General features: G+C 66.7%; 59 protein-coding genes, 4 pseudogenes and 1 riboswitch (2 of these 64 cut by a window edge). Of the genes and pseudogenes, 31 read left to right on the plus strand and 32 right to left on the minus strand.

Annotation, left to right across the window (positions count from 1 at the left end; genetic code table 11):
* Window positions 1-343, minus strand: the 5' portion of a protein-coding gene (locus C6A82_RS22325; RefSeq protein ID WP_105342874.1) for a hypothetical protein. The gene continues 146 nt to the left of window position 1, outside the view; 343 of the gene's 489 nt are visible here — the first part of the coding sequence; its start codon is at window positions 341-343; its stop codon lies off the left edge, out of view.
* A 60-nt stretch (window positions 344-403) separates the two neighbouring features.
* Here C6A82_RS22325 and C6A82_RS22330 point away from each other — a divergent pair, with 60 nt between their 5' ends.
* From C6A82_RS22330 to C6A82_RS22345, 4 genes are all read left to right on the plus strand, one after another.
* Window positions 404-688: a hypothetical protein gene (locus tag C6A82_RS22330; protein WP_311101476.1), complete on the plus strand. Its 285-nt coding sequence runs from the start codon at window positions 404-406 to the stop codon at window positions 686-688.
* Window positions 689-691: 3 nt separating this feature from the next.
* Window positions 692-976, plus strand: a complete 285-nt coding sequence (locus tag C6A82_RS22335; RefSeq protein ID WP_105345129.1) for a hypothetical protein — start codon at window positions 692-694, stop codon at window positions 974-976.
* Window positions 977-1,086: 110 nt separating this feature from the next.
* Window positions 1,087-1,788 carry a response regulator transcription factor gene (locus C6A82_RS22340; protein WP_105345126.1) on the plus strand — a complete coding sequence of 234 codons (702 nt, stop codon included), beginning with the start codon at window positions 1,087-1,089 and terminating at the stop codon, window positions 1,786-1,788.
* Window positions 1,789-1,792: 4 nt separating this feature from the next.
* A complete protein-coding gene (locus C6A82_RS22345) occupies window positions 1,793-3,133 on the plus strand; it encodes a HAMP domain-containing sensor histidine kinase (RefSeq protein ID WP_105345125.1) in 1,341 nt (446 codons plus the stop codon).
* 1 nt (window position 3,134) lies between these two features.
* Here the strand turns inward: C6A82_RS22345 and C6A82_RS22350 are convergent, their stop codons facing one another.
* Genes C6A82_RS22350 through C6A82_RS22365 form a run of 4 tightly spaced genes read right to left on the minus strand, consistent with a single transcriptional unit; the run spans window position 3,135 to window position 4,398 of the window.
* Window positions 3,135-3,263, minus strand: coding sequence for a hypothetical protein (locus tag C6A82_RS22350; protein WP_255419235.1), 129 nt, complete (start codon window positions 3,261-3,263; stop codon window positions 3,135-3,137).
* On the minus strand, window positions 3,263-3,403 hold the full coding sequence (locus C6A82_RS22355; RefSeq protein ID WP_199193766.1) for a hypothetical protein: 141 nt from the start codon (window positions 3,401-3,403) through the stop codon (window positions 3,263-3,265). Before C6A82_RS22355 ends, C6A82_RS22350 begins: the two co-directional genes overlap by 1 nt.
* Window positions 3,404-3,443: 40 nt before the next feature.
* A complete protein-coding gene (locus C6A82_RS22360) occupies window positions 3,444-4,019 on the minus strand; it encodes a hypothetical protein (RefSeq protein WP_105345124.1) in 576 nt (191 codons plus the stop codon).
* Window positions 4,020-4,035: 16 nt separating this feature from the next.
* A complete protein-coding gene (locus C6A82_RS22365; RefSeq protein ID WP_105345122.1) occupies window positions 4,036-4,398 on the minus strand; it encodes an FKBP-type peptidyl-prolyl cis-trans isomerase in 363 nt (120 codons plus the stop codon).
* A gap of 62 nt (window positions 4,399-4,460) precedes the next feature.
* Here C6A82_RS22365 and C6A82_RS22370 point away from each other — a divergent pair, with 62 nt between their 5' ends.
* On the plus strand, window positions 4,461-4,709 hold the full coding sequence (locus C6A82_RS22370; protein ID WP_105345120.1) for a DUF2630 family protein: 249 nt from the start codon (window positions 4,461-4,463) through the stop codon (window positions 4,707-4,709).
* A complete protein-coding gene (locus C6A82_RS22375) occupies window positions 4,709-6,268 on the plus strand; it encodes an NAD(P)/FAD-dependent oxidoreductase (protein WP_105345135.1) in 1,560 nt (519 codons plus the stop codon). The genes C6A82_RS22370 and C6A82_RS22375 overlap by 1 nt, the downstream gene beginning before the upstream one ends.
* On the opposite strand, the gene C6A82_RS22380 is transcribed toward C6A82_RS22375, so the two are convergent.
* The 7 genes and pseudogenes from C6A82_RS22380 to pdxH all read right to left on the minus strand — a co-directional run bounded on the left by C6A82_RS22380 (window position 6,265) and on the right by pdxH (window position 14,644).
* Window positions 6,265-9,390: an AAA family ATPase gene (locus tag C6A82_RS22380; protein ID WP_105345118.1), complete on the minus strand. Its 3,126-nt coding sequence runs from the start codon at window positions 9,388-9,390 to the stop codon at window positions 6,265-6,267. The two genes, C6A82_RS22375 and C6A82_RS22380, sit on opposite strands and share 4 nt — an antisense overlap.
* Before the next feature lie 25 nt (window positions 9,391-9,415).
* The gene (locus C6A82_RS22385) at window positions 9,416-9,796 is read right to left on the minus strand and encodes a MarR family winged helix-turn-helix transcriptional regulator (protein ID WP_233216917.1); all 381 of its coding nucleotides are present in this window, start codon (window positions 9,794-9,796) and stop codon (window positions 9,416-9,418) included.
* A 55-nt stretch (window positions 9,797-9,851) separates the two neighbouring features.
* Window positions 9,852-11,306 carry an MFS transporter gene (locus tag C6A82_RS22390; protein WP_105345115.1) on the minus strand — a complete coding sequence of 485 codons (1,455 nt, stop codon included), beginning with the start codon at window positions 11,304-11,306 and terminating at the stop codon, window positions 9,852-9,854.
* Window positions 11,307-11,449: 143 nt separating this feature from the next.
* Entirely contained in the window at window positions 11,450-12,745 is a 1,296-nt protein-coding gene (locus C6A82_RS22395) for a citrate synthase (RefSeq protein WP_105345133.1), read from the minus strand.
* A 92-nt stretch (window positions 12,746-12,837) separates the two neighbouring features.
* Window positions 12,838-13,488: a TetR family transcriptional regulator gene (locus C6A82_RS22400; RefSeq protein ID WP_105345113.1), complete on the minus strand. Its 651-nt coding sequence runs from the start codon at window positions 13,486-13,488 to the stop codon at window positions 12,838-12,840.
* Window positions 13,489-13,555: 67 nt separating this feature from the next.
* Window positions 13,556-13,911: pseudogene (locus C6A82_RS22405) on the minus strand (MFS transporter); the annotation flags it as partial.
* A 70-nt stretch (window positions 13,912-13,981) separates the two neighbouring features.
* On the minus strand, window positions 13,982-14,644 hold the full coding sequence (gene pdxH, locus C6A82_RS22410; RefSeq protein WP_105345111.1) for a pyridoxamine 5'-phosphate oxidase: 663 nt from the start codon (window positions 14,642-14,644) through the stop codon (window positions 13,982-13,984).
* 84 nt (window positions 14,645-14,728) lie between these two features.
* On the opposite strand from pdxH, the gene C6A82_RS22415 reads away from it, so the two are divergent.
* The 3 genes from C6A82_RS22415 (at window position 14,729) to C6A82_RS22425 (ending at window position 17,004) form a co-directional block, all read left to right on the plus strand.
* Window positions 14,729-15,847, plus strand: coding sequence for a citrate synthase 2 (locus C6A82_RS22415; protein WP_105345109.1), 1,119 nt, complete (start codon window positions 14,729-14,731; stop codon window positions 15,845-15,847).
* A gap of 23 nt (window positions 15,848-15,870) precedes the next feature.
* Window positions 15,871-16,494, plus strand: coding sequence for a maleylpyruvate isomerase N-terminal domain-containing protein (locus tag C6A82_RS22420; protein WP_105345131.1), 624 nt, complete (start codon window positions 15,871-15,873; stop codon window positions 16,492-16,494).
* 63 nt (window positions 16,495-16,557) lie between these two features.
* Window positions 16,558-17,004, plus strand: coding sequence for a VOC family protein (locus C6A82_RS22425; protein ID WP_105345108.1), 447 nt, complete (start codon window positions 16,558-16,560; stop codon window positions 17,002-17,004).
* A gap of 61 nt (window positions 17,005-17,065) precedes the next feature.
* Here the strand turns inward: C6A82_RS22425 and C6A82_RS22430 are convergent, their stop codons facing one another.
* Window positions 17,066-18,751 carry an FAD-dependent oxidoreductase gene (locus tag C6A82_RS22430; RefSeq protein ID WP_105345106.1) on the minus strand — a complete coding sequence of 562 codons (1,686 nt, stop codon included), beginning with the start codon at window positions 18,749-18,751 and terminating at the stop codon, window positions 17,066-17,068.
* Window positions 18,752-18,804: 53 nt separating this feature from the next.
* On the opposite strand from C6A82_RS22430, the gene C6A82_RS22435 reads away from it, so the two are divergent.
* Window positions 18,805-19,890, plus strand: coding sequence for an IS630 family transposase (locus C6A82_RS22435; protein WP_311101477.1), 1,086 nt, complete (start codon window positions 18,805-18,807; stop codon window positions 19,888-19,890).
* Here the strand turns inward: C6A82_RS22435 and C6A82_RS22440 are convergent.
* On the minus strand, window positions 19,887-20,903 hold the full coding sequence (locus C6A82_RS22440; protein WP_105343873.1) for a diiron oxygenase: 1,017 nt from the start codon (window positions 20,901-20,903) through the stop codon (window positions 19,887-19,889). The genes C6A82_RS22435 and C6A82_RS22440 overlap by 4 nt on opposite strands.
* Before the next feature lie 165 nt (window positions 20,904-21,068).
* Window positions 21,069-21,563, minus strand: coding sequence for a CAP domain-containing protein (locus C6A82_RS22445; RefSeq protein ID WP_105343875.1), 495 nt, complete (start codon window positions 21,561-21,563; stop codon window positions 21,069-21,071).
* Between the two features lie 155 nt (window positions 21,564-21,718).
* Here C6A82_RS22445 and serC point away from each other — a divergent pair, with 155 nt between their 5' ends.
* Together serC and sepH are read left to right on the plus strand one after the other, a co-directional pair.
* Window positions 21,719-22,831 (plus strand): phosphoserine transaminase, encoded by a 1,113-nt coding sequence (gene serC / locus C6A82_RS22450; protein WP_105343877.1) that lies wholly within the window; start codon window positions 21,719-21,721, stop codon window positions 22,829-22,831.
* Window positions 22,832-22,931: 100 nt separating this feature from the next.
* Window positions 22,932-23,711, plus strand: a complete 780-nt coding sequence (sepH, locus tag C6A82_RS22455) for a septation protein SepH (RefSeq protein WP_105343879.1) — start codon at window positions 22,932-22,934, stop codon at window positions 23,709-23,711.
* Here the strand turns inward: sepH and C6A82_RS22460 are convergent.
* The 3 genes from C6A82_RS22460 to C6A82_RS22470 are packed head-to-tail and all read right to left on the minus strand — an operon-like array spanning window position 23,708 to window position 25,246.
* Window positions 23,708-23,986: a DUF2537 domain-containing protein gene (locus C6A82_RS22460; RefSeq protein ID WP_233216857.1), complete on the minus strand. Its 279-nt coding sequence runs from the start codon at window positions 23,984-23,986 to the stop codon at window positions 23,708-23,710. The two genes, sepH and C6A82_RS22460, sit on opposite strands and share 4 nt — an antisense overlap.
* Window positions 23,974-24,789, minus strand: coding sequence for an RNA methyltransferase (locus tag C6A82_RS22465; protein WP_105343884.1), 816 nt, complete (start codon window positions 24,787-24,789; stop codon window positions 23,974-23,976). Before C6A82_RS22465 ends, C6A82_RS22460 begins: the two co-directional genes overlap by 13 nt.
* 25 nt (window positions 24,790-24,814) lie before the next feature.
* Window positions 24,815-25,246, minus strand: a complete 432-nt coding sequence (locus C6A82_RS22470) for a MarR family winged helix-turn-helix transcriptional regulator (protein ID WP_105343886.1) — start codon at window positions 25,244-25,246, stop codon at window positions 24,815-24,817.
* A gap of 90 nt (window positions 25,247-25,336) precedes the next feature.
* Between C6A82_RS22470 and C6A82_RS22475 the strand changes: the two genes are divergently transcribed.
* The 4 genes and pseudogenes from C6A82_RS22475 to C6A82_RS22490 all read left to right on the plus strand — a co-directional run.
* Window positions 25,337-25,600, plus strand: coding sequence for a DUF2530 domain-containing protein (locus C6A82_RS22475; RefSeq protein WP_105343889.1), 264 nt, complete (start codon window positions 25,337-25,339; stop codon window positions 25,598-25,600).
* A gap of 410 nt (window positions 25,601-26,010) precedes the next feature.
* A pseudogene (locus C6A82_RS22480) lies at window positions 26,011-26,390 on the plus strand (helix-turn-helix transcriptional regulator).
* A 5-nt stretch (window positions 26,391-26,395) separates the two neighbouring features.
* Window positions 26,396-26,806 (plus strand): VOC family protein, encoded by a 411-nt coding sequence (locus tag C6A82_RS22485; RefSeq protein WP_105343895.1) that lies wholly within the window; start codon window positions 26,396-26,398, stop codon window positions 26,804-26,806.
* A gap of 64 nt (window positions 26,807-26,870) precedes the next feature.
* A pseudogene (locus C6A82_RS22490) lies at window positions 26,871-28,419 on the plus strand (excinuclease ABC subunit UvrA); the annotation flags it as partial.
* A 556-nt stretch (window positions 28,420-28,975) separates the two neighbouring features.
* Here the strand turns inward: C6A82_RS22490 and C6A82_RS22495 are convergent.
* A complete protein-coding gene (locus tag C6A82_RS22495; protein WP_105343891.1) occupies window positions 28,976-29,152 on the minus strand; it encodes a CsbD family protein in 177 nt (58 codons plus the stop codon).
* A gap of 136 nt (window positions 29,153-29,288) precedes the next feature.
* Complete coding sequence (locus C6A82_RS22500) at window positions 29,289-29,747, minus strand: hypothetical protein (RefSeq protein WP_142405916.1); 459 nt, start codon at window positions 29,745-29,747, stop codon at window positions 29,289-29,291.
* A 700-nt stretch (window positions 29,748-30,447) separates the two neighbouring features.
* Between C6A82_RS22500 and C6A82_RS22505 the strand changes: the two are divergent.
* Window positions 30,448-30,876: pseudogene (locus C6A82_RS22505) on the plus strand (ATP-binding cassette domain-containing protein); the annotation flags it as partial.
* Window positions 30,877-30,922: 46 nt separating this feature from the next.
* Here C6A82_RS22505 and C6A82_RS22510 read toward each other — a convergent pair.
* The gene (locus C6A82_RS22510) at window positions 30,923-31,735 is read right to left on the minus strand and encodes a DUF3027 domain-containing protein (RefSeq protein WP_105343897.1); all 813 of its coding nucleotides are present in this window, start codon (window positions 31,733-31,735) and stop codon (window positions 30,923-30,925) included.
* Window positions 31,736-31,884: 149 nt separating this feature from the next.
* Here C6A82_RS22510 and C6A82_RS22515 point away from each other — a divergent pair, with 149 nt between their 5' ends.
* Both C6A82_RS22515 and C6A82_RS22520 read left to right on the plus strand, forming a co-directional pair.
* Window positions 31,885-33,600: an MFS transporter gene (locus C6A82_RS22515; RefSeq protein ID WP_311101479.1), complete on the plus strand. Its 1,716-nt coding sequence runs from the start codon at window positions 31,885-31,887 to the stop codon at window positions 33,598-33,600.
* A complete protein-coding gene (locus tag C6A82_RS22520; RefSeq protein WP_105341998.1) occupies window positions 33,597-34,085 on the plus strand; it encodes a DUF2771 domain-containing protein in 489 nt (162 codons plus the stop codon). The genes C6A82_RS22515 and C6A82_RS22520 overlap by 4 nt, the downstream gene beginning before the upstream one ends.
* Here the strand turns inward: C6A82_RS22520 and C6A82_RS22525 are convergent.
* On the minus strand, window positions 34,082-35,086 hold the full coding sequence (locus C6A82_RS22525; RefSeq protein WP_105342000.1) for a glutathione S-transferase family protein: 1,005 nt from the start codon (window positions 35,084-35,086) through the stop codon (window positions 34,082-34,084). The two genes, C6A82_RS22520 and C6A82_RS22525, sit on opposite strands and share 4 nt — an antisense overlap.
* Window positions 35,087-35,196: 110 nt before the next feature.
* Window positions 35,197-35,613, minus strand: coding sequence for a cold-shock protein (locus tag C6A82_RS22530; protein ID WP_105342002.1), 417 nt, complete (start codon window positions 35,611-35,613; stop codon window positions 35,197-35,199).
* A 146-nt stretch (window positions 35,614-35,759) separates the two neighbouring features.
* Here C6A82_RS22530 and C6A82_RS22535 point away from each other — a divergent pair, with 146 nt between their 5' ends.
* From C6A82_RS22535 to C6A82_RS22550, 4 genes are all read left to right on the plus strand, one after another.
* Entirely contained in the window at window positions 35,760-36,164 is a 405-nt protein-coding gene (locus C6A82_RS22535; RefSeq protein ID WP_105342004.1) for a YccF domain-containing protein, read from the plus strand.
* A complete protein-coding gene (gene moaA, locus C6A82_RS22540) occupies window positions 36,161-37,213 on the plus strand; it encodes a GTP 3',8-cyclase MoaA (protein ID WP_105342005.1) in 1,053 nt (350 codons plus the stop codon). Before C6A82_RS22535 ends, moaA begins: the two co-directional genes overlap by 4 nt.
* 56 nt (window positions 37,214-37,269) lie before the next feature.
* Window positions 37,270-37,542 carry a MoaD/ThiS family protein gene (locus tag C6A82_RS22545; RefSeq protein WP_233216736.1) on the plus strand — a complete coding sequence of 91 codons (273 nt, stop codon included), beginning with the start codon at window positions 37,270-37,272 and terminating at the stop codon, window positions 37,540-37,542.
* Between the two features lie 216 nt (window positions 37,543-37,758).
* Window positions 37,759-37,970, plus strand: a riboswitch (cyclic di-AMP (ydaO/yuaA leader).
* Window positions 37,971-37,979: 9 nt separating this feature from the next.
* Complete coding sequence (locus C6A82_RS22550) at window positions 37,980-39,419, plus strand: transglycosylase family protein (protein WP_311101480.1); 1,440 nt, start codon at window positions 37,980-37,982, stop codon at window positions 39,417-39,419.
* Between the two features lie 10 nt (window positions 39,420-39,429).
* On the opposite strand, the gene C6A82_RS22555 is transcribed toward C6A82_RS22550, so the two are convergent.
* From C6A82_RS22555 to C6A82_RS22570, 4 genes are read right to left on the minus strand one after another with little or no spacing between them, the layout of a single operon-like run.
* Entirely contained in the window at window positions 39,430-39,858 is a 429-nt protein-coding gene (locus tag C6A82_RS22555; RefSeq protein WP_311101481.1) for a molybdenum cofactor biosynthesis protein MoaE, read from the minus strand.
* Window positions 39,855-40,334, minus strand: a complete 480-nt coding sequence (locus C6A82_RS22560; RefSeq protein WP_311101482.1) for a MogA/MoaB family molybdenum cofactor biosynthesis protein — start codon at window positions 40,332-40,334, stop codon at window positions 39,855-39,857. The genes C6A82_RS22555 and C6A82_RS22560 overlap by 4 nt, the downstream gene beginning before the upstream one ends.
* Complete coding sequence (moaC, locus tag C6A82_RS22565) at window positions 40,331-40,831, minus strand: cyclic pyranopterin monophosphate synthase MoaC (RefSeq protein ID WP_255419218.1); 501 nt, start codon at window positions 40,829-40,831, stop codon at window positions 40,331-40,333. Before moaC ends, C6A82_RS22560 begins: the two co-directional genes overlap by 4 nt.
* Window positions 40,832-40,833: 2 nt before the next feature.
* Window positions 40,834-41,022, minus strand: a complete 189-nt coding sequence (locus C6A82_RS22570) for a hypothetical protein (RefSeq protein WP_105342845.1) — start codon at window positions 41,020-41,022, stop codon at window positions 40,834-40,836.
* 93 nt (window positions 41,023-41,115) lie between these two features.
* Between C6A82_RS22570 and C6A82_RS22575 the strand changes: the two genes are divergently transcribed.
* From C6A82_RS22575 to C6A82_RS22585, 3 genes are all read left to right on the plus strand, one after another.
* Window positions 41,116-43,371 (plus strand): helicase-associated domain-containing protein, encoded by a 2,256-nt coding sequence (locus tag C6A82_RS22575; RefSeq protein WP_105342837.1) that lies wholly within the window; start codon window positions 41,116-41,118, stop codon window positions 43,369-43,371.
* A gap of 144 nt (window positions 43,372-43,515) precedes the next feature.
* Entirely contained in the window at window positions 43,516-45,165 is a 1,650-nt protein-coding gene (locus tag C6A82_RS22580) for a DNA repair helicase XPB (protein WP_105342835.1), read from the plus strand.
* Between the two features lie 74 nt (window positions 45,166-45,239).
* Window positions 45,240-45,572, plus strand: coding sequence for a VOC family protein (locus tag C6A82_RS22585; protein ID WP_105342833.1), 333 nt, complete (start codon window positions 45,240-45,242; stop codon window positions 45,570-45,572).
* 2 nt (window positions 45,573-45,574) lie between these two features.
* On the opposite strand, the gene C6A82_RS22590 is transcribed toward C6A82_RS22585, so the two are convergent.
* Entirely contained in the window at window positions 45,575-45,919 is a 345-nt protein-coding gene (locus tag C6A82_RS22590; protein WP_105342843.1) for a cupin domain-containing protein, read from the minus strand.
* A 216-nt stretch (window positions 45,920-46,135) separates the two neighbouring features.
* On the opposite strand from C6A82_RS22590, the gene C6A82_RS22595 reads away from it, so the two are divergent.
* Both C6A82_RS22595 and C6A82_RS22600 read left to right on the plus strand, forming a co-directional pair.
* Complete coding sequence (locus tag C6A82_RS22595; RefSeq protein ID WP_233216793.1) at window positions 46,136-46,441, plus strand: YbfB/YjiJ family MFS transporter; 306 nt, start codon at window positions 46,136-46,138, stop codon at window positions 46,439-46,441.
* Between the two features lie 11 nt (window positions 46,442-46,452).
* The gene (locus tag C6A82_RS22600) at window positions 46,453-47,007 is read left to right on the plus strand and encodes a hypothetical protein (RefSeq protein ID WP_199193636.1); all 555 of its coding nucleotides are present in this window, start codon (window positions 46,453-46,455) and stop codon (window positions 47,005-47,007) included.
* A 6-nt stretch (window positions 47,008-47,013) separates the two neighbouring features.
* On the opposite strand, the gene C6A82_RS22605 is transcribed toward C6A82_RS22600, so the two are convergent.
* A complete protein-coding gene (locus tag C6A82_RS22605) occupies window positions 47,014-48,003 on the minus strand; it encodes an LLM class F420-dependent oxidoreductase (protein WP_105342832.1) in 990 nt (329 codons plus the stop codon).
* Window positions 48,004-48,135: 132 nt separating this feature from the next.
* Here C6A82_RS22605 and C6A82_RS22610 point away from each other — a divergent pair, with 132 nt between their 5' ends.
* Both C6A82_RS22610 and C6A82_RS22615 read left to right on the plus strand, forming a co-directional pair.
* Window positions 48,136-48,561, plus strand: a complete 426-nt coding sequence (locus C6A82_RS22610) for a pyridoxamine 5'-phosphate oxidase family protein (protein WP_105342839.1) — start codon at window positions 48,136-48,138, stop codon at window positions 48,559-48,561.
* Window position 48,562: 1 nt separating this feature from the next.
* Window positions 48,563-49,159, plus strand: coding sequence for a bifunctional 2-polyprenyl-6-hydroxyphenol methylase/3-demethylubiquinol 3-O-methyltransferase UbiG (locus C6A82_RS22615; protein WP_105342830.1), 597 nt, complete (start codon window positions 48,563-48,565; stop codon window positions 49,157-49,159).
* Here the strand turns inward: C6A82_RS22615 and C6A82_RS22620 are convergent.
* Entirely contained in the window at window positions 49,135-50,625 is a 1,491-nt protein-coding gene (locus tag C6A82_RS22620) for a fatty acid--CoA ligase family protein (RefSeq protein ID WP_311101483.1), read from the minus strand. The genes C6A82_RS22615 and C6A82_RS22620 overlap by 25 nt on opposite strands.
* Window positions 50,626-50,814: 189 nt before the next feature.
* Between C6A82_RS22620 and C6A82_RS22625 the strand changes: the two genes are divergently transcribed.
* Entirely contained in the window at window positions 50,815-52,491 is a 1,677-nt protein-coding gene (locus C6A82_RS22625; RefSeq protein WP_233216734.1) for a triacylglycerol lipase, read from the plus strand.
* Here C6A82_RS22625 and C6A82_RS22630 read toward each other — a convergent pair whose 3' ends face one another.
* Window positions 52,492-53,910, minus strand: coding sequence for an MFS transporter (locus C6A82_RS22630; RefSeq protein ID WP_233216733.1), 1,419 nt, complete (start codon window positions 53,908-53,910; stop codon window positions 52,492-52,494).
* 67 nt (window positions 53,911-53,977) lie between these two features.
* Window positions 53,978-55,530, minus strand: the 3' portion of a protein-coding gene (locus tag C6A82_RS22635; protein ID WP_311101484.1) for a 3-hydroxyacyl-CoA dehydrogenase NAD-binding domain-containing protein. It continues 604 nt past the right edge of the window; the window shows 1,553 of its 2,157 coding nt (coding positions 605-2,157); its start codon lies off the right edge, out of view; it ends in the stop codon at window positions 53,978-53,980.

Here is a 55,530-nt window from a genome sequence, read left to right on the forward strand (position 1 = left end):
CGATAACCGTCCGGCGAAGCTGTTCGTGCATCGGATCGGCGGTCGCGGCGGTGTTCTCCTGGGCGCCGCCCTCGGGGTGGTGATGCAGGAATCGTCCGTATGCCCTGTCGCAGAACGCGGAATACCGTGCGGTGCAGAGAATGAATCCGTGCCAAGCCTCGTCGACGGCATGCGACGGCATCCCGATCACCTGTTTGTCGCGTAGTGCTGCCGCGCAGCAGCGCAACCACTGCCGCAAACCTGCTTCGACCAGTTCGCGCGGTTCCCAAGGGCATGTCTTGTAGACAGCTTGAGGTAGATCGAGCGCTGCGACCTCGGCGTTCGCCCGATCAAATGAATTCATGCGGCGGTGACGTATGCCCATACTCTATTCCGTTGCGGCAAACAGTCCTAGCATTTGTCCATGAACGCCAGGTTCGCTCGCAAGCCGAAGAGCCGCAGGGAGTTTTGGTCGCGGCGATACCGCGACGGTGCAGTTTGGAGCGCCGGAACTATCGCCATTGGGCCCGACGGCGCAGGCCCAATGTCCTTCGTGCAGCCCGAAGAGACGGCCGGTGACGGCGTCGACGGTCCCGGCGGCGGAGGCGAAGCAGGCGGCGACGGCGGCGGCTGCGGTGGGGGCGGCGGCTGCAGCGCCGGTGGCGGGGGCTGCGGCGGCGGCGGGGGCTGCGGCGGCGGCGGGAGCTAACTGATGGACGCAATCGTGCCGGTACTCGCGGTGGTGGCAACCATCACGCTGATCCTCGTGTTCGGTTTCTTGATCAACAGGCGTCATGACCGTAAGCGTCAGCGCGATTGGGATAGCGGCAAATACGGTGCGGCGGGAATCGGCTCGGCGGGCGCAGCGGCATGGGGCGCGACGGGTGGCTTCTCCGGTGCAGGCTGCGGTGGATCCCGCGGCGACTCCGCCGGTGATGGCTGTAGCGGGGGTGGCTGCGGCGGAGGGTGTGGAGGCGGCTGCGGCGGTGGCGGCTAGCGCCCCCAGACGGCGCTGTGACACGCCAGTGATGAGACCGCCGCGAAGGTGATAGCACCGACGTCCCGCGCCTATCCCATTCGCAGTGGTCGATCAGGCAAGATGGCGGCATGGACAGTTCTGCCGTTTCACCTCGGGTGCTCGTTGTCGATGACGACGACGACGTACTCGCATCCCTGGAGCGCGGTCTGCGGCTGTCCGGATTCGACGTCTCGACGGCAAGGGACGGGGCAGAAGCGCTGCGTAGTGCCACCGAGACCCGTCCGGACGCCATCGTGCTGGACATCAACATGCCTGTTCTCGACGGGGTCAGCGTCGTCACGGCGCTCAGGGCGATGGACAACGATGTGCCGGTGTGCGTGCTGTCGGCGCGCAGCTCGGTCGACGACCGGGTCGCCGGACTCGAGGCGGGTGCCGACGACTACCTGGTCAAACCGTTCGTGCTGCAGGAACTCGTGGCCCGGGTCAAGGCCCTGCTGCGCCGCAGGGGCGCGACCGCCACGTTCTCGTCGGAGACCATCTCCGTCGGTCCGCTCGAGGTCGACATTCCGGGTCGCCGCGCCCGCGTGAACGGCGTCGACGTAGACCTGACCAAACGGGAGTTCGATCTGCTGGCCGTGCTGGCCGAGCACAAGACCGCGGTGCTGTCGCGCGCTCAGTTGCTGGAGCTGGTGTGGGGCTACGACTTCGCCGCCGACACCAACGTGGTCGACGTATTCATCGGCTACCTGCGCCGCAAGCTGGAGGCGGGTGGCGCACCTCGGCTACTGCACACCGTCCGCGGCGTGGGGTTTGTGCTGAGGCAGCAGTAGTTCCATGGCCCCGCTGTCGCGGTTCCTTCGCCGGACCCCGTCGCTGCGCACCCGCGTCGCGTTCGCGACAGCGATCGCCGCGGCGATCGTCGTCGGCATCGTCGGCACCGTGGTGTGGGTCGGCATCACCAACGACCGCAAGGAGCGCCTCGACCGCAGACTGGACGAGGCGGCCGGGTTCGCGATTCCGTTCCTCCCCCGCGGCCTCGACAACATCCCGAAGTCACCCAACGACCAGGACGCCGTCATCACCGTCCGCAAGGGCGACCAGGTGACGTCGAACGCCGACGTCGTGCTGCCGCAGCTGCCCGCAGGCTACGCGGACACCGACGTCAACGGCGTGCGCTACCGGGTTCGCACCGTCGAGATCCGGGTGCCCGAGCCGATGTCGGTGGCCGTCGGCGCCACTTACGACGCCACCATCGCCGACACCAACAACCTGCATCGCCGCGTCCTGATCATCTGCTCGTTCGCGATCGGGGCCGCGACATTCGCGGGCTGGCTGCTTGCCGCTTTCGCGGTGCGGCCGCTGAAGCACCTCGCCCAGCAGACCCGCCAGATCGACGCTGGCGACGCGGCCCCCGATGTCGAGGTGCGCGGCGCCACCGAAGCCGTCGAGATCGCCGAGGCGATCAAGGGCATGCTGCAACGCATCTGGACCGAACAGGACCGCACGAAGGCGGCGCTGGCGTCGGCGCGTGATTTCTCGGCGGTGTCAGCGCACGAGCTGCGCACTCCACTGACCGCCATGCGAACGAACCTCGAGGTGCTCTCCACGCTGGACCTGCCCGACGAGCAACGCAAAGAGGTCATCAACGACGTCATCAGGACGCAGTCCCGCGTCGAGGAGACCCTTGGTGCACTGGAACGCCTTGCCCAGGGCGAACTCTCGACGTCTGACGATCACGTACCGGTCGACATCACCGAGCTGCTCGACCGGGCCGCGCACGACGCGATGCGCGTCTATCCCGAACTCGACGTGTCGCTGGTGCCCGCGCCTACCATCATCATCGTCGGCCTGCCCGCGGGCCTGCGCCTGGCGGTGGACAACGCGATCGCCAATGCGGTCAAACATGGCGGAGCCACCAGGGTGCAGCTGTCGGCGGTGAGCTCCCGCGCAGGAGTGGAGATCGCCATCGACGACGACGGCGTCGGTATCCCCGAAGAGGAGCGCGACATCGTGTTCGAGCGCTTCTCCAGGGGCTCCACGGCATCGGTGTCGGGCTCGGGTCTTGGCTTGGCGCTGGTAGCCCAGCAGGCCGAATTACACGGCGGCACTGCGTCATTGCAGGCCAGCCCGCTTGGCGGCGCGCGATTGCTTCTGCGCCTGCCGGGGCCGCGTTAGGCTACTGGGCGTCGTCAGGTGGCCGCTCGGGTGGCCCTCCGCTCCGCGACCTGTCGATCATCGAGAACAGCGTCAGGACAAGGCCGAGGACGAACGCCACGGCCATCAACCACCAATTGACGTCGTGCATCACGGTGCAGACTCATCTTCTCCGGCGACAGATCGCTTGCCGGTCGTCGTCTTGGTCGCGACAACGGCGATCAGCCACGCGGCCAGCGAACCGGCCGCGAAAGCCGCGAGGTACCACAACCACTGGATGACGAAATCCATGTCAAATCTCCTCACCTGGCTGCGGGATCAAGGATGCCACCTACTTCACCTGAATGTTGTTGAGGACCCTCATCTTCGGCCAAGCCGCCGTCACTGCTGACTGGACCTCCGTCTTCGCATCATCGGTCGGCGCCTTGCCGGTGAGCGTGACCGTGTCACCCTTGAGATCGAACCTGAAGTCGGCGACGCCGACGGCGGCTCCCAGGATCGACCCGAGGGTGGCGAAATCCGGTGCGTTGACGCCTGGCTTGACGCTGGTGTTGTCGGTTACTTCTATGCCGGAACCGAAGGCCAACCTGAGACTCTCGGACAACGACGCCTTGGCTTCCTGGTTTGGAAGCTCGCCACCGAGCGTGAAGCCTTCGCCCGTCTGCGCAATGGACAGCGGCGCGAAATTCATCTCCGGCGCGGTCGCATTCGATGCGGTGGTCTCTTCGTTGTTGTTGCCGGGTGCCGTCAACGTTGCCGAAGGGTTCACCCCCGGCGTGGCGGCATCGAAATCCGTGTCCGGCGGTCTTTGCAGCGCCCACCCGATCGCGGCCAGCAGCAGCGGGATTGCCAGCAACGCCACTAGCCAGGCCGCTCCCGGCGGGCGTCGGTAGAAGCGATCCTGCATGGGCCTCCCCGATCGATCAGCGAACGTCCAGCAGGTCGATGACGAAAATCAATGTCTTACCCGACAATCGGTGCCCGCCGCCCGCAGGCCCGTAGGCCTGTTCGGGCGGGATAACGAGTCGCCGACGACCGCCCACACGCATACCGGGGATCCCGTCCTGCCAGCCCGCGATGAGACCGCGCAGCGGGAACTCGATGGACTCGCCGCGATTCCAGGAGCTGTCGAACTCCTCGCCGGTGTCGTACTCGACGCCGACGTAGTGCACAGTCACCGTTCCGCCGGGCACCGCCTCGGCGCCATCGCCGACCACCACGTCATCGATGACCAGCCCCGTCGGTGCGGGGCCGTCGGGAAATTCAACCTCGGGTTTAGTCGCCACGGTCGGTTACGTTACGCCCCAATCTCAGGTGAGTCCTGACCCATAACGGGCACACTGGTGCGATGGCATCTGAAGACAATCCACTGGCCCGCATCCACGAACTCGTCGACGAAGAACGGGAACTGCGAGCCCGTCTGCAGCGGAAAGAGATCAGCGCGGAAGAGGAGCACGCCCGCCTGCGCGACCTCGAGGTGCAGTTGGACCAGTGCTGGGACCTGCTTCGACAGCGCCGCGCGTTGCGCGAGACCGGGGGCGACCCACGCGAAGCGCAGGTGCGCCCGCCCGACGAGGTCGAGGGCTACCTGAATTGATCACTGATCAAAACACCGATGTCGTCATAGTGGGCGGCGGCCACAATGCACTGGTCGCCGCCGCCTATCTGGCCCGCGCCGGGCGCCGTGTGCGGCTGCTGGAGCGCCTCGACCATGTCGGCGGCGCGGCGGTGTCGGCACACGCCTTCGAGGGCATCGACGCTCGCCTGTCGCGATATTCATACCTGGTCAGCCTGCTTCCGAAGCGCATCATCGACGACCTCGGCGTGCGGGTGCGGCTGGCCCGAAGGCGATACTCGTCGTACACGCCGGATCCGGAGAACGGCGGCGAGACGGGCCTGCTCATCGGCCCGGTCTCGACCTTCGGCGCCGTCGACGCAGAAGGCGACGCGGAGGCGTTCGCCGCGTTCTACCGGCGCGCCAAAATCGTCACCACCCGGCTGTGGCCGACGATGACGGCGCCGCTGAAATCCCGAGACGATGCGCACAAGCTTGTGCTCACGGGCGGCGACCGGGAAGCCGAGGACGTGTGGCAGGCGCTGATCTGCCAACCGATCGCGCACGCGATCACAGAAGCGGTCGACAGCGACCTCGTCCGCGGCGTGATGGCGACCGATGCGCTGATCGGCACGTTCGCCGCCGTCGACGAGCCGTCGCTGCGGCAGAACATCTGCTTCCTGTATCACCTGCTGGGAGATGGCACCGGTGACTGGGACGTGCCGATCGGCGGCATGGGTGCGGTGAGCGGAGCCCTCGCCGCTGCAGCGACCGGCTTCGGCGCCGAAATCATCACCAACGCAGAGGTTGACGCGATCGACCCGGGTGGCGAGGTGTCCTACACGCTCGACGGTCAGGAGCGCCGTATCCGCGCCGAGCACATCCTGTCCGGCGTGACGCCCACGGTGCTGGCGGCGCTTGTCGGCGACCAGGTGCCAACGGTGGCACCGGGAGCCCAGGTGAAGGTGAACCTGCTGTTGAAGCGGCTACCACGGTTGCGCGACGAAACTGTCACGGCGGAGCAGGCTTTCGGCGGAACCTTCCACATCAACGAGAACTACAGTCAACTCGACACCGCATACCGGCGAGCGGCGGGCGGCGCGATCCCCGACCCGCTGCCGTGCGAAATCTACTGCCACTCCCTGAGTGACCCGTCCATCCTGTCCGACGAACTCCAGAAGTCGGGCGCACAGACGCTGACGGTGTTCGGCCTCCACGCACCGCACACGCTCACGAAAGGTGCGGATCCCGACCGGTTACGGGAGGACCTGACGTCAGCGGTTCTGCACTCGCTCAATTCTGTTCTGGCCGAACCGATTCAAGACGTGTTGATGGAAGACGCCTCCGGCAGGCTGTGCATCGAGGCGAAAACCACGCTGGACCTGGAGTGGACGCTGGGCATGAGCGCAGGCAACATCTTCCACGGCGCATTGAGCTGGCCGTTCGCCGAGAACGACGAACCACTGGACACGCCGGCGCGACGCTGGGGCGTGGCGACGGCACACGACCGGATCTTGTTGTGCGGTGCTGGTTCCCGGCGCGGCGGTGGGGTATCCGGCCTCGGCGGTCACAGCGCCGCGATGGCGGTGCTGGAAAGCTAGCGCATTTCTGCGGCCCACTTCATGTGCCCCTCGAAGCCGAGTTCGTTCGACATGGCGCGGTAACGGTCGCGTAACTCGCGGTAGGCATCGTGCTCACCTCGCGCTTCGGCCACCAAGATGCGTAGCTGTAGCCCGGAGATTTCTCGTGAGCGCCACTGATGCTTCGTGCCGATCAACAAGAGCCGGTCGATCACCCGGTCCGCTTCGTCATAATCTCCGCGGCACAGCAATTGTCCTGCCATGAAGATGAGCGGAATGTCGATGTTGCTGAGTTGGCCGGTCCGCTCCATATCCTCGAAGAGGTTGCGCCACTGCTGCATCGCGAAGTCAGTGTCGCCCTGCTGCGCCCGTTCGAGGGCGAGGTAGGCATCGAACACCGGAAGCATGTTCATCGCGAAACATTGTTCGATGCAGATTTCGCGCAGGGCTCGGAATTCGTCGTAACCGCGCTTGGGATCCGCGCCGCTGTGTATCAAGGCTATCCCGAACGTGAGCCGGAGCATGATCATCGTGATGTCGTCCATTGAGCGCTCGACTCGCTTCAAAGCGGACTCGATCTCACCCAGGACCTTGCTGTCGGCCAGATATACCCCGCGCGGTATCCCCGCATACTTGTAAGTGAGGATGGCTGCCTGCGAGAACGTATCGGACTTCTCCGCAATGGACATCGCCTCGTCGAAGTCCTCGCGGAAGCCGGGCATACCCGCACGGAACCTGGCCACACCTCGCCACGCCAGCGCCGTCGCGCGCGGCGATTCGAAGATGAGCCTGCCCTGTTCGAAGTCGGCTGCGGTCAAGTCGATGACGTTCTGGGTCCACCGCAGGGATTCTGCGGTCTCGCCCGTCTCGTGCTTCGCCACAACGGCGGCGAACGACAGCGCGATCGTCAAGCCGGGATCTGCGATCGACTCCACCAAAGCCATCGTCTCCGACGCCAACGCTGACGCGTCCCGGACGCGTCCGTGCAGCACATGCTCGATGGTCATGCCCGCCATCCCCACCGCCAGCGACGCCTTGTCGTCGGCCTCCGTACACAGGTCGCGCAACTCCTCGAAACGTGGCGAGATGTCGGGGTGAAACCGCTTCCACATGTTTCCGCATAGCAGCGTGCGTGGCGCGATCTGCACAGCCATTCGGTTCGGCACATCGTGCGGCAGCGCGTCGGCCACCTCGATCGCTCGCTCCCAGCTGAGCTGCGCCGCGGCGATGTCGCGTTTGGCCGACCACGCGCCTGCCCGCATATGCCAGTCATAGGCAGCAGCGAGATCGCCTGCAGCGTAAAGATGCTCGGCGATCAGTGCGGCGTTCTGGTCGGTATGCTCGATCGCTCGGGCGACACGGCCATGCAGTTGTGCGCGGTCGGATTTGAGCTGCGACTCGTAGGCGACCGCGCGAACGAGAGGATGACGAAACGAGTACTCGGGGCCAGGATCGAATGCCGCCTGGTCGACGAGCTCGGCGGCCACCAGTTCATCGAGGGCGGCGTCGACATCCAACGACTCGAGCATCTGCGGCGTGAACCGCGACCCGATCACCGAAGCCGCGTTGAGAGTGCGCTTCGCGGCTGCATCGAGGCGATCGATGCGCGCGGCGATCACGGCTTGAAGCGTTCGCGGCACGTGGATCTCGCCGAGCGGCTCGGCGCACAGGTAGCAGCCGCGACCCCCGAGCAACACGTCGCGCTCGCTGAGGTCTCGCACGATCTCCTCGGCGAAGAACGGGTTGCCCGCCGCGCGCTCGGCGACCAGATCGGTCAGCTCGGCGACCGACCTGTCCTCCCCCAGCAGTTCTGCACCCAGCGCACGCATCTGCGAATCATCCAGCGGTTCAAGAGCAATGGTCTGCGACCGCGGCGCACGGGCCAATGCGCCGTGGTATTCCGGGCGGTAGGTGACCAGAGCCAACGACGGCGTCTGCGGCACCACCGTGAGGAACTCGGCGAGCATCGACTCACTGATTCCGTCGATCCAATGGACGTCCTCGATGACGTAGACGACCGGTGTCCTGCGCGCCAGGGCGGCGGCCTTGACCACCGCGGCGACCCGTCGTCGACGGGCGTCGGGATCGATCTGCGGCAACGGGTCCTCGGGATCACCGATGCCGAGCAGATCGTTCAGCAGTAGCAGATCTTCCTCGTTGGCGTCGGCGAAGCGTGCCCGCACCTGCTGCCGGGCGTCCGCGTCCGCCAACCCGTCGGTGCCGATCGTCGAACGCAGTAGGCTCGCGGCGGCCTGGAAAGCCACCTCCGTGGTGTGCGACTCGCAGTAGGTTGCGAACACCTCCGCGCCTGCGGCCTTCGCCCGCGCGGTGACCTCACTCACGATGCGGCTCTTACCGATTCCCGGTGGTCCGACCAGTCCGACGATGCTGCCGTTGCCGTTGATCGACCGTTCCAGGACACCGTTGAGCGCGCTCATCTCCCATTGCCGCCCGACAAACGTCGGCTCCAGCCTGTCCGGCCGCGGTCCGCTGGCCATGCCCTGGAGACGTTGCGCAGGAACTGGATTCGCCGCCCCTTTGATGCTCACCTGTTCGATCTCGCCGAGCATCGCGACGGTGTCGACCAGACGTGCCGTCGACTCACTCACCATGACACCGCCCGGCGGCGCCACCGACTCCATGCGCTGGGCCATCCCGACCTGTTCGCCGATGGCGGTGTATGTCGTCGGCCCGGCGCCGATCTCGCCGGTGATCACCTCGCCGGAGTTCAGCCCGATCCGCAGTCTCAGCGTTGTCTTGTCCCGGGATTCGACGTCCTCTGCCAACGGCGCGACATCCGCGTGGATGTCGAGGGCGGCGCGACATGCACGTACGGCGTGGTCCTCGAGTGCGATCGGTGCGCCGAATACGGCCATGATTCCGTCGCCGGTGAACTTGTCGACCGTGCCGCCGTAGCGCTGCACGATCACCGACGATCGGCGAAACACCTCACCCATGATCTCGCGCAACCGCTCGGCGCCGACGGCGGCCGCGATGTCCATCGACCGCACGACGTCGGCGAACAGGACAGTGACCTGCTTGTACTCGGCCCTGCTTTCCGCGGCGACGGGTGTGCCGCAGGCGTCGCAGAACCGGGCGCCGTCCCTCAGTCCGGCGCCGCATGCACCGCACGACGTGGCCACTGCCAAACAGGATATGGCGCGTGGGCTATGCGCCGGAGAGCTTGGCCAGGATGGCCTTCAGCTTGCCCAACTCGGCCGCGTCGAGACCCGCAAGGACAGCCGGCGCGGGGTCGTCGGTCGAATTGATCGTCTGCACCATGTCACGTCCCGCGTCGGTCAACGACACCACCTTGCACCGCCGGTTGGCGGGATCGGTTTCGCGGACGACGAGCCCGCGACGCTCCAGATCGTTGACCGCGACGGTGGCCGCCGGTGCATCGACGGTCGCCGCCTGCGCGATCTGTTTGACCGACATCGGCTGCTTGGCCAACCTGCTGAGGATGCGAACCCGGCTGAACGGCAGGCCGGTCCGCTCGACAACCGCGCGCTTCCAGCTGTCGTGATTGTCGATCACCAGCGATGCCATCGCGCGCCACACATCGTCTGCCAGAGCATTCTCCGCTCCGCGTGTGCGAAGAGCCTTACCGGACACGCACACCCTCCCATTGCGATGCATCGATCAGTGGTGCGAGCCGCTCAGCCGAGCGCGTCGCCCGCGGTGAGGTCGAGAACAGGCCGAGCGCGAAGATCACCACACCGAGCCCTGCGCAGATGAACCACAGCGGTCTGGCCGCGGCGGCGAAGTCGGCACCCGTCCCCGCCAGCGCGGAGCCGGCGACCGAACCGCAGAGCGCCACACCGAGACTGACGCCGACCTGTCGGCTCGTCGACGCCACTGCAGAGGCTGCGCCCGCGCGATCGGTCGGCATACCGCTGACCGCCGCCGTGGTGATCGGTGCGTTCACCATCGAGAAGCCGATGCCGAACACGGCGAAGATCACCAGCAGTTGCCACACCGCCGTGGTCGCGGTCAGCCGGGTCAGCATCACGGTCGCCGCCGTGATCAGGGTGCCCGCGACGATCAGTGACGGCCTGCTGCCGAATCGACCGACCAACCGGCCCGACAGCGGCGAAAAAATCAGGGCGCCAACGGCAACGGGCAGATAGATCAGACCGGTGTGCATGGCCGAGAACCCACGCTGGCCCTGCAGGTACAGCGACATCATGAAGAGGAACGCACCCCAGGCGGCGAAGGCGCACACGGCGATCATCGTCGCCGAGGCGAATGGGATGCTCCGGAAGAACCGGAGGTCGATGAACGGGTCATGGCGTCGAGACTCGTAGCGCAGGAATGCGATGAAGGCGACCGCGGCGAGCACCGCCACGGCGATTGTCCGCACGTTCGACCATCCCATGCCCGGGCCCTCGATGAGCACGAACACGACTCCGAACAGGAACGCCATCCCGAGTGCCTGCCCGACCGGGTCGACGTCGCGCATCGTCGCCGACTTCGACTCCGGCACGAAAATGGCGGTCAGCAGGATGGCGACGGCGCAGATCGGCAGGTTGATCCAGAACACGGCGCGCCAGTCGACGTACTGGATGAGCGCACCGCCGACGATCGGACCGAGCGCCATCGATATGCCGACGACCCCGCCCCATACCCCGATCGCGCGGGCGCGTTCCACCCGCCCGCGGAACACCTGGGTGATGATCGACATCGCGACGGGATTCATCATCGAACCACCGATGGCCTGCAGGAAGCGGGCGCCGATCAGCATCTCGATGTTCGGCGCGAGGCTGCACATCAACGACGCGACGGCGAACACCGTCAGGCCGATCTGGAATGTGCGGCGCCTGCCGAACCGGTCCCCCGCCGCACCGGAGAGCAGCAGCAGCGAGGCTAGGACCAGCGTGTACACGTCGATGACCCATTGAATCTGCGAGGCCGACGCGTTGAGGTCGTCGCGGATGCTCGGAATGGCGACGTTCACGATGGTCGCGTCCATCGACACGATCAGCAGGCTCAGACAGCAGGAAACCAGGATGATGGCCTTGCGCCGAGCGCTCAGTGACCGGACGATAGTTTCATTCACACAACTATTGTGAAACTACAACTATTCGCGCGCAAGGCACGCGGTAGTGAAATGCCTCTCAACCGGTCGCCGAGGACGACGAAATGGCGCGTTCTACTCGAGGAAATTCGCCCGAACGTTGGTTTCGGCGTAAGGAGTAGCGGTCAGCGGCTGTCGAGCGCGGTGTAGTCGCGCTCGGTGTAGCCGGTGTAGATCTGGCGTGGACGGCCGATCTTCCCGCTGCCCTCCTCGTGCATCTCCCGCCAGTGCGCGATCCAGCCCGGCAACCTGCCCACGGAGAACAACACGGTGAACATCCGGGTGGGGAAGCCCATCGCGCGGTAGATCACGCCGGTGTAGAAGTCGACGTTCGGGTACAGCTTGCGCTCGATGAAGAAGTCGTCGGTCAGCGCGACCTCCTCCAGCGCCTTGGCGATGTCCAGCAGTTCGTCGTCGCCGCCGAGCTTGCCCAGGATCTTGTCGGCCTGCTCCTTGACGATCCGTGCCCGCGGGTCGTAGTTCTTGTAGACCCGATGGCCGAAGCCCATCAGCTTGACCTTGTCTTCCTTGTTCTTGACCCTCTTGACGAAGTCGTGCACGTCGCCGTCGGCCTGACGGATCTTCTCCAGCATCTCCAGGACGGCCTGGTTGGCGCCGCCGTGCAGCGGGCCCCACAGGGCGTTGATGCCACCCGAGATAGAGGTGAACAGGTTGGCCTGCGACGAGCCGACCAGCCGCACCGTCGACGTCGAGCAGTTCTGCTCGTGATCGGCGTGCAGGATCAGCAGCAGGTCAAGCGCGCGAACGACTTCCGGGTCCACCTCATAGGGCTCGGCGGGGAACCCGAACGTCATCCGCAGGAAGTTCTCGACCAGCGTCAGCGAGTTGTCCGGGTACAGGAACGGCTGCCCGACCGACTTCTTGTACGCATACGCCGCGATGGTCGGCAGCTTGGCCAGCAGCCGGATCGTGGACAGCTCGACTTCCTCTTGGTTGAACGGGTCGAGCGAGTCCTGGTAGTACGCGCTCAACGCGTTCACCGCGCTGGACACCACCGGCATCGGATGCGCGTTGCGCGGGAAGCCGTCGAAGAACCGCTTGAGATCCTCGTGCAGCAGCGTGTGCCGCTGGATCTGGCCGGTGAATCTGTCCAGCTGCTCCTTCGTCGGCAACTCGCCGTAGATCAGCAGGTAGCTGACTTCGATGAAGTTCGATTTCTCGGCCAGCTGCTCGATCGGGATGCCCCGGTAGCGCAGGATGCCTGCGTCGCCGTCGATATAGGTGATGGCGCTCTTGGTGGACGCGGTGTTGACGAAGCCCTCGTCGAACGTGGTGTAGCCGGTCTTCGCCAGCAGCGAGCCCAGGCCGAAGCCGTCAGAGCCCTCAGTGGCCTTGACGATATCGAGGTCGAGCTCGCCACCGGGGTACGAGATGGTGGCGTGCTCGTCTTTTTCTGCCACGGAGAATCCCTTCGTCTCGCCACGACCCGACGTCTGTTCTTCAAAAGGTAGTCCCATTGTGGCAATCGCGCCCGCGCGGGGTGCGCAGGGGTTCACACCAGCTGGACGACGCCGTCGATCAGGCCCGTGAACTGGGCGAACGTGGCGTCGATCCGGTCGACGGCGTCGTCGATGTCTACGCCATGCCATCCGGTCTCCCTGCGGAGGTCGGCGAGCGCGGTCATGCTGATCGCCGCCCACACGTCGGCCACCAGTTGCAGTCGACGATCGGTGAAGCCCACGCCCATTCGCCGGGCCATTTCGACGTTGACCGCATGTGGCCGGAACTCCATCACCGCCTGCCGAAGCGTCGACGACGATGTGATGATCCGCAGCGTGCACAGCAGCCGCGGCGCATTCAGTTCGCCGATGCCCGCGCTCTTGGTGTTGCGGTACATCGTCACCCACGCCCGGTACAACGCGTCCAGGTGGTTCATGTCCTCCGGCAGCCGGGACAACTCGACGGCGGCCACATCGATGGCATCGTCGGCCAACGCCAGATACACCGCTTCCTTGGTGGCGAAGTAGCGGCTGAAGGTGCGCGGCGACACGTCGGCGATGGCCGCGATCTGCTCGACGGTGGTCTGCTCGAAACCCTGGCGCTCGCATAGCTCGATGGCGGCGTCGATGAGTGTGGCTCGGGTTCGCTGTTTTTTACGCTCGCGCAAACCGGGAGCCGCCGAATCCCCCGAGTCCGCAGGCATTTCAGGATGCTAACCCGACCGCTTATCTTTGCCAAGGAAAGTGTCGGCGATCGTAATCTGCCGCGGATCAGAGTTTGTCGTCATTCGGCGCGTGTTCGCTGACCGCGTCCGGTTCGCCGACATTCGGCCTGCTGACCCTGTATCGCACGAACACGGGCGCCAGAAGTGCCGCGATCACCACACCCGCCAGCACGAGCGCGCCGCCGCCCGCGGCAGCGATCGTGGTGCCGACGGCTGCCGCTGCCGCGCGTGCACCGCATCGGGCACCCGGGGGCCTCCCGCGACCACGACCGTGAATACCCCCTGTAGCCGACCGCGGACGTCGTCGGTCGCCGCTTCTTGCAGAATCGTGTTGCGAAACGCCGACGACACCATGTCAGCGGCGCCGCCAATCGCCAAGAACGACAGGGCAATCCACAACATCAGCCCGGGGCGAACAGCCGTCGGAAGTCCGGCGTTCGCAGCGGGGTGATGTCTGCGAAGAACCCCGCCACTACGGCTGAAGCCGCTCGACGTTACCCCCTGTGATTCGGATCCTGTTGTGCACTCGGTTTTCCCGACCCTGCCAGAATTCGACGACCTCCGGAGCAACGAGATAGCCGCCCCAATTCGGCGGCACCGGAACCTCGTCGAGATCAGCGAAACGTTGCGTGACATCAGCCAATTGGCTCAGCAGCGCTGCCCGTGAAGCGATCGGGCGGGACTGCTGCGAAGCCCAGGCGCCCAGCTGTGATCCGCGCGGGCGGTGTCGCCAATAGTCCTCTGTCACGTCGGCGGACACCTTGGTCACCGGGCCACGGACGTGCACCTGTCTGCCGAGCAGAAACCAGGGGAACGTCGCCGACACATAGGGCGTCGACGCGATGTCCTCGCCTTTGGCGGAGTCGTAGTTGGTGAAGAAGGTGATCCCGGTGTCGTCCACGCTCTTGCACAGGACCGTGCGGGTAACCGGCCTTCCAACCGCATCGACCGTGCCGACCACCATGGCGTTGGGTTCGGCCACGCCTGCGTCCTCGGCGTCGGCTAACCACTTGCGCAGCAGCGCAACCCACCCGTCGGCGAGCCAGTCGGCGTCGAGGTCGGGACTGCCGTCCTTCTCGACCGAGCCGTACTCGACGCGCATTGCGGCCAAGCGTTCGTTGTCCTCGGTAGCCACCGCGCCAACGCTACGCCCCAGCAGTTCGGCGACGTGTTACCGACCGGTAGCAAGGGCAGGCCAGGCTGGTGCGAGAATCAGCGCATGACTGCGGTGCCTGAGGATTTCGTACCTGGCCTGGAAGGCGTGGTGGCCTTCACCACCGAGATCGCCGAGCCCGACAAGGACGGCGGTTCGCTGCGCTACCGCGGCGTCGACATCGAGGATCTGGTCGATCGCCGGGTCACCTTCGGGGACGTGTGGGGCCTGCTCGTCGACGGGCGATTCGGCCACGGTCTGCCGCCCGCCGAACCGTTCCCCTTGCCGATCCACAGCGGCGATGTGCGTGTTGACGTGCAGGCGGGCTTGCCGATGCTGGCGCCGATCTGGGGCTACAAGCCGCTGCTGGACATCGACGACGCCACCGCCAGGGAGCAGTTGGCCCGCGCGTCGGTGATGGCGCTGTCCTACGTCGCACAGTCCGCGCGCGGCATCTACCACCCCGCCGTTCCGCAGCGCAAGATCGACGAATGCATCACCGTCACAGAGCGTTTCATGACTCGCTGGCAAGGCGAGCCTGACCCGAGGCACATCGAGGCGATCGACGCTTACTGGGTGTCGGCCGCCGAGCACGGGATGAACGCCTCCACCTTCACCGCCAGGGTCATCGCGTCGACGGGTGCCGACGTGGCCGCGGCGCTGTCGGGTGCGATCGGCGCGATGAGCGGACCGCTGCACGGCGGCGCGCCCGCGCGCGTGCTCCCGATGATCGAAGAGGCCGAGCAAACCGGCGACGCCGCCGCGGTGGTGCGCGGGGTGCTTGACCGCAAAGAGAAATTGATGGGCTTCGGCCACCGCGTCTATCGCGCGGAGGATCCGCGTGCGCGGGTGTTGCGGGCGACGGCCGAGCGACTCGGGGCGCCGCGCTTCGAGGTCGCCGCCGCACTGGAGCAAGCCGCGCTCGCCGAGCTGCGCGAGCGTCGCCCCGACCGCGCCATCGAAACCAACGTCGAGTTCTGGGCCGCGGTCATCCTGGACTTCGCGGAGGTGCCGACGAACATGATGCCCGCGATGTTCACCTGCGGCCGCACCGCCGGTTGGTGCGCGCACATCATGGAACAGAAGGCGCTCGGAAAGCTCGTTCGCCCGTCGGCCGTCTACGTGGGCCCCGGCCCGCGCAGCCCCGAGACGGTCGAGGGCTGGAGCGAGATCACCAAGGGGTGATTCCGGTGGCGGCGGAACCTCCAATGCTCCTCACGTCCACGGCGGACACCACGTTCGAGTCGGCGGCGCGATCCTTCGCGGGCCTGGTTCGCCGCATCCCCGACACCGCTTGGGACGGGCCGGGACTCGGCGACTGGGATCTGCGTGCACTGGTCGGGCACGCGTCGCGCTCGCTGATCACCGTGAGCACCTATCTGCACACCCAAGCCGACCGGGAGGACGTCACGACGCCGCAGGCGTACTACGTGCAGATCGCCGACTACGCGACCAAGGCAGGCGCCGAGGCCATCACCGAGCGTGGTCGGCAGGCGGGCCGCGACCTCGGCGCCGACCCCGTCGGCACCATCGACGGCCTGATCGAGCGGGTGATGTCCGAGCTCGCGGCCGCGGGCGAGCCGCTCATCGAGGTCATCGGCGGCCTCGGCATCCGGCTGCACACCTATCTGCCGACGCGGACGTTCGAGCTGGCGGTGCACGGGCTCGACATCGCTCGGGCGGCCGGGCTTTCCTTCGAACTGCCTACGGACGTGCTGGAAGAGGCGACTGTGCTGGCCGCCAAGATCGGCGTCGCGACGGGTCGCGGCGACACGCTGCTGATGTCGCTGACGGGCCGCGAGACCCTGCCACCGTCGTTCACCGTCGTCTGACCGATGAGTTTCTGCGCCAGGGACGGTCGATAATTCTGACCACCCCTGAAAGAGGAGCTCATCATGGCAATCGAAGTTCAACCCGCAGTGCTGCCCCACCTCGTCGTCGACGACGCCGCGGCTGCGATCGATTTCTACACCAAGGCATTCGGCGCGGTCGAGCACGGGAGGGTGCCCGGTCCCGACGGCAAGCTGATCCATGCCGCACTCGCCATCAACGGCTCGACGGTGATGCTCAACGACGACTTCCCGGAGATGAGCGGTGGCAAGTCGATGACGCCGAAGGCGCTCGGCGGCTCACCCATCACCATCCACCTTGTCGTCACCGATGTGGACAAGCAGTTCCAGCAGGCGATCGACGCGGGCGCGACCGTCGTCATGCCGGTCGAGGACCAGTTCTGGGGTGACCGCTACGGCGTGCTCCAGGATCCTTTCGGTCATCAGTGGTCGATGGGTCAGCCCGTGCGCGAGGTCAGCATCGACGAGATCGAGAAGTACGCGCAGCAGTAGCGTTGGGTCTAGATGCCGGGCAGGGTCACGATCGGGTTGGGCATTCGAGTCGAACCTCTACTCAGCGCCGCAATCCGGCCAGCAACCGCTGACGCAGAGACGGCGAAGGTGCCGTGGCGGCGACCGCGACCATCTCGGTGACCGAGGTGAACTTCTCGCGCGGCCGGTGCTCGCCGCCGCGCGCGATCTCGGCCTCGTCGATGGCTTGCCAACCTGCTGCGTCGACCATGTCGGGACAGCGGTCGCGGACCAGCTTGTCCAGCGCGGCGGGTTTGGCCGCCGGACCGCTGAGGTGGCCGGCGTTGAAGTCGTCGACGAGGCTCTGCACAGTCTGCAGCGCGCACGATTTGTTGGTGCCGATGAAGCCGGTGGGTCCGCGCTTGATCCAGCCGGCCACGTAACTGCCGCGCACCGGCCGACCGGTCTTCGGGTCGACGACGCGGCCGCCGTCGTTGGGTACCGCGGCGGTGGTCTCGTCGAACGGCAGATCGCGAATCGGCTTGCCGCGGTAGCCGATCGACGTCAGCACGAGGCCGGCGCCGAGGCGCCGCCTCTCGTCGGTGCCGGTCACGGCGAACTCGATGCCGGTGACCCGGTCCGAGCCGAGGACGCGGTCCGGCGTGAGGCGATAGGCCAGCCGGATCCGCGGACGCGTCGCGGGCACCGACGCGTCGCCCAGCTTGCTGAGGACCTCGAGTTTGTTGCGCGTCAACGGGTCGTCTTCGACGGCCAGGTCGGCGAGCACCAGTTCGTGGTCGGCGGCGTCGAGCACCACGTCGCAGGTCGCCGTCAGGCCGATGAGTTCGGGCAGAGTGAACGCCGACTGCGCGGGACCGCGGCGAGCCGCGATCACCACCTCGGCGACCTCGGACTGCCGAAGCGCGGCCAGCGCGTGGTCGGAGATATCGGTACGCGCGAGCACGTCGGGGTCGGTCGTGAGGATCCGAGCGACGTCCAAGGCGACGTTGCCGTTGCCCACGATGACCACCCGCTCGTGCCCGAGATCGACGGGCAGATCGGTGTATTCGGGATGGCCGTTGATCCACGCCACCATCTCGGTGGCCGTGCCGGTACCGGCCAAGCCCATCCCGGCAATGTCGAGCCTGCGATCGTTCGGCGCACCGACCGCGTACAGCACGGCGTGATGATGGGCGAGCAGTTCGGCATGCGAGACGTGCGCTCCCACGTCGACGTTGAGGAAGAACGTGAAACCGGGGAGCCGCGTCACCTTGTCGAACAACCGGGTCACCCGCTTGGTGCTCTGGTGATCGGGCGCCACACCCGCACGCACCAAACCGTAAGGTGTCGGCAACTTCTCGAAGACGTTCACCCGCACACCCTTCTGGGTGAGCAGTTCGTCGGCGGCGTACATCGCCGCGGGGCCGGAACCGACGATCGCCACAGTCAACGGATGAGCCTCGCGCGCATCGATTCTGGGTGCTTCGATGACCGGCGCCAGCTTCGACGTCGGGGGCAGCTTCTGACCATCGGGGAGTTGCGGATAGTAGGCCGCGTTCAGCGCGACGAACGGCAGCTGCTCGGGCTCGAGCTTGGTGTGGGGCGCGATGGCGCCGACCGGACATGCCGAGACGCACGCACCGCAGTCCACGCAGGCGACCGGGTCGATGTAGAGCATCTCAGCCGTGGCGAACTCCGGCTCGTCCGGTGACGGATGAATGCAGTTCACCGGGCAGGCATAGACACAAGACCCGTCGCTGCAGCACGACTGGGTGATGACGTGTGGCATAACTCCCTAGTGTCCTGAGTCGTTAATCCGCGCTCAGCCGCTAGACTGGGATCATGCCGAGTCCAGTAGCGATGAGCGTTGTGTTGAGCGACGATGAGCGTGAGCAGTTGCAGGCCTGGGCGCGTCGACCTAAGAGCGCTCAGGCGCTGGCCCTGCGTTCTCGCATAGTTCTTGCCTGTGAAGGTGATTCGAGTAATACGCAGATCTCGCGGGAGCTGGGCGTGACCCGCGGGATGGTGACCAAATGGCGCAACCGGTTCGCCGTTGATCGCCTCGACGGCTTGCTCGATGAACCGCGGCCGGGCCGGCCCCGCGTCGTGGAGGATGCCCGCATCGAGGAGCTGATCACTGCCACGCTGGAGACGGCCCCCCGAAACGCCACTCAGTGGTCGACCCGGTCGATGGCCGAGCACCTGGGACTGTCGCAGTCGATGGTGTCGCGGGTGTGGCGGGCATTCGGCCTGGCACCGCATAAACAGGATTCCTGGAAGCTGTCCAAGGATCCGTTGTTCGTGGCCAAGGTCCGCGACGTCGTCGGACTGTATCTGAACCCACCGGAACGGGCCATGGTGTTGTGTGTTGATGAGAAGACCCAGATTCAGGCGCTCAATCGCACTGCGCCGGTGTTTCCGATGTTGCCCGGAATCCCCGCGCGAGCCAGCCACGACTACGTCCGCCACGGCACCTCAAGCCTCTATGCCGCACTGGATCTCAGCACCGGAAAGGTGATCGGTGCGCTGCACACACGCCACCGGGCCACCGAGTTCCTGGCCTTCTTGAAGACCATCGACGCCTCCGTATCCACCGACCTGGACGTGCACCTGGTGCTCGACAACGCCTCCACCCACAAGACGCCGGCAGTCCAGCGCTGGCTGTTGGCGCACCCGCGGTTCGTCCTGCACTTCACCCCGACCAGCTCGTCATGGCTCAACCTGGTCGAACGGTGGTTCGCCGAACTGACCACCAAGAAACTGCGTCGCGGCACCCACACCTCGGTGCGCCAACTCAACACCGACATCAGGGCTTGGATCGACACCTGGAACGACAACCCCCGGCCCTACGTCTGGACCAAAACCGCCGACCAAATCCTCGCCAGCATCGGCAACTACTGCCAACGAATTAACGACTCAGGACACTAGGCGGCCGGCACCAGATGCTGCCGGGCGGGTTCGCTGCGGTAGCGACTGGGCCTGCCGTCGATCCGGCAGATCCACCACATCAACTTGGCAACCGGGTTGATGAGCCCGGTGTCTTTGCACAGCATGCGGACGTCGCCGAACATATCGCGCAGCATATGCCGGGACTCGGGTGATTTGAAGAAGATCTCCTTGCGGACCGATCGCGGAATGTCGAATTCCTTCCAGAACGACCGCGGCGGAACGATGATCGCCGAGCACAGGATGCGCATCGTCAGCGGGACGTAGAGCGACAACCAGAACCGTTTCCGTCGCGGCAGGTGCGGAACGCGCTTGCGCAGATATTCGTGCGCAAACGAGATGTGCCGCGCCTCCTCGGCGACGTGGATGGCCATCACCCGCTCCATGATCGGGTGAAGCGTCTTGCCTTCGCGCAGCACGTTCTTCTGCGTGTGATCGATCGGTTCTTCACCGGCCAGGATGCCGAACCAGAACGGAATCGGAAGCGGGCCCGCCACCAACGGAATCAAAGGCTGGACCCACTTGAGCAACCGCGGCATCCCCGGCACGTCGGCGCCGATGCGGTTCACCATCTCCTGGAACATCATTGTGTGGTTGCACTCTTCGACGGCCTCGTGCAGGCAGTAGCGGTACTCCGGGGAGCCGTTCGGAGTCCAGAAGGCGTATTCCATCAGCCCTCGGATAAGGATCGACTCGAAGTGCAGGCCGACCTTGGCGACATTGGCCTGGCGCCACATGCCGATCTGGATCTGGCGCTCGACCGGCTGAGACTTGTACCAGGCATGCTGCCCGACCGGGTCGGTGTTGGGCAGGATCCACCGGGGGTCATTGTCGACGACCGCGAATTCCGGCGAGTCCCAATCGATATCGGTGTAGGGATTGAAGTTCCGCCGCACCGAACCCTCGGACAATGTGGTGAGCATGTCGACGTATGCGGTGTCGTCGGTGACATCCATGTTGCGACGCCAGCGCCTGACCGTGCGAGTCCTAGCCATCAGAAGCCTCCCCTGAGGTTTACATTTAGTGGCTCTATGTCCAACGACGGTACCGGAGGTATCGCATATTGAATAGACCTGATCTAACCACTGTGGTCAGCCGGGGCAGCAGTCGAGGATGTGATTCAGGTCACACATGGGCGGCGGAAAGCCGCTCGTGCTCACCTACTGGCGCGTCCCGAAGTCCCCTGCCGCGGTCATCTCGTCACCGTCGCTGACGACCGAGAAGCCGGCTTCGGTCAGTGCGCAGTCGGTGATGATCGCGCGGTGGTCGGGGCTGTTCATCCACCAGGCGACCGCGGCACCGGGGGCGCTGCCGGGGTCGGTGTTCCAGTACACGATCTCGCCCAGCTGGGCGTACGGCGCATAGCCGGCATCGGTGACGCGCTGGGTGAGCGAGGAGCCGTCCGAGCCGGTGTGGGCCAGCACGCCGTTGTGGAGCATGTCCCGCGCGTGCCGCGCGGCCGACGCGGTCAACTGTGGGTTCGCCGCGACAGGCCCGCAGCCGTTCGCCGCGCGGGTCGCGTTGATCTCGGACAGGACCGTTCCGCCCTGATCGCCGTCGGCAAGAGCTGGAGCCGCAGCGGTTACCGAACCGACGGCGGCCGTCGTTGCCGCGCATACTGAAAGTAGCGTTGACGCTATTCCTCTAGTGACCACGTGCCCCTCAACTCCTGGGCTAGCTGCGGTCCCCGACGAGTCACATTATGAACCCCGCGGATATCGCCTAATGGGGCCTTTAATCAACTTCTCAGAGTTTTATGCCCGACCCTCCCCGCAGGGAGGGCACAAGTGCGGTCACTACGCTTGGCCGCATGGCTGAGCTGACGATTCCCGCCGATCTCAAACCCACCGACGGCCGCTTCGGCTGCGGGCCGTCGAAGGTGCGGCCGGAGCAGTTGGCCGCGCTTGCCGCCGCAGGCGACCTGTTCGGCACCTCGCATCGGCAGGCGCCGGTGAAGAACCTTGTCGGCCGGGTCCGCGACGGCGTCAGGGACTTGTTCGGCGCACCCGACGGCTACGAGGTGATCCTCGGCAACGGCGGCTCGACGGCGTTCTGGGACGCCGCTGCGTTCGGGCTCATCGACAAGCGCTCCCTGCACCTGACCTACGGCGAGTTCAGCGCGAAGTTCGCCTCGGCGGTGAGCAAGAACCCGTATGTCGGCGACCCGGTCGTTATCAAGGCCGATCCTGGCAGTGCCCCGCAACCGCAGTCGGACCCGTCCGTCGACGTCATCGCGTGGGCGCACAACGAGACGTCGACCGGTGTGGCGGTGCCCGTCCAGCGTCCGGAGGGCTCCGGGGACGCCCTGGTGGTCATCGACGCCACCTCGGCGGCGGGCGGCCTCCCCGTGGACATCACCGACGTCGACGCGTATTACTTTGCGCCGCAGAAGAATTTCGCCAGCGACGGCGGGCTCTGGATCGCGGTCGCCTCCCCCGCCGCCCTGGCGCGGATTGAATCGATCGCGGCATCGGGCCGCTGGGTGCCCGACTTCCTCTCGCTGCCCATCGCGGTCGAGAACAGCCTGAAAAACCAGACCTACAACACCCCGGCGATCGGCACGCTGATCCTGCTCGCCGAGCAGCTCGACTGGATGCTGTCCAACGGCGGCCTTGACTGGGCCGTGAAACGCACCGCGGACTCGTCTGCGCGGCTGTACTCGTGGGCAGAGGCGTCGGCGTACGCGACGCCGTTCGTCGCCGATCCCGCGCACCGGTCACAGGTCGTCGGCACCATTGACTTCTCCGACGACGTGGACGCCGCGGCCGTCGCCAAGACGCTGCGGGCTAACGGCATCGTCGACACCGAGCCCTATCGCAAACTCGGCCGCAACCAGCTGCGGATCGCCATGTTCACGGCCGTCGATCCGGATGACGTGAGCGCGTTGACACAGTGCATCGACTGGGTCACCGAACGCCTCTGACCTCGGGCGTGTCGGCCGGGTAACAAGCCGATGACGCAGTAGGGTGGGCTGCTAATCGGGCACGGCGTCCAGGCGCCATCCAAGCCCGAAGGAGGTCGGCATGCGGGAACTCAGAGTCGTCGGACTAGACGTTGACGGCAAACGCATAATCTGCGAAAGCGACGACCCAGGCGAGAAGTTCATTCTGCGTGCCGACGACCGGTTGCGGGCCGCCGTGCGCGGCGACAAATCCGGCGTCAGCAAAACTCAAACCGATACTGAGGTTCCGAACGTGCTGAGCCCCAAGGAGATTCAAGCCAGGATTCGCGCGGGCGCATCCATCGAGCAGGTCGCCGAATCGGCGGGCGTTGATGTCTCCCGGGTCGAGCGGTTCGCTCACCCTGTGCTGCTCGAGCGCTCTCGCGCGGCCGAACTGGCAACTGCGGCACACCCCGTGCTCGCCGACGGCCCTGCGGTGCTCACGCTGCTGGAGACCATAACGACGGCGCTGATCGCCCGCGGACTGAACCCCGACTCCGTCAACTGGGACGCGTGGCGCAACGAGGACGGCCGCTGGACCGTGCAGCTGTCCTGGCAGGCGGGTCATTCCGAGAACGCAGCGCATTTCCGGTTCACACCCGGCGCGCACGGCGGCACGGTGACCGCCTTCGACGATGCGGCGTGCGAGCTGATCGACCCCGATTTCGCCAGGCCGCCGCTGCGGCCGGTGGCGCCGGTCGCTCAGATGGCGGTCGAAGAGCCCGAACCGCCGGTGCAGGTCGAGCAGGTGCCGGAACCACCCAAGCCGGCGCGGACGCCGCGCGCCCGCAAGGCCAAGCCACCGGTACCGGCCTGGGAAGACGTGCTCCTAGGGGTGCGCTCCAGCGGTCAGGGCGGCTAGCTCAACGTCAACGCCAGCAGGGCCAGCCACGCACCTGCCACACCGACGCCGAGACCGAGCACGAACCACCGCAGCACCGGGGTCGCCCGCCAACCCCACACCGTCGGCGCAAGTCCGCCAACCGCCACGAGGTTGAGCCCGACGGCGACAAGTGGATGGACCCGGATCAATCCGATGCTCAACACGACCACCGCGCCCGCGGTCACGACGGCGACGAAGGCCGCAACGGCCAGACCGGTTCCCCACGGCGTCGCGTCGTCCGTCACGGGCCAAATCTAGCCCGCTCGTAGAACGCCAGCGCGGCAGCCGTCGCCACATTGAGCGAGTCGGTGCCCCGTGACATCGGAATCCGCACCCGGATATCGCTGGCGCGCATGGCCGTCTCGGTCAGGCCGGGCCCCTCAGCGCCGACAAGGAACGCGACACGGTCGTCGGTCACCGTGGCCATCGCCTCGGCCAGGGTCGCGGCACCGGCGTCGGGCGTCATCGCCATCACCCGAAAACCTCTGTCGCGCAGGACAGTCAGATCCGAAGGCCACGCCGCCGCCCACGCATACGGCACCAGCAGGGCATGTCCCATCGACACGCGTACGGCGCGGCGGTACAGCGGATCCGCACAGCCGGTACCGAACACCACCGCATCTACACCGAGGCCCGCGGCGTTACGGAAAACCGAGCCGAGGTTCTCGTGGTCGTTGACGCCTTCGAGCACCGCGACCGTGCGTGCGCCGTCGAGCACATCGGCTACCGACAACTCACCAGGGCGCGAGGCCGCGGCGAGCACTCCGCGATTGAGATGGAACCCGACGACGTCGGCCATCACCTCGGCGGACACCCGGTAATAGGGCGCGTCGGTGGCATCGAGGTCGTCAGCCAGCTCACGCAGCCTGCGATCGGTGCCCAGCATCGCGCGAGGACGAAACCGCGACGCCAGCATCCGCTGCACGACGAGCACGCCCTCCGCGATCACCAACCCTTTCCCCGACGGCAGATCGGGCCTGCGGTCGATGCTGTTGAGGTCGCGGAAATCATCCAGCCGCGGGTCGGCGGGATCGTCGACGTCGACGACGGCACTCATGCCCGCAAGCTACGCGACGCCTGGCTCAGGTGTTTTGGTCAACGAGCGCCGACATCAGGTCGGCAGCTATCAGCAAAGCCCTGCGCTGTTCGGCATTGAAGTGCGCAAGCCGTTCTTTGAGCCATTCCTGGCTAGCTTTGCGCTCCGCTTCGATCAATTCCGTTCCCGACGGTGAAACCGATACCAAGACCTGACGGCCGTCGACCGGATGCGCGCTTCGCGCCACGAATCCGAGTTCGGCGAGGGAGGCGATTACCCGCGTCATCGACGGTGGCCGAACTCGTTCCCGCAGCGCCAGTGCGCCGGGTGTCATCGCACCCTCTTTGGCAAGCGTCGACAGCGCCGACAACTGCGATAAGGAGACCGACGATTCCGGACGGCGAAAACGCAATTGGCGCGCCAAGCGCATAACGGCCAGCGACAGGTCGCTTGCCAACCGGGAATCAGCGTCCTTCACAAGTCAAAGAATAGCCAGCAATTCGTTCGATGCGCAGCAAAACACGTTGGGCTTCCTCGTCGGGGGGTTCGAGGACTAGGTTGGAAGTCGATGAGCCAGGAACCGCCCGCACCCGCGGAGCCTAAACCCCCTGCCCTGCCTACGATCCTGCTGGAACCGTGGCCGGTCATCATCGTGATCGCGGTCGGCTGGCTGGTCGCCACGATCCTGGCCTTCACGATCGCAGGGCTACACGAATGGCGGCCCGTCGCCGTGGCCGGTCTCGGCGTCGGTGTCCTCGGGACATCGATTTTTCTTTTGCAGCGCCGCGCAGTTCGCCGCGGATCCCGCGGCGCCCAGAGCGGCCTCAGCTAACCCGAGAACACGTCAGCGAGGAGAGGCAGTGGCTAGGGCCGCGGTGGCGGACACAGATATATACCGATGCTGTCTGGCAAAGGGTTGGGAATTGGACTGGTGATGTCGCTCGATGCGCGCACGAGCCCGCGGTGCCGTTCGATGGGGACACTTCGTCCGCTTCGCATGTGCCCCCGCGACCGACGCCGGATATCTGTTGTGTCGGGTAAGGAGCGTCATCACCGACTCATTTCCGGGAACGAGACGACGTTTCGAATGAACACCGACAACATCATGCGGAGTGATTGATTGTCAGCGTCGGCAAATACAATTCGGTGCGCTAACGGCAGGAAACCCTCGAGTTGACCGGCACCTCCACAGAAGAGCAGCGCCTGCGCGACCTGAAACTGTTGCGCCGGGTACGCGACCGGATGGATCGCGAGTATGCGCAGCCACTCGACGTCGAGGCGCTGGCGCGCGGCGTGAACATGTCGGCGGGACATCTGTCGCGCCAGTTCAAGCTCGCTACGGCGAATCCCCCTACTCCTATCTGATGACGCGGCGCATCGAGCGTGCGATGGCGCTGCTGCGGCGCGGCGACATGTCGGTGACCGAGGTCTGCTTCGCGGTCGGGTGCTCGTCGTTGGGCAACTTCAGCACCCGGTTCACCGAACTCGTCGGCATGCCGCCGAGCGCCTACCGGGAGCAGGCCGTCGGCGCGACGCAGGGGATGCCGCCGTGTGTCGAGAAGCAGGTGACCCGACCGATCAGGAATCGAGAAGCGCCCGCCACGCGGCTGCACCTAGCGTGATCGTCATGGACATCACGATCAACGCGAGTTTCCTTCCCCACGAAGACCCCGAACAGTCCCTGGCCTTCTACCGCGACGCTCTCGGCTTCGAGGTCCGGAAGGACGTCGGCCGGGACAAGATGCGCTGGATCACCATCGGGCCTGCGGGCAGACCGGACATGAACATCGTGCTGACGCCGCCCGCCGCCGATCCGGGAGTCACCGACGACGAGCGCCGGGTGATCGCCGAGATGATGGCCAAGGGCACCTACGCGAGCATCATGCTGGCCACCACCGACCTCGAAGCCGTGTTCGAACGGGCGCAGGCCAGCGGTGCGGATGTCATGCAGGAGCCCACCGATCAGCCGTGGGGCTCGCGCGACTGCGCGTTCCGCGACCCCGCCGGGAACACGGTTCGCATCCAACAGGTCGCATGACTATCGCCGAAGACTAATTAGGAGTGAGGATCGCAGCGAGGCACGAGCGAGGACCGGAGCGACTATGAGTCGAGACAAGATCGCCGACAGCCACGACCTGATCCGGGTCACCGGCGCCAGGGAGAACAACCTCAAGGACGTCAACGTCGAGCTGCCGAAGCGGCGGCTGACGGTGTTCACCGGTGTCTCGGGATCGGGTAAGAGCTCGCTGGTGTTCGACACCATCGCCGCGGAGTCGCAACGGCTCATCAACGAGACCTACAGCGCGTTCGTGCAGGGCTTCATGCCCACCCTTGCGCGTCCCGAGGTCGACGTCCTTGAAGGACTGACCACGGCGATCATCGTCGACCAGCAGCGGATGGGTGCCGATCCCCGTTCGACCGTCGGCACCGCAACGGACACCGGAGCGATGCTGCGCATCCTGTTCAGTAGGCTCGGCAAGCCACACATCGGTTCACCGCAGGCCTTTTCGTTCAATGTCGCTTCGATCAGTGGAGCGGGCGCGGTCACCATCGAGAAGGCGGGCCGGACCGTCAAGGAACGTCGCGAGTTCGCCGTCACCGGCGGCATGTGCCCACGGTGCGAGGGGCGGGGCTCGATCAACGACATCGATCTGACCGCGTTGTACGACGGCACCAAGTCGCTCAACGGAGGTGCGTTGACAATCCCCGGCTACAGCATGGAGGGCTGGCACGGCCGAATCTTGCGTGGCTGCGGCTTCTTCGACGCCGACAAGCCGATCAATGAGTTCACCAGGAAAGAACTCGACGCGCTTTTGTACAAGGAAGCGACCAAGATCAAGGTCGACGGAATCAACCTGACTCACCTCGGGCTCATCCCGCAGATCCAGAAGTCGTTTCTGGCCAAAGACGTCGAGGCGATGCAGCCGCACATCAGAGCGTTCGTCGAGCGCGCAGTCACCTTCACCACATGCCCGGACTGCGACGGCACCAGGCTGTCGGAGACGGCGCGTTCGTCGAAGATCAACGGCGTCAACATCGCCGACGTCTGCGCCATGCAGATCAGCGATCTCGCCGAGTGGGTGGAAGGCGTCGAGGGTGAGTCAGTCGCGCCGTTGTTGGCGGCGCTGCGGCACACACTGAACTCGTTCGTCGAGATCGGGCTGGGCTATCTGTCGCTGAACCGCCCAGCGGGCACACTGTCGGGCGGCGAGGCGCAACGCGTCAAGATGATCCGCCACCTCGGGTCCTCTCACCGATGTCACCTACGTCTTCGACGAGCCGACGGTCGGCCTGCATCCGCACGACATCGCCCGGATGAACGACCTGCTGCTGCGTTTGCGCGACAAGGGCAACACCGTGCTCGTGGTGGAGCACAAGCCCGAGGTCATCGAAATCGCCGATTACGTCGTCGATCTGGGCGCAGGGGCCGGCACCGCCGGTGGCGAAGTGGTGTTCGAGGGCAACGTCGGCGACCTTCGCACGAGCAGTACCGTCACCGGCCGTCATCTCGGCGATCGCGCCACGCTCAAGGCCAAGGTTCGCCCGTGGTCCGAAGCGCTCGAGGTACGCGGCGCCGACACCAACAACCTGCGCGACGTCGACGTCGATATCCCGCTGGGGGTGCTGACGGTCATCACCGGTGTGGCCGGCGATCCAGATCAAATCGTCGGTCTCTCAGCAACCCAATGACTGAGCAGCGGCGATATCCCGGCAATAGTGCAAACACAGCCGAATTGGCCCTATTTGTCCCAAGATTTCAGTAGACCTATAGGCACCCGAGTAAGAAACGGACGAACCTGTCAGTACGTCCCGTGACAACGAAGCACATCTCTGGCTGGCCGAGTGGAACTGAGAAGAGTTGACCTGGCCACCAACGCGATGCGGATCGCTTGCTCAGGCGAAACCCTGTGCCCGTCGACCTCGGCCCCGTCGGCGATGTGATCAAAACCCCCTTTGACCCAGCCGTTGAAGGCGTTGCCGCGTGGGCCACAGCCTCTGGAGACGAGAGCGCCGCCGCCCGCCTCAGTTCGACCCGTCTCGTTAGAAAGCTTGGGCAGGATGAATGAGAAGGGAGCGGTTCGCCCGCCTGCGGCGCACGAGCTGACCTGGGCGTCACCGAACCCTGTACCGGAAAGGGTCGTAGGGCGGCAACTTCGCAATCTAGCTGCCGGGAAAGCGAAACCCCTCCGCCGGTTCGGTCGTGGAATTACGGCTTCTTGAAGGCGTCCTTGGCCTTCTCACCAGCGCCTTTGAGGTCGGACTTCGTCTGGTCGGACTTGCCCCGATTCTGAATGGTTCTGTCACCGGTGAGTTTGCCGAACGCTTCCTTAACCTTGCCAAGAAGGCCCTGGCCCTGGTTCTTCGCCTTATCCGTACCGCTCATGGGAACTTCTCCTTCTCACCGGGAAAATCGGCCTGCTGGCCGAGTCGGTGACATAGAGGTGTACCTCGTGGGCCAATCGCCAAACGTCAAGGTCGTTCCATTAGGTTCATCCGACTCGCGGTCGCGGTCGCGCCGGTCATGGTCGTTCATCAGGGGCACTGGACCGAACGCTAGCCAAGAACCCGCGCACCACTGGGGTAGCCGTCACCACGGACATCACAATTGTGGCAACTACCAGCGGAAGCCAGATCGGACGAGAGTGGTCGGCATGCCAGATAACCACCATGAACAACAGGGTCGTGACAAACACCACGATGTCGCGCCAGTGTTCGGTGAAATATTTGGTCTTCCTCTTAAACTCCCGACTCTTCTCTTGAGCCACGAGGAGGGCTTCGACGTGCTCTGCGATCACTCGCTTGAACGCGGCTCGACGGGCCACCTCGTCTTCCGGAATCCGCTGCAGTAAGTCCAGTTCCGAAATGATGACGGCGCGCAAGTCTGCACCACTCGGTCCCGATTTGCCCGCCATGCCGCCGAGCAGAAGGCCACCGGCTAGCGGTGCCACACCTGTCACGATTGCACCCACACCAACCATGGACCATCGCCTCCTTCGGTCACTTCACTAACCCTGCAGCCAGTGTTTCAGGAGTTCACCTCGCCCATTGAAGAACCGTGTGAAGCGTAGGGCGGCGGCACCGACGAGCAGAGATCACCCGTCGGCACCGCTTCACCTACTTGCGGACCAGAGTGCAACTGGGGCGTAGATGTGTTCCTACGCCCGAACCATGGTCCAACTGGGCTGGTGGTAGTCACCCGGACCCGGGCAGCGCACATCCATCGCAGCGGTGTTGACCCAAAGCGCGGTCAGGCACAACAGCCGGACCGCGCTTCAGCTCAGCCGGTTCACTACTACGCCGGGGCCAGCGTGATGTTGTGCGACTCTCCGGGGGCCTTCACTACGTTGTCGCAAGTGTTGTCCGGTATGACCTCCCGGAACCAGCCCGTCAATGACACCGGGTCGACTTGGTAGTACATCTTGACGGGTGCGTGGCGTGAGTATCCGTGCAGGTGACGTTACTGGGGAGTTCCCGCCACCACTCCCACGCGGTGGCACCGACGGGGTTGGCGCGTACGGTCCACCCCTGGCCGGTCTCGCCGCCATCACTGGTCACGTCTAGGCAATTGTCCCCGCAGGGGGTAAACGTCCACCGGGCTGTGTCGTCAGGGTTATCCACCGTGACTTTGTTGTACGTCCCGCTGATCGGCGCTCCGGCCTAAGCTGTAGCCACCGGAACCGGCTCGCTGACGTCGGGCTGGGCTACCTCACGCTGGGCCAACCGTTGACCACGCTGTCCGGCGGCGAGCGGCAACGGCTGGAGCTGGCATCCCAGATGGGCGACAAGGCGGGCGTCTACGTCCTAGACGAGCCGACCTCGGGTCTGCACCTCGCCGACATCGAGCAGCTCCTCGGGCTGCTGGATCGGCTCGTCGACTCCGGTAAGTCCGTCATCGTCATCGAGCATCATCAGGCGGTGATGGCGCACGCCGACTGGATCATCGATCTTGGGCCGGGAGCCGGCCACGACGGGGGCACGGTGGTCTTCGAAGGCACACCCGCCGAGTTGGTCGCCGCGGCGAGGCGGAGTGAGCATGCTGGGCCCACGCCCGCAGGGCAGGGGACGACGAAGGAGCGAGGAGCGGAGCGACAACGCAGCGCGGCATAACAGGTACCACCCAAAGGTCAACCCTGACCGGTGAGCACCTGGCCGACTACGTCGGGTTCTGATCGGCCTCGTCGGTCGGAGCCTGCGGATCGTCGGTCGGCTGCTCGTCGGGCGGCTCGTCCTGGGCGGCCGCGGGCGGCTCATCCTCGGCGGGCGGCGGTGGCTCGACCACATCGAGGACGCCGTCGTCGTACGGGTCGTACAGCGGTGAGCCGGTGCCCGGCGGCGCGGGGGTGTCCGAGTGCGCGCCGCAACCGTATTCGGCGTCGACCACGTGGCCGTCGGCCGACAACTCGTTGGCGCAGACGCCGAACATCAGGCCGAGCGATCCGGACACCGGGACATAGAAGCCGCAGTCGCGGCACACCCTTCGGGTGGACCTGGCCATCGTCGACCCAGGCCCGTAGTCGCCGTCGTGCCAGCGTTCAGCGGCGTCGAGCCGACCCAGCCGGCTGAGCAGGCGCCGCCGACCCAGCCCGAGCTCGTAGGCGACGTCGTCGATTGCGGGATCTCCGGTCGCGGCGAAGCCGGGCACCAGGCGCGGGTCTTCGACGGGTGGGGACAGCAGGTCGCCGGGGCCGAGATCGCCAGGCCGCAGCCGCTCTTCCCAGGGCACCCACTTCGGCGCCAGCAGCGCCGTCGGCCCCGGGACCAGCACCACTTCGCTGATCGTCGCGTGGTCGGCACCGGGATGCGCCGCCACCACGACCGCCCACTGCCAGCCCTGATAGCCGGGCTGGTTGGCCAGGAAACGATGGGTGGCGGCGGTGGAGTCGTCGAACGTGGCGCCCAGATAGTCGCCGACGGTGTCGCCGCTGTGCTCGATGATCGCCGCGCGCGCGAGGTCGACGGCGCCCATCAGCACCGCCTCCAGGTCCGCCGACCGCTCGGTCGCCGGTGTCGCCGAGCTGTCCTCGGTGGATTCCGTCACGCTGTCCACGAACTTAATAGTGCCCGACCGGTCTGTGCGCAGCCACACCCGGTCGGCTGCACGACGCCGTCCCCGTGATGGGGGAGAATCTCATTGTGAGCGGATCGGGGCGTGACCCAAGGGACGGCGCGGGCGCTCGTGATCCCCGGTACTACCCGCCGCGCCCGCCCGCCGACCACGGTGATGGGGGGCACCGCCCCCGTGGCGACGAACACCCCGGCATGGCGAACTACCCCAGCGACGGGGTGGATCACCGGCGTCAGCGACGTTCCCCACCGAGCGCGAACCGCTATCTGCCGCCGCTCGAGGAGCGGGCGTCGGCCCGCAGCGATCCCGGCATCGGAGAGGGTCTCGGGCAGAAGCCGCCTGGCCCACGCGGTGCAGCCCAGCGCAGCCGCGAGATGGGCTCGAAGATGTACGGCCTGTTTCACCGGGCTGCGACCGCAGACGGCGCCGACAAGTCGGGGCTCACCGCGCTGACCTATCCGGTGATGGCCAACTTCGCCGTCGATGCGGCGATGGCCGTCGCGCTGGCCAACACATTGTTCTTCGCCGCCGCCTCCGGGGAGAGCAAGAGCAAGGTCGCGCTGTACCTGCTCATCACGATCGCGCCCTTTGCGATCATCGCGCCGCTGATCGGTCCCGCGCTGGACCGGTTGCAGCATGGCCGCAGGCTCGCGCTGGCCATGTCGTTCGCGTTGCGCACGGTGCTTGTGGTGGTCCTGATCGCCAATTACGACGGCGCGACGGGCGGCTACCCGTCATGGGTGCTCTACCCGTGTGCGCTGGGAATGATGGTGTTGTCCAAGTCATTCAGCGTGTTGCGCAGCGCGGTGACGCCGCGTGTGCTGCCACCGACCATCGACCTGGTGCGGGTCAACTCGCGGCTCACCGTATTCGGGCTGCTCGGCGGGACCATCGTCGGCGGAGGGGTGGCCGTCGGCGCCGAGTACCTGTTCAACCTCTTCGGCATGCCAGGTGCGCTGTATGTCATCGTCGCGCTCACGTTGGCGGGCGCCGCGCTGTCGATGCGCATCCCCAAATGGGTCGAGGTCACCGAGGGTGAAGTGCCCACCACGCTGAGCTATCACGGCGGGGACGACGAACTGCGGCGTCATCCGCAGCGCTCACCAGAACAGGGGAAAGCCCGACAGCCGTTGGGCCGCAACATCATCACCTCGCTGTGGGGCAACTGCACGATCAAGGTGATGGTCGGCTTCCTGTTCCTCTACCCCGCGTTCGTGGCCAAGTCGCACGACAAGAGCGGCTGGGAGCAGTTGATGATTCTGGGCCTGATCGGGGCCGCGGCGGCGATCGGAAACTTCGGCGGCAACTACGCCAGCGCACGGCTGCAGCTCGGCCGTCCGGCGCAGCTGGTCGTGCGCAGCACGATCGCGGTCACCCTGGCAGCGCTGGCGACGGCACTCACCGGCAAGCTGATGGTGGCGGCACTGGCGGCGCTCGTCACCGCGGCGGCGGCAGCAGTCGCGAAGGCCTCGCTCGACGCTTCACTTCAGGACGACCTGCCCGAGGAGTCGCGCGCTTCGGCGTTCGGTCGTTCGGAGTCGCTGCTGCAGCTGGCGTGGGTGGCCGGCGGCGCGACGGGGGTGCTCGTGTACACCCAACTGCACATTGGCTTCACGGTGATCTCGACGATTCTGATCCTCGGTCTGGCGCAGACTTTGGTGAGCTATCGCGGCGACTCCCTCATTCCGGGCCTCGGCGGTAATCGGCCCGTGCTCGCGGCCCAGGAGGGTGCTTGGCACGATCCGGCTGGGGTGCCCCGCGAGTGAGGAAAGGTCTGGCGGTGCTCGCAGCCGTCGTCGTGCTGGCGTCCGTCGCGACCGGCGTACTCATCTGGCGGTTGACCCGTCACCCGGCGTCCGAGCATCCGGAGATCAGCGCCTACACGCGCGGGCAGTTGGTGCGCATCGGCCCGTACCAGTACTGCGCGGTGCTCAACCCCACGGACTGTGAAACCCCGCGCGCCGACGGTGAATTGGCAGTCGACCCGCGACACACCGATCCCATTCAACTGTCGGTGCCGCCCGCCATCGCCGACGCGCCCTGGATCCTGGTACGCACCTACGAGGACTCCGACGTCGTCAACGAGTTCCGGCCCGCCACCACGCACGCGGTCACCATCCCCACGATGGACCCGCGTCGCGGGCGACTCTTCGGGTTCGCCGTGCAGTTACCCACGCTGGTCCGCGACGAGCAGGGCAACGAGTTCCCGTGGACGCACGCCGAGTGGTCGGTGAAGACTGCCTGGTCCTAGGCCGCTCCATGCCCGGCCGGTACCCGCTCGCCGTCCCGCGTCGGCCCCGGCGGCGTACCGTCGCCGAACGGCCTGCCGCCCAAGGCTTCCCGATCGTGCGGGGTCAACCAGTTGGACAGGTCAGGCCCCTTCGGGACGATGCGCGTCGGGTTGATGTCGGTGTGCACGATGTAGTAGTGCTGCTTGATCTGCACGAAGTCGACGGTGTCGCCGAAGCCGGGCGTCTGGAACAGGTCACGCGCGTAGGCCCACAACGCAGGCATCTCGTCGAGCTTGGACCGGTTGCACTTGAAATGCCCGTGATAGACGGGATCGAAGCGGGCCAGCGTGGTGAACAACCGGACGTCGGCCTCGGTGATGTTGTCCCCCACCAGATATCGCTGATTTTCCAGCCTCGCGTTGAGCCAGTCCAGCGCGGTGAACAGCCGGTCGTAGGCACTGTCGTAGGCCTGCTGCGAACCGGCGAAACCGCAGCGGTACACGCCGTTGTTGACCTCGGTGTAGATGCGTTGGGCGACCTCGTCGATCTCGTCACGCAGCGCTTCGGGATACAGCTGCGGTGCGCCGTCGCGGTGACACTGCGTCCACTCGCCCGAGAAGTCGAGCGTCATCTGCGGGAAATCGTTGGTGACCACCTGACCGGTGGGCACGTCGACGATCGCCGGAACCGTGATGCCCTTCTCGTAGTCGGGGAAGCGGGCGAAGTAGGCGTCCTGCAGCCGCGGGATCTTGAGCACCGGGTCGACGCCGCCGGGGTCCAGATCGAAGGTCCAGCTGCGCTCGTCGTGGGTGGGCCCGCAGAAGCCGATGGACAGTACGTCTTCCAGCCCGAGGAGGCGCCGCACGATGATTGCGCGGTTGGCCCACGGACAGGCCCGCGCGACGATCAGCCGGTAGCGGCCGGGTTCCACGGGATAGCCGTCGCGACCGTCCGCGGTGATGCGGGTTTCGATGTACTTGGTGTCGCGGTTGAACTCACCGCCGCCGGAGACGTATGCCACGCCCCCAGCATGCCCGCTTTCCTCCGTTGACTCTGCGGCCCGGGCGCGAATCCGAGAAACTTGCGCCCTCAGCGCGGACTCAACGCCGTGTCCGCGCGAATGAGTGAGGGCTAAGCCTGGCCGTCGAGCTCGCGGGCGACGGCGCGCACCACTTCGGAGACCCGGCGCGCAACCTTGCGGTCGGGGTAACGGCCTTTGCGCAGCTCGGGCTGCACCGCGCCCTCCAGCAGCGTGATCATGTCCTCGACCATGCCGTGCAGTTCGTCGGGCGAGTGCTTGTGCTCGGCCGCAGCGGCTTCGCGGCGGGTGCGGGTCAGGCTCGGTGGCGGGTCGAGCACCTTGACGTTCAGCGCCTGCGGGCCGCGTCGGCCTGCGGCCATGCCGAATTCGACCTTCTGCCCCGCTTTGAGTCCTTCGACACCTGCGGGCAGGGCCGAGGAGCGGACGTAGACGTCCTCGCCTTCCTCCTGCGAAAGGAAGCCGAAGCCCTTGTCGGCGTCGTACCACTTAACCCGGCCGGTCGGCACTGGTCTCACCCGCTTGCAATCTCGTATCTACATAAGGAAAGCGTCCCGCCGTTTCCGCTGGGACGCGCATGCGTGATCCTACTCGGAGGCCGCCGCGACCAGCACCCCCATTACTCGGTAGGCTGAAACCACAGCTGGAGGAAGAGATGCGCCTGATCCTGAACATCATTTGGTTGGTCTTCGGCGGCCTGTGGCTGGCGTTGGGTTACCTGCTGGCGGCGCTCATCTGCTTCATCCTGATCGTCACGATCCCGTTCGGGTTCGCCTCGCTGCGCATCGCCTCCTACGCACTGTGGCCCTTCGGCCGCACGGTGATTGACAAACCCGGCACCAGGCCGGGCGCGCTCGTCGGAAACGTCATCTGGGTGCTGCTGTTCGGCATCTGGCTGGCCATCGGCCACGTCATCACCGCGGTCGCGATGGCGATCACGATCATCGGTATCCCGCTGGCGCTGGCCAACCTCAAGCTCATCCCGGTCTCGCTCGTGCCGCTGGGCAAAGAGATCGTGCCGGCCGACTCCCTGGACGCCCCCGTGCGAGCCGCCGCGTGACGGTCACCCCGCTCGGTCTTCCGTCGGTCAAGCGGCCCGTGGGGCCCGCGCCGACCGACGGGCCGCTGCTGGACACCTACGGCAGGGTCGCCACGGACCTGCGGGTGTCGCTGACCGACCGCTGCAATCTGCGCTGCACCTACTGCATGCCCGCAGAGGGGCTGGACTGGATGGCCGGTGACCAACTGCTGGGCGTCGACGAGCTGACTCGGCTGCTTCGCATCGCGGTGACGCGGCTCGGGGTCACCCGCGTTCGCTTCACCGGCGGCGAGCCACTGCTGGCCAAACGACTAGAGGACGTGGTCACCGCCACTGCCGCATTGCAGCCTCGGCCAGAAATCACGTTGACCACCAACGGAATCGGGCTCGACCGTCGCGCGGAAGGTCTCAAGCGCGCCGGGCTGAACCGGATCAATGTCTCGCTCGACACCGTCGATGCCGAGCGCTTCGCCCACATCACCCGACGCAACCGGCTCGACGATGTACTGGCCGGGCTGACCGCCGCGCATCAGGCCGGCCTGCGGCCGGTCAAGGTCAACGCCGTGCTCGACCCGGAGACCGGGCTCGAGGACGCGGTCACGCTGCTGCGCTTCTGCCTGGACCACGACTATCGGCTACGCATCATCGAGCAGATGCCGCTGGACGCCGGCCATGCATGGTCGCGTGGCACCGCACTCGGCGCCGGCGACATATTGGCGGCCCTTCAGCGCCAATTCCGGCTGACGCCCGATCCCGCTCCGCGCGGCTCGGCGCCGGCACAGCTGTGGCTGGTCGACGGCGGACCCGCCACCGTGGGCGTCATCGCGTCGGTGTCAGACGCGTTCTGTTCGGCCTGCGACCGCACCCGGCTGACCGCCGACGGCCAGGTCCGCAGCTGCCTGTTCTCCCGCGAGGAAACCGACCTGCGCGGCCTGATGCGCGCGGGCGCCGACGACGACGCCGTCGAGGCGGCATGGCGCGCGGCGATGTGGGCCAAGCCGGCGGGCCACGGCATCAACGATCCGGATTTCGTGCAGCCCGACCGCCCGATGAGCGCGATCGGCGGCTGACGGTGCGCACGCGAGGAGCAGATACAACAGTGCGCACACGAGGAGCAGATCGAACAGTGCACACGACGTCGACGGCGAGCCTGCTGCTGACCGTCCGTTATTTCGCCGCGGCACGCGCGGCTGCGGGCACTGAGAGCGAGACGGTGCGGGTGGCTCCGGGCACGACGGTCGCCGCGCTCGTCGACACCCTCGCCGCACGCGACCCGGAACTTGCCCGGGTGCTCAAACGGTGCTCGTTTCTGTGCGACGGGATCGCGGTCCGTGACGAGGGGCTAAACCTGCTCGACGGCCAGACTGTCGATGTGCTTCCGCCCTTTGCCGGCGGATAAAAGTGATTTCCGTCACATCACGAAATGGTCACGAACTGGCTACGGCTCCGTGACCTAGAAGATAGACCAGCAGAAACGCCCGGGATTCCTGGGCTTTTAGAACCCCATTAGGATTTGCCATCGGGCGAAACGCCGCAGGTGGCAAAAGATGAATAAAACGTGCCGAGCCGCTAGCTTCTTCCCCAAGCCAGTCGACCCTAATCGGCTAGCCCTTCCTGTCCGATAGCGCCGAGCTCCATCCGTCGGGCAGGGAAACGACGAACAACAGGGATGGAGGCGGGGGACCCACCGGTCCACCGAACTAAAAGGACCAGGAGCCGCTTGCGGCTCCTTGGGGTGAAGCCGAACCGTTCTCACCGACGGTCGGCCGGGCAACCTCTCCAGCCCGAACCCGACAGCTGACCTCGTGGGCGCATCAGAGAGGAATCAACGCACCTATGAGTGGACGGCATCGTAAGCCCGCTACATCGGCCAAATCAGTCGCAAAAGTCGCCTTCACGGGCGCAGTCATCGGTACCGGGGGCCTCGCCCTCGCCGGGCAAGCCGGCGCCGCCACCGATGGCGAATGGGACAAGGTCGCAGCCTGCGAGTCAGGCGGAAACTGGGCCATCAACACCGGCAACGGATATCAGGGCGGACTGCAGTTCTCGCCCGGCACCTGGAGCGGGCACGGCGGTGGCGAGTACGCGCCAGCTGCTCATCTCGCCTCCAAGGAAGAGCAGATCGCGGTCGCCGAGCGGGTGCTCGGCAGCCAGGGTCGCGGCGCGTGGCCGACCTGCGGTCGCGGGCTGTCCAGCGCAAGTCCACGCAACGTCGTCGAGGATGTCCAGGAGGGCGTGAACAACGCGCTGGACGCCGTTGGCCTGAACGGCGAACTGCCGCCGCCTCCGCCGGTCGATCCCGTCGCACCGCCGCCGCCTGACGCTGCCCCGGTGGACGCGATGGCCGCCCCGCCGCCGCCCGCCCCCGAACTTCCTCCCCCGCCGCCGGCCCCCGAGGCTGTTGCGCTCGACGCGCCGCTGCCAGAAGCGCCGCCCGCTTCCGAGCTTCCGCCACCGCCGGCCCCAGAGGCTGTCGCGCTCGACGCGCCGCTGCCAGAAGCGCCGCCCGCTCCGGAGCTTCCGCCGCCGCCGGCCCCAGAGGCTGTCGCGCTCGACGCGCCGCTGCCCGAAGCGCCGCCCGCTCCGGAGCTTCCGCCGCCGCCGGCTCCCGAGGCCGTCGACGTCGTCGCCCTGGACCCCTCGGCGATGCCGACCACTCCGGTGCTGCTGGAGACCCCGCACCCCGACGCCGCGCCTGCAGAGGCATCGGTGGTCGACGCCTCGCTGCAGCAGCCCGCGCCGGACTGGGATGTCGCCGAGGCGCCTGCGGACGGACCACAGCGGTGGTCGCTGCACACCACGCCGATGCCGCTCGAGCCCGCACCCGTCGTTCCGCCCGCCCCGGCACCGGCGGCGGCGCCCGATCCGCTGGCGATGGTCAACTCCGTCGACATCCCGCAGCCCGCCTTCGACGCCGCCAACCAGGCGATGACCGGTGAGCTGCCCGTGGTGCCCGCCGAGATTCCGCACCTGGTCAGCCCGGAGAACCTGCCGACCGGTACCACTCTGGACGCGGCGGCAGTACCTGCCGAGAGCGCCAACGTCGGGTACCTCAAGGAGCTGTGGCACGCGATTCAGACTCAGGACATCACGGGCAAGGACGCGCTGCTGGCGTTGACCCAGCGCCCGCTGAGCACACCCGGACCGGAAAACCTGAACACCCCCGGAGTGGCGCCGGTTCCCGGTGCGAACGTCCCGCCTGCTCCGCTCGGCGCCGAGGCCCCGATCCCCGATCCCGGTGCCGCGGTTCCGGCAGTTCCGCTGCCGCCCGCCTGATCCGGTCCGCTCAGGCGGAGTTCACCCACTCGTCGGAACCGTCGGCGAAGAACTGGTGCTTCCACACCGGTAGCCGCTCTTTCACGCGGTCGACCAACCGGGCGCAGACGTCGAACGCGGCCTGTCGGTGATCGGCCGCGACGGCGGCCACCAAGGCCGCGTCACCGATCTCGAGCCTGCCGATGCGGTGGCTGACCGCGATCGCTCGCACGCCGTCGGAGTCGGCCGCGATCTGGGCGACCACCTCAGCCAGGGTCTGCTGGGCGCTCGGATGCGCGGAGTACTCCAGCCGCGTCACCGTGCGCCCGCCGTCGTGATCGCGCACGACACCGGCGAAGCCGACGACCGCCCCTGCGGCCTGATGCCCGACGACGTCCTCGTGCTCGGACAGCTCGATGGTCTGCTCGGTCAGATCTGCACGCAGCACGACGGCGGTCATTGTCTGTGGTCCTTACCAGCGAGCTGATCGAGAGCATGCTCGAGGACGTCGTCGAGGACACCGAGACCGTCCTTGACGCCACCGGTGGAGCCCGGCAGGTTCACCACCAGCGTGCGGTCCTTCACGCCGCAGACGCCGCGCGACAATACCGATGTCGGCACGTGCGGCAGCCCCGACCGCCGGATCGCGTCGGCGAGGCCGAGAATCTGATAGTCGACGATGCCCGCAGTGGCTTCGGCGGTCCGGTCGGTCGGCGAGATACCGGTACCGCCGGACGTGATCACCACGTCCGGCTTCTCGCCGATGGCTGCCGTCAGCGCGTTGTACACATCGGCGCCGTCCGCGACCACCGTCGGAGTAGGCGTCGTGATGCCGCGGCGGTTGAGCCAATCGATGATGATCGGGCCGGTGCGGTCGGAGTAGACACCGGCCGCCGCGCGGGTCGACGCGATGACGACTCGTCCGGTCCGTGTCACGGCCGCGTCCACAGCCCCGTTTTGCCGCCTTCTTTGCGCAGCACCCGAATGTCGTCGATGCCGGCTGCGGGGTCGACGGCCTTGAGCATGTCGTAGAGGGTCAGCGCCGCCACGCTGACCGCCGTCAGCGCCTCCATCTCCACGCCGGTGCGATCGGTGCTGCGCACCGTGGCGGTGATGCCGACCTCGGTGTCGCCGATCTCGAAGTCGACGTCGACGCCGGTCAAGGCGAGCTGATGGCACAACGGAATCAGATCGCTGGTGCGTTTGGCCGCGAGGATGCCCGCGATGCGCGCGGTGGCCAGGGCGTCACCCTTGGGCAGACCGCCCGAGGCGATGAGGGCCACGACGTCCGCGCGGGTACGCAGGGTGCCCGCCGCGACGGCGGTGCGCTTGCTGGCGTCCTTGCCCGTCACGTCGACCATGTGCGCCGCACCCGTGTCGTCGAGGTGCGACAGAGTGGGGCCGGCCGGGCCGGAATGATCGGCGCCGGCCACGACTACCGGTTGACGACTGTGACCGGGTGCGTATATGGCAGCTCGTCGGAAGGCAGCGGGAACGTCAGGTCGCCGAAGGGCGACAGCGCGCCTGTCCGGTCGGCGGCCACCTCGCTGACCGCGTGATCGTCTTCGCCGGTCGCCGGCCACCCGTTGTCGACGTAGCGGGCCTTCTTCTTCTTGTCTGCCACGCTTCACATTGTGGCAGGCGCCGCGACCGGTGGCGAGACCGGCGCGGACGCGAGGTGCGAGACAGGCGTAAGCCTGCTTTACGCTGGTCAGTAATGTCCGAACACAACCCAGGCGTGCCGCTGGGCGCCTGGCTAGCGGATCTGCCTGACGAGCGGCTGATTCGGCTGCTCGAGCTGCGACCCGACCTGACTCAGCCGCCGCCGGGCAGCATCGCGGCGCTCGCCGCGCGAGCGCAGGCCAGACAATCGGTCAAGGCCGCCACCGATGAGCTGGACTTTCTGCGGTTGGCGGCACTCGACGCGCTGCTGACCCTGCACGCCGACACGACACCGGTGCCCCTGACCAAGTTGACCGCGCTGCTCGGGGATCGCGCCGACGAGGAGGCCATCGCCGCAGCGGTCGACGACCTGCGCGAGCGGGCGCTGGTATGGGGTGACTCCGAGGTCCGGGTCGCGGCCGAAGCCTCGTCGGGCCTGCCGTGGTATCCCGGCCAGGCGGTGCTCGAGGGCGCCGAACCCACCGGCGTTGAGATCGCCGACCGGCTTCCCGACATCGACGACGCGCAACGCGATCTCTTGCGGCGCCTGATGGAGGGTTCGCCGATGGGCCGCACGCGGGACGCGGCACCGGGCACGCCCGCGGACCGGCCGGTGCAACGGTTGCTTGCGGCGGGCCTGTTGCGGCAGGTCGACGCCGAAACGGTGATCCTGCCGCGACAGGTCGGCCAGGTGCTGCGCGGTGAGATCCCCGGACCGGTCGAGCTGACGCCACCGGATCCCGTGGTGTCGACGACAACCGCCAAGGATGTCGACGCGGTGGCGGCAGGCGCCGTCATCGATCTGCTGCGAGAAGTCGAGGTGGTGCTCGAAACACTCGGGGCCACACCGATTCCCGAGCTACGCAGCGGCGGCCTCGGCGTCCGGGACGTCAAGCGGTTGACGAAGGTCACCGGCATCGACGAGCCGCGGCTCGGGCTGATCCTCGAACTGTCGGCGGCAGCGGGGTTGATCGCGGCTGGACTGCCCGACCCAGAACCGGTCGACGGCACCGGACCGTTCTGGGCGCCGACGGTGGCGGCTGACCGCTTCGTCGAGTCCCCCGTCGCCGTGCGCTGGCATCAGCTGGCGTCCACCTGGCTCGACCTGCCCGGCAGGCCGGGACTGATCGGCGGTCGCGGCCCCGACGGCAAACCCTATGCGGCGCTATCGGATTCGCTGTATTCGACGGCCGCTCCGCATGACCGCCGATTGCTGTTGAGCGTGCTGGCCGACCTGCCCGACGGCGCAGGTGTGAATGCGGCCGAGGCGTCTCGGGCGATGATCTGGCGGCGCCCGCGCTGGGCGGTGCGGCTCCAGCCGCAGCCCGTCGGCGACCTGCTGACCGAGTCTCACGCACTGGGCATCGTCGGCCGCGGGGCCATCACCAGTCCAGGGCGCAAGTTGCTGGCGGGCGACGTGGGTGCCGTCGACGCGATGGCCAAGGTGCTGCCCGAGCCCATCGACCACTTCCTGTTGCAGGCCGACCTGACCGTCATCGTCCCCGGCCCGCTCGAACGCGACCTCGCCGACCAGTTGGCGTCGGTGGCAACCGTGGAGTCGGCGGGCGCGGCCATGGTGTACCGGATAAGCGAGGCGTCGATCCGCCGGGCACTGGACACCGGCCGCACCGCAAGCGAATTGCACGCGCTGTTCGAACGCCATTCGAGAACACCTGTACCGCAGGGTCTCACCTATCTCATCGACGACGTTGCGCGTCGCCACGGCCAGCTGCGGGTCGGCATGGCCGCGTCGTTCGTCCGCTGCGAGGATCCGGCGCTGCTCGCCCAGGCGGTCGGCGCCCCCGCCGCCGAGCCGCTGGAGATGCGACTGCTCGCCCCGACCGTCGCGGTGTCGCAGGCGCCGATCTCGGAGGTGCTCGCGGCACTGCGCACCGCAGGCTTCGCCCCCGCCGCCGAGGATTCCACCGGCACGATCGTCGACATCCGCGCCAGGGGGGCCCGCGTCCCGCCGCCTGCGAACCGTCGGGTTCCGCGACCGCTGACACCCCCGGCAGGACAGACGCTCAGCGCGATCGTCGCGGTGTTGCGCAAGGTGGCCTCGCAACCGTTCGCCAATATGCGGATCGATCCTGCGGTGGCGATCTCGCAGCTGCAGGAGGCGGCCCGGATGCAGTCCTCGGTGGTGATCGGCTACGTCGACCCCGCAGGGGTGGCGACTCAGCGGGTGGTGGCGCCGGTGAGCGTCCGCGGTGGTCAGCTGACCGCCTGGGATCCTGCCACCGGCCGGGTCAGGGATTTCGCGATCCACCGCGTGACCTCCGTCGTATCCGCCGACAACGACGAGGCCTGACCTCTGCCGTTCCCTCGCGCGCCTGTGCGTATGCAGTCGACGCGCCGCCACAAACCAACAGTTCACGCATGCTCGATGGACTGCGTGTCCGGGCCATCGGGATAATGGACAAAATGACCGACCGAAGACGACCGCGAGTCGAGAATGACTGACGGCCCCCTGATCGTGCAGTCCGACAAGACGGTGCTGCTTGAAGTCGACCACGAGCAAGCGGGCGCTGCCCGCGCGGCGATCGCGCCCTTCGCCGAGCTCGAGCGCGCGCCCGAGCACGTACACACCTACCGGATCACCCCGCTGGCGCTGTGGAACGCGCGCGCCGCGGGCCACGACGCCGAACAGGTCGTCGACGCGCTGGTTTCGTTCTCGCGCTACGCGGTGCCGCAGCCGCTGCTGGTCGACATCGTCGACACCATGGCCCGCTACGGCCGCCTTCAGCTGGTGAAGAGTCCGGTCCACGGCCTCACGCTGGTGAGCTTCGACCGCGCGGTGCTCGAGGAGGTGCTGCGCAACAAGAAGATCGCCCCGATGCTCGGTGCCCGCATCGACGACGACATCGTGATCGTGCACAACAGCGAGCGCGGCCGCGTCAAGCAGATGCTTCTCAAGATCGGTTGGCCCGCAGAGGATCTGGCCGGTTACGTCGACGGTGAGAAGCACGCGATCAGCCTCGACCAGAAGAACTGGCATCTGCGCGACTACCAGGAGATGGCCGCTGATTCGTTCTGGCAAGGCGGCTCGGGCGTGGTCGTACTGCCGTGCGGCGCGGGCAAGACGCTCGTCGGCGCCGCCGCCATGGCCAAGGCAGGCGCGACGACGCTCATCCTGGTCACCAACACCGTCGCGGGCAGGCAGTGGAAGCGCGAGCTCATCAATCGCACGTCGCTGACCGAGGAGGAGATCGGCGAGTACTCCGGCGAGAAGAAGGAGGTCCGCCCGGTCACCATCGCCACATACCAGGTGATCACCCGTCGCACCAAGGGCGAGTACCGCCACCTCGAACTGTTCGACAGCCGCGACTGGGGCCTGATCATCTACGACGAGGTGCACCTGCTTCCCGCGCCGGTTTTCCGGATGACGGCTGACCTGCAGTCCCGGCGGCGGCTCGGCCTGACGGCGACCCTGATCCGCGAGGACGGCCGCGAGGGCGATGTGTTCTCGCTCATCGGGCCGAAGCGCTACGACGCGCCGTGGAAGGACATCGAGGCCCAGGGCTGGATCGCGCCTGCGGAGTGCATCGAGGTGCGGGTGACGATGACCGACAACGAGCGGATGCTCTACGCCGTCGCCGAGCCCGACGAACGCTACAAGCTCTGCTCGACGGTGCACTCCAAGATCGCGGTGGTGAAGTCCATCCTCGAGCGCCATCCCGGCGAGCAGACGCTGGTGATCGGCGCGTATCTCGATCAGCTCGACGAACTGGGTGCCGAGCTCAACGCCCCGGTCATTCAGGGGTCGACGAAGACCTCCGAGCGCGAGGCCCTGTTCGACGCGTTCCGCCGCGGGGAGATCACCACGCTGGTGGTGTCGAAGGTCGCCAACTTCTCCATCGATCTTCCCGAAGCCAGTGTCGCGGTGCAGGTTTCGGGCACGTTCGGATCGCGTCAGGAGGAGGCACAGCGGCTGGGCAGGCTGCTGCGACCCAAGGCCGACGGTGGAGGTGCTGTCTTCTATTCGGTGGTGTCGCGCGACAGCCTCGACGCCGAATACGCCGCGCACCGTCAGCGCTTCCTCGCCGAGCAGGGCTACGGGTACGTCATCAAGGACGCCGACGATCTGCTGGGTCCCGCGATATGACGGCGTCGAGCGACGATCAAGCGGCGAGGAACGAGTCCGCGTTGAGGAGGTCGACCCAACGAGTTCGCCGCGTCATGCCGGTTCTCAGCGTCGCCGACGTCACTGCGGCCTCGTACGCATTCCGTGAGGTGCTGGGGCTATGCGAGGTGATGAACCTCGGCTGGATCGCCACATTCGCCGACGACGATCGCCGCCACCAGGTGAGCTTGATGACAAGGGATGCGACGGCGCCGGTCAACCCGAACGTCTCGATCGAGGTCGACGACGTCGATGCCGCCTACCGCGCCGCGGTCGACGCCGGACTGACGATCGTGCATCCGCTCAGCGACGAGGACTGGGGTGTTCGGCGCTTTTTCTTCGCGGATCCAGCAGGCAACGTCGTCAACGTACTGAGTCATCGACGTTGAAATTAGACGTGCGGCCCAACAGGTTTCACGACGGTCAGTAGCACAACGGCGTCCTCGAGCGCCTGCAGTCCATGCCGCGACGCCGGTATGACGATGTGATCCCCCGGCGAGCCCTCCCAATTCGCGTCCGCATTGGTGACCCGGACCCGCCCCTGCAGGACCTGCAGCGTCGCCTCGCCCGGGCTCTCGTGGTCGTCGAGACCGCTGCCACCCCTCAGCGCGATCAGAGTCTGGCGCAACGAATGCTCGTGGCCGCCGTAGACGGTGTGTGAGCTGCGACCGCTGCTGGCCGCACGTGCCGTTTCGAGATGCTCACGCGCAAGCGCGGTGAGAGAAACCTTGTTCATATATTCGGCATCCTTCGTCAGACGATCGGACATGCAATCGGGCGCTTATGCCATGACCCGCCTCGATCTGGGCTGGCAAGCCGAACCATGACCTACTCCACCATTCTCGTCCTTCGTAGAAGCGGCAAGTCGCCAACGGGCGTCTGAGGCGAAGCCTCTCAGCTGGAAGCGAATTAGTCGTGGCATACCTGCCCACCTCCGACGCACCATCGGCTGATGCACCCGCACTGGGCTCACGTCGGACGCGGCGCCGCGGCCATGGGCGCCGCCATGGGAATCGGGCGCTTCGCCTACACGCCGATCCTGCCGCTGATGACCACACAGGCCGCAATCGCCCCCGCACTGGCAGGCCAACTGGCAACCGCGAACTACGCCGGATACCAGCGCGGTCGTGTTCGTCACCGCCGTCACCTCGATGCTCGACCACCTCGCCGATCATTCACCGCACATGTCGGGATGGGGTTTCGGTGGAGTGCGCATCGGCATCGCTCTCTCCGCGCCGCTGCGTCGCGAATCGGCTAGCCTCGTTCTTCATGACGCGAAGAATCGCCGCCGCGGCGATCGCAGGGACGGTCATCGGATTCGGCGCGTTGAGCCTGGCAGCCCACGCTAACGCGGAACCGCCACCGCCTCCTCCTGCGCCGGGCGAGCCGATTCCCCCAGGTCAGCCCGTGTTCGTGATTCCAGAAGGCGATGTCGTCGCCGCGCCTGCGCCGCCGCCGGTCGGGCCGCCGATGGTGCCGGAAATCCAGAACCCGAAGTACGGGTCAGGGAACTCGAGTGGCCCGCTGGGGTTCCTCAAGGACGCCTGGAATCAGGCCAAGGACCCCTACGGTTTCGCCGAGACACCGGAAGGCCAGATGCCCGGCGGCCATCCCCCGCCACCGGGTGCCGGTCCTGCGCCGCAGCTGCCGCCCGGCTTCACGTCGCTGAACGCACCCGGTTCCGAAGCCCCGCCGAGCGCGGAAACTTCCGGCGGGCCGCCGCTGCCCGAGGGCTACTACCCGTTGACCGGTCCACCGCCGCCCGGGTACTTCGACGCACCGCCACCCGCACCGGGCACGGTGCCGATCACGCCGATCCCCTAGCCGGAGCTAGCTCAGCTCGGGGATGACCTTCTGCTCGAACAGCTCGATGCCGGAGCGGTCGTAGGCCGCCTCGGGGAAGTAGAGGATGGCGTACTCGCACCCGAGGTCGCGCATCCGCTTCAGCCGCTCGACGGCCTGTTCGGGTGTGCAGCCAAGCGAATCGGTTGACTTCACCATGTTCAGCATCGAGTCGACCGCCTGCTCGTTGGCGACGGCTACCTGCTTGCTCCGGATTCTCGCGATGCGGTCGGACACGTCGGCCTCCGTGTCGCCGATGACGGCGTTGAAGTTGGCCGAGCGGACGATCGCGTCGTATTCGGTACCGACGTTGCGGCAATGATCGGCCAGCACCTGGGACTTGTGCGCGAAGACGTCGGGCTCGGAGCTGAAGTTGGTGTAGCGCGCGTATTTCGCGGCGATCTTCAGCGTCACCTTCTCGCCGCCGCCGGCAATCCAGAGCGGCGGGCCGCCGTCCTGCAACGGCTTCGGCGCGACGATCGCGTTGTCGACCTGATAGTGCTTGCCCTGCAACGTGACTCGGCCGTCGCGCCATGCGTCGCGCATGATCTGGACCCCCTCGTCGAGTCGGCCGAGCCGCTCACCCGCCGACGGGAACCCGTAGCCGTAGGCGCGCCATTCGTGCTCATACCAGCCGCCGCCGATGCCCATCTGGACGCGGCCGCCGGAGATGATGTCCGCGGTGGCCGCCACCTTCGCCAGATACACCGGGTTGCGGTAGCTCATCGCGGTGCACATCTGCCCGAGCTTGATCCGCGATGTGCTCGCCGCATATGCCGACATCAGCGACCACGCCTCGTGCGTCGCCTCGTCCGTCGGCACGGGCACGGTGTGGAAGTGGTCGTACACCCATAGCGAATCCCACTCGCCGTTGTCGGCGTAGGTGGCCAGTTCATGCATCACCTGCCAGTGGTTCTCGGTGGGAATGTCGACGAGGTCGAGGCGCCAGCCCTGCGGAATGAACAGTCCGAAGTCCATGACGTTCGACTCTATGCCTCCGCCTGAACCGCCGAATTCTGCGGCTCGGTTGTGCCTCGCACCGCGATCGCAGCCCTCGTGCAGAATTCGATGTGGAGTCGGACGTCGGCTTAGGTGACTACCTTGAAGCTCATGGCTCTTTCCAAGGAAGAACGCGAGCAGTTTCTGGCCGAACCCCATACCGCGGCGCTGTCGGTGAGCGCCGGCGACAAGCGCGGCCCGCTGACGGTGCCGGTCTGGTACCAGTACGCACCCGGCGGCGAGCCGTGGGTGCTCACCGGTGAAGGCTCCCGCAAGCACCGGCTCATAGAGACGCAGGGCGAGTTCACGCTGATGGTCCAGCGCCTCGACCCCACCGTCCGCTACGTCGCGGTGGACGGTCCAGTCAGCCGCATCGAACCCGGCACCGACGAACTCCTCGTCGAGGTGACCAAGCGTTACCTGCCGCCCGAGGCGGTGGAGCCCTACCTCGAGATCGCCCGTCGCGAACACGGCCCCTCCGTGGTCATCCACATGAAGCCGGAGCACTGGCTCTCGGCCGACCTCGGCGGCTTCTGACATGAGCTCCCGGCAGCTGCTGTTCCGGACCTTCTACCGGTTCGGTTTCACCCCGTGGGACGGTCATCCGCTGCCGACCAGCCTGGCGAATTTGATTGAAGGCGACCGGTCGCCGACTCCCGCAACGGCGCTCGACATCGGTTGCGGCACAGGCGACAACTCCATTTACCTGGCCGACCACGGCTGGCAGGTCACCGGCGTTGATTATGTACAGAAGGCCGTCGACAAGGCACGGGCGAAGGCCTTGGCCAAAGGCGTCGATGTTCGGTTCGAGCAGGCCGATGTCACCCGGCTGTGCGAGGAGAACATCGGATCGGGCTTCTCGCTCATCGTCGACAACGGCTGCCTGCACGGGATGAACGACGAGGACCGACACGACTACGTGCGGGAGGTGACGGCGGCGGCGGCGCCCGGCGCCCGACTCCTCCTCGTCGAGTTCATTCCCGGCGGCTCCTACGGAGTGCCCGGCATCGAACCCTCGGAGGTCGCAGAGCGATTCGAGGGTCCGTGGACGCTGCTGTCGTCGGGCAGCGAGCCCGCCATGGACCACAACGGTAAGGATCCCGTCAGGTACTACCTGCTTGCGCGCGCCTCGTAGAGCGCCGCGACAGCGGGGATGCTGACCTTCAGCGCGGGGTTGCGCGGCAGGTCGTCGACGACGGTGAACGCGACGGGCACGTTGTAGACCGGCAGCGACTGCCGGACCAGGTCCTTGAGTTCGTTTTCGGCAGGCACGGGCTCGCCAGGCACGACCTCGATGGCGGCGAACGGCACCTGCCCCAGCCGGGCGTCGGGCACACCGACCACGCATGCATCGCGCACTGCGGGATGCGAGATCAGCACCCTCCGAACGGTTTCCGGCAGAACCTTGAAACCGCCGCGATTGATCGCACCGTCCGCCCTGCCGTGTAGAGTGACGAATCCGTCGTCGTCGATCGAGGCGATGTCGGTGGTGCGAATCCAGTCCTCGCTGATCGCGGTGATCTTCGCCTCCAGGAGCCCCCGCTGCCCGACAGCGAGTTCGGCGCCGGTGTCCGGGTCGACGATGCGCAGCGCCGTGTCCGGCAGCGCCCTGCCGACGCTGTTGCGCTTGGATGCGCCGAACTCGCGGTCCATCTCGGGTGTCCACGCACATAGTGACCCCGCGAATTCCGTTGCGCCGTAGGCCAATTTGACTGGAATGCCGTAACGGGCCTCGAACTCGTCGCGCGTCTCGGGATCGAGCGGACCCGACGCGCTGATCAGGAAGTCCAGCGATGCCAGGTCCTCCTTGGCGATGTCGGCGTCGAGCAGCATGCGGATGACGGCGGGCTGCACGCCTGATCGCTTGATGCCGTGCGTCTTGACGGCATTGACCCAGCCATCGACGGTGAACCGCTCCAGGATGACGATCCGTCTGCCGTTGTAGGCACCGGCGATCAGCTGGCAGACCCCGATGCCGCCGAACTGCCAGTAGGAGAACTCCGGCGGCGCGCCCGGCGCGGCGGCTTCACCACTGGTCACGCTGAACACGGTCCGTTCCAGTACCCGCGTCTTGATCGACTGCCGTTTCGGCGGCCCGGTGGTGCCGCTGGTCAGAATCTGCAGCGCCACGCCGGCTTCCGGCCGAGCGTGGTTACGCGTTTCATCGCGGCGCTCCAGTCCCGCGACCGGGACGACGGTCGGCGACCGCATCGAGAGTGCGACGCCCGCGCTGCCCGCGTGCTTGGCAGCGGTGATGACGGCGTCGGTCCAGTCCTCCTCGCCGGCCACGATCGCCGACAGGTTGAGGTTCTCGATGTCGCGGGCGATCGCGTCAGGCGACTGGAACGAGTAGATCATCGACACGGTTCGGCCGGCCGCGATGAACCCCATGATGGCCGCGGCATGCGGTAACCGGTTGCGGACCACGAGGCCGACGGGCGCATCGTCGGCGACCCCGGCATCCCGCAGCAGCGATGCGATCGCGTCTGCGTACGCGATCACCTCGTTGCCCGTGTACCAGCGGCCCTCGTACTCGATGCACTGCCCGTCGCCGTAGCCGGCCAGCCCTGCCGCGAACCTCTCGGTGAAGGGTTCGGTCACGCATCGACGATAGCCAACCGCCGGCCGTCACATATCCAAAGCGGCCATGGCGCCGTCCACCGTCGCCTTGCGGAAAAGCAGAAATCCTTCACCTCGATCTGGTTAAAGTGCAGACCTCGGCGGCTGGGGGAAGGGCTTCAGTTGGGATCGAATCGCAGGTCGGCGCTTCGTTGGTGGTTGCGGGTGGCGGTGGCTGCGTTTGTCCTGTCCGCGTGGATGACCGTCGCGGTGACCGGTGGCGTCGCCCATGCCGACAGTCCGCCACCGTCGGATGCAGGCCCGACGTCAGAAGGTGCGCCCAGCGGGCACGCGAGTCCGTCAGGCACGCCCGAATCGTCGAAGCCTGAGTCGTCGAAGCGGCCAACTGATCTGCGCGACCGGCTGACGCGACATCTCCGACCCGAGAACCGCATTCGGGCCACCCAGCGTGACGACACCAAGAAGTTCACCACTTCCACCGCGCCACGCCGGGACTCCGCGCGAGACAGCGGAACCGCGACACCCGTCGACGAAGAAGAAGCGATCGCCACCCCGGAGCCGCCTACGGCCTCGGTTGCCGCCGCGAAGCCACGCCGGTGGGAGGCGCCGCGCGCATTGCACGGCGACCGCCGCCTCGACCTGATCTCCACCGCGGTGGATCCGATCAAGCCGCGCAACCCGATCGTCGTCGCTGCCGAGCGTTCCCCCCTCGCCGACGTATCGGTGCGCAAGGTGGACCCGACGCCATCGGCGGCCGCCATCGCCTCAGTGGACCCTCCCGGACCAGAAGCGCCGAGAACCTTCCCAGGCCCCGGCGCGATCGACATACCGCAACTCGGCCGTCAAGGCGTTGGGCTCGCCTCCGATGTCGGCGTGGTCACGGCGTCGGTGGTGTACACGGTCGCGCACACCTTCGCGCAAGTGTTCGGGCCGAATGACTTTCTGGGAGTGCCCTATGCGCTTGCGACGGCGCTGGCGAATACGGCTGCGGCCGCGAGCAGAACGCTGATCGGCGCCCCGCTCGACGCATCCAGCCCTGGCCGATTCCCGGTCACCTACGGGGTGCTTGACGGCTTGTCGTTCTTCAATCCGCAGAAGCCGCCGCCTGGCGCGAACGACCCGAGCATAAAAGTCACCGACGAGCACCCGCTGCCGATCATCCTGGTGAACGGGACGACGGCGACCCAGGGCACCAATTGGTCCGTCGGAGCGCCGGTCCTCGCCAATGCGGGATACAAGGTCTACACCTTCAACTACGGCAACGTCACCGGGAACCCCAATTCACCGATCCAGGCGACGGGCGACATCGAGAAGTCAGCCGAAGAACTGGACGACGAGATCGACAGGGTGCTCGCGGAAACCGGCGCGGAGAAGGTCATCCTCATCGGCCACTCGCAGGGCGGCGGCATCCTGCCCGCGTACTACATCAACAATGTCGAAGGCGGCGCCGACAAGGTGTCTCAGGTCATCGGCATCGCCCCGAGCAATCACGGCACCGACTTCAACGGCCTGGCCGGTCTGTTGAGCGTCCCGGTCGCGGGACCTCTGGTCGCTTCGTTCGTGAACCTGCTCGGGCCCGCCTTCATTCAGCAGACGGTCGGTTCGGACTTTCAGCAGGAGGTGTACGGCGAACAGGAGACCGACCCCCGCGTCCAATACACCAACATCATCACGCGTAACGACGAGATCGTCACGCCGTACACCCAGCAAGCTCTAGAAGGCGACAACGTCACCAATATCATTCTGCACGAACGGTATCCGGGATACCCGGCGGGACATCTCGGCGTCGTGCTGAGCCCGCAGGTCTGGTCCATCGTCTTGGACGCGCTGGAAGCCAACCCTGAGGCGAACCCGCAACTTCACCCCGCCGAGGAACTGGCCGCGTAGCTACGGCTCGGTGCGAGGTGGCGTCGACGGCATCGCAATGACCGCGGCGGCAGAGGCGACGGCCACCACCAGCACCCCGACGAAGACGGCCGCCGTGCCGGACTGAATGGTCGCGGCGCCAAGCGTATGCACGTCGCCCTCACCGAACACCGAGTTGGCGATCGCCCCGAAGACGGCGACGCCGACCGCGCTGCCCAGCGACCGCGCGAACATGTGCGTGCCGCTGACGACGCCTCGCTCGTCCCAATCCACGCTGGACTGTGCGGCGACGAGGGCAGGCAATGCCAACAGGCCGAGCCCGCAACCGGTCACGAAGCACAGCGCCGCCATCGCGACGATGCTCGGTTGATGCGCAGTCGCGACGAGCCCGCCGGTGCCGAGCAGCGCCAGAACGGCGCCGATCAGCCCGGTGCTCTTGAAGCCGATCCGAAGGTAGATCCGCCCGGCCAGCCCCGCGGTCAACGGCCAGCCGATGGTGAGTGTCGTCAGCGCCAGACCCGCCTCGACCGGCGACACGCCGAGAGATCCCTCGAGGTAGGTCGGCACGTAGGACGTCAGCCCGATCAGGATGGCCCCGACACCGAAACCGATCAGCGTCGTGGTCAGCAGCAGTCGCCGCGTCAGAACGAAGCCGGGCAGAATCGGCTCGACCGCCCGGCGGGCGGCGACCACGAATGCCGTCAGCAGCGCGGCACCGGCGCCGAACACGCCGATGCTCGCCATCGAACTCCAGGCCCAGGCCTGTCCGCCGCCGAGAATCCCCAACACGAGCAGCGTCAATCCGGACGTGAGCAGCACCGCGCCGCGGACGTCGACAGATCTGTCGCCGCGATCGGCGTCCTCGTGGAAGCGGCGGATCATCATCCAGGCCGCCAACAGACACAGCGGCACGTTGATCACGAAGACCCACCGCCAGATGCCCAGCTCTGCGAACAGCCCGCCCAGGGTCGGCCCGATCACCGATGCGATCGCCCACACGCTGGCGAAGTACCCCTGCACCCTGGCGCGCTCGGCCAGTGTGTAGATGTCGCCTGCGATCGTCACCGACATCGGTTGCACCGCACCGGCACCCGTTCCCTGGATAGCGCGGGCGACGATCAACGCGGGCATCGACCACGCGACCGCGCAGAGCACCGAGCCCGCCATGAAGAGGCCGATGCCGACCAGCATGACCGGCTTGCGGCCGAACAGATCGGACAGCTTCGCGTAGAGCGGCGTCGTCACCGCCTGCGCGAGCAGGTAGCCGGAGAACAACCACGGGAACAGCGCGAAGTCGCCGAGTTCGCCGACGATCGTCGGGATCGCGGTGGCCAGCACGGTCGCGTCCAGCGCGACCAGGCTGAGGGAAACCATGATCGAGACGAGGACGGGTCCTCGCTCCGACCGAAACCCGACTCCGTCGACAGTTTCGGCACTCACTGAACCCACGATACGAAAAGCCCCCGAAGGCACTTGGCCTGCCCCGGGGGCTGTTTCGTTTCCAGCGTTACGTGTTCAGCGAAGCCGGCGGGTTGAAGCGGTCGCCGTAACGGGCGGCCAGCTCCTTGGCACGGGCCACGAAGGCCTCCTTGCCGGTTCCGCCTGCTCCCTGGTAGCCGACGATGAACTGCGCGCTGCCGCCGGTGTAGGGCGGGAATCCGATACCCATGATCGAGCCGATGTTGGCGTCGGCGGTCGACGTCAACACACCCTCGTCGAGGCACTTCTGGGTCTCCAACGCTTCCGCGAACAACATCCGGTCGATCATGTCCTGCAGCGGAATCTCGGTGCAGCCGGAGTTGAACGTCTCGGCCAATCCCGGCCACAGACCGGTGCGCTTGCCGTCGGCGTATTCGTAGAAACCGGCGCCCTTCAGACGGCTGGGCCGCCCGATCTCGATCATCTTCTCGACGACCGCCTCGGCAGGGTGCGGCACATACGTGCCGCCCTCGTCCTCGACACCCTTGCGGGAGGCGACGGCGATCTTGTGCATCAGCTCGAGGTTGAGCTCGTCGGACAGCTGCAGCGGCGGCGCCGGGTAGCCGGCCTGGCTGCCCGCCTGCTCGATGCTCGCGGGCGCGATGCCCTCGCCGAGCATCGCCAGCGCCTCGTTGACGAAGGTGCCGATGACCCGGCTGGTGAAGAAGCCGCGGCTGTCGTTGACGACGATCGGGGTCTTGCCGATGACCAGCGTGTAGTCGAACACGCGGGCCAGCGCCTCGTCAGAGGTCTTCTCGCCCTTGATGATCTCGACCAGCGGCATCTTGTCGACCGGGGAGAAGAAGTGGATACCGATGAAGTCCTCCTGGCGCTTCACTCCGGTAGCCAGACCGGTGATCGGCAGCGTGGACGTGTTCGACCCGAGCAGCGCGTTGGGCTCGACGATGTCCTCGATCTCACCGAACACCTTGTGCTTCAACTCAACCGACTCGAACACGGCCTCGATGACGAAGTCGACGCCCTTGAAGTCGGCGGCGTCTGCGGTCGGCGTGATGCGGGCCAGCAGCTTGTCGGACTTCTCCTGGGTCGTCTTGCCGCGCTCCAGCGCCTTGGCTTCGAGCTTCTCGGAGTAGCCCTTGCCCTTCTGCGCGGCCTCGATGTTGACGTCTTTGAGCACCACGTCGAACCCGGCCTTCGCCGAGACATAGGCGATGCCCGCGCCCATCATGCCCGCGCCGAGCACGCCGATCTTCTTGATCTCCTGCTTGGCGATGCCCTCGGGCCGCGAACCGCCGCCGTTGATGTGCTGCAGGTCGAGGAAGAACGCCTGGATCATGTTCTTGGCGGTCTGCCCCGTGACGAGCGTGGTGAAGTAGCGGCTCTCGATGCGCGAGGCGGTGTCGAAGTCCACCTGTGCACCCTCGACCGCGGCGTCCAGGATGGCCCGCGGCGCCGGCATCGGCGCGCCCTTGAGCTGCTTCTTCAGCAACGCTGGGAACGACGGGAGGATGCCGGCCAGCGCCGGGCTGGACGGCGTGCCGCCCGGCATCTTGTAGCCCTTGGCGTCCCACGGCTGGGTGTGCGCCTCGGGATTGGCCTTGAACTCCTTTATCCAAGCCT

This window comes from Mycobacterium sp. ITM-2016-00318 (genome assembly GCF_002968285.2).
GTDB lineage: Bacteria > Actinomycetota > Actinomycetes > Mycobacteriales > Mycobacteriaceae > Mycobacterium.

Bases quoted from the DNA above. Each gene is read 5' to 3' on its own strand.
- C6A82_RS22330 (WP_311101476.1), top strand. From the start codon at position 404: ATGAACGCCAGGTTCGCTCGCAAGCCGAAGAGCCGCAGGGAGTTTTGG.
- C6A82_RS22335 (WP_105345129.1), top strand. From the start codon at position 692: ATGGACGCAATCGTGCCGGTACTCGCGGTGGTGGCAACCATCACGCTG.
- C6A82_RS22340 (WP_105345126.1), top strand. From the start codon at position 1,087: ATGGACAGTTCTGCCGTTTCACCTCGGGTGCTCGTTGTCGATGACGAC.
- C6A82_RS22345 (WP_105345125.1), top strand. From the start codon at position 1,793: ATGGCCCCGCTGTCGCGGTTCCTTCGCCGGACCCCGTCGCTGCGCACC.
- C6A82_RS22350 (WP_255419235.1), bottom strand. From the start codon at position 3,263: ATGCACGACGTCAATTGGTGGTTGATGGCCGTGGCGTTCGTCCTCGGC.
- C6A82_RS22355 (WP_199193766.1), bottom strand. From the start codon at position 3,403: ATGGATTTCGTCATCCAGTGGTTGTGGTACCTCGCGGCTTTCGCGGCC.
- C6A82_RS22360 (WP_105345124.1), bottom strand. From the start codon at position 4,019: ATGCAGGATCGCTTCTACCGACGCCCGCCGGGAGCGGCCTGGCTAGTG.
- C6A82_RS22370 (WP_105345120.1), top strand. From the start codon at position 4,461: ATGGCATCTGAAGACAATCCACTGGCCCGCATCCACGAACTCGTCGAC.
- C6A82_RS22385 (WP_233216917.1), bottom strand. From the start codon at position 9,796: ATGGCATCGCTGGTGATCGACAATCACGACAGCTGGAAGCGCGCGGTT.
- C6A82_RS22400 (WP_105345113.1), bottom strand. From the start codon at position 13,488: ATGCCTGCGGACTCGGGGGATTCGGCGGCTCCCGGTTTGCGCGAGCGT.
- C6A82_RS22415 (WP_105345109.1), top strand. From the start codon at position 14,729: ATGACTGCGGTGCCTGAGGATTTCGTACCTGGCCTGGAAGGCGTGGTG.
- C6A82_RS22420 (WP_105345131.1), top strand. From the start codon at position 15,871: ATGCTCCTCACGTCCACGGCGGACACCACGTTCGAGTCGGCGGCGCGA.
- C6A82_RS22425 (WP_105345108.1), top strand. From the start codon at position 16,558: ATGGCAATCGAAGTTCAACCCGCAGTGCTGCCCCACCTCGTCGTCGAC.
- C6A82_RS22430 (WP_105345106.1), bottom strand. From the start codon at position 18,751: ATGCCACACGTCATCACCCAGTCGTGCTGCAGCGACGGGTCTTGTGTC.
- C6A82_RS22435 (WP_311101477.1), top strand. From the start codon at position 18,805: ATGCCGAGTCCAGTAGCGATGAGCGTTGTGTTGAGCGACGATGAGCGT.
- C6A82_RS22440 (WP_105343873.1), bottom strand. From the start codon at position 20,903: ATGGCTAGGACTCGCACGGTCAGGCGCTGGCGTCGCAACATGGATGTC.
- serC (WP_105343877.1), top strand. From the start codon at position 21,719: ATGGCTGAGCTGACGATTCCCGCCGATCTCAAACCCACCGACGGCCGC.
- sepH (WP_105343879.1), top strand. From the start codon at position 22,932: ATGCGGGAACTCAGAGTCGTCGGACTAGACGTTGACGGCAAACGCATA.
- C6A82_RS22465 (WP_105343884.1), bottom strand. From the start codon at position 24,789: ATGAGTGCCGTCGTCGACGTCGACGATCCCGCCGACCCGCGGCTGGAT.
- C6A82_RS22475 (WP_105343889.1), top strand. From the start codon at position 25,337: ATGAGCCAGGAACCGCCCGCACCCGCGGAGCCTAAACCCCCTGCCCTG.
- C6A82_RS22485 (WP_105343895.1), top strand. From the start codon at position 26,396: ATGGACATCACGATCAACGCGAGTTTCCTTCCCCACGAAGACCCCGAA.
- C6A82_RS22495 (WP_105343891.1), bottom strand. From the start codon at position 29,152: ATGAGCGGTACGGATAAGGCGAAGAACCAGGGCCAGGGCCTTCTTGGC.
- C6A82_RS22500 (WP_142405916.1), bottom strand. From the start codon at position 29,747: ATGGTTGGTGTGGGTGCAATCGTGACAGGTGTGGCACCGCTAGCCGGT.
- C6A82_RS22510 (WP_105343897.1), bottom strand. From the start codon at position 31,735: ATGGGCGCCGTCGACCTCGCGCGCGCGGCGATCATCGAGCACAGCGGC.
- C6A82_RS22515 (WP_311101479.1), top strand. From the start codon at position 31,885: ATGGGGGAGAATCTCATTGTGAGCGGATCGGGGCGTGACCCAAGGGAC.
- C6A82_RS22535 (WP_105342004.1), top strand. From the start codon at position 35,760: ATGCGCCTGATCCTGAACATCATTTGGTTGGTCTTCGGCGGCCTGTGG.
- C6A82_RS22550 (WP_311101480.1), top strand. From the start codon at position 37,980: ATGAGTGGACGGCATCGTAAGCCCGCTACATCGGCCAAATCAGTCGCA.
- C6A82_RS22555 (WP_311101481.1), bottom strand. From the start codon at position 39,858: ATGACCGCCGTCGTGCTGCGTGCAGATCTGACCGAGCAGACCATCGAG.
- C6A82_RS22575 (WP_105342837.1), top strand. From the start codon at position 41,116: ATGTCCGAACACAACCCAGGCGTGCCGCTGGGCGCCTGGCTAGCGGAT.
- C6A82_RS22580 (WP_105342835.1), top strand. From the start codon at position 43,516: ATGACTGACGGCCCCCTGATCGTGCAGTCCGACAAGACGGTGCTGCTT.
- C6A82_RS22585 (WP_105342833.1), top strand. From the start codon at position 45,240: ATGCCGGTTCTCAGCGTCGCCGACGTCACTGCGGCCTCGTACGCATTC.
- C6A82_RS22590 (WP_105342843.1), bottom strand. From the start codon at position 45,919: ATGAACAAGGTTTCTCTCACCGCGCTTGCGCGTGAGCATCTCGAAACG.
- C6A82_RS22595 (WP_233216793.1), top strand. From the start codon at position 46,136: ATGCACCCGCACTGGGCTCACGTCGGACGCGGCGCCGCGGCCATGGGC.
- C6A82_RS22600 (WP_199193636.1), top strand. From the start codon at position 46,453: ATGACGCGAAGAATCGCCGCCGCGGCGATCGCAGGGACGGTCATCGGA.
- C6A82_RS22605 (WP_105342832.1), bottom strand. From the start codon at position 48,003: ATGGACTTCGGACTGTTCATTCCGCAGGGCTGGCGCCTCGACCTCGTC.
- C6A82_RS22610 (WP_105342839.1), top strand. From the start codon at position 48,136: ATGGCTCTTTCCAAGGAAGAACGCGAGCAGTTTCTGGCCGAACCCCAT.
- C6A82_RS22615 (WP_105342830.1), top strand. From the start codon at position 48,563: ATGAGCTCCCGGCAGCTGCTGTTCCGGACCTTCTACCGGTTCGGTTTC.